54 protein-coding genes (2 of these 54 only partly in view) are annotated in these 56,889 nt (G+C 62.6%); 34 read left to right on the top strand and 20 right to left on the bottom strand.

What is annotated here, in order from left to right; all coding sequences use genetic code 11:
* From miaB to AC0L16_RS16795, 4 genes are all read left to right on the top strand, one after another.
* On the top strand, positions 1–1,105 hold the 3' portion of the coding sequence (gene miaB, locus AC0L16_RS16810; protein WP_473622037.1) for a tRNA (N6-isopentenyl adenosine(37)-C2)-methylthiotransferase MiaB. It extends 305 nt beyond the left edge of the window; only the last 1,105 of its 1,410 coding nucleotides appear in the window; its start codon lies beyond the left edge, outside the window; the stop codon is at positions 1,103–1,105.
* A gap of 83 nt (positions 1,106–1,188) precedes the next feature.
* Positions 1,189–2,181, top strand: coding sequence for a PhoH family protein (locus AC0L16_RS16805; protein ID WP_287305617.1), 993 nt, complete (start codon positions 1,189–1,191; stop codon positions 2,179–2,181).
* 73 nt (positions 2,182–2,254) lie between these two features.
* Positions 2,255–2,761 carry an rRNA maturation RNase YbeY gene (ybeY, locus tag AC0L16_RS16800; protein WP_473622036.1) on the top strand — a complete coding sequence of 169 codons (507 nt, stop codon included), beginning with the start codon at positions 2,255–2,257 and terminating at the stop codon, positions 2,759–2,761.
* A 27-nt stretch (positions 2,762–2,788) separates the two neighbouring features.
* Positions 2,789–3,862 (top strand): hemolysin family protein, encoded by a 1,074-nt coding sequence (locus AC0L16_RS16795; protein ID WP_473622034.1) that lies wholly within the window; start codon positions 2,789–2,791, stop codon positions 3,860–3,862.
* Positions 3,863–3,905: 43 nt separating this feature from the next.
* On the opposite strand, the gene AC0L16_RS16790 is transcribed toward AC0L16_RS16795, so the two are convergent.
* On the bottom strand, positions 3,906–4,082 hold the full coding sequence (locus AC0L16_RS16790; RefSeq protein ID WP_473622033.1) for a hypothetical protein: 177 nt from the start codon (positions 4,080–4,082) through the stop codon (positions 3,906–3,908).
* A 113-nt stretch (positions 4,083–4,195) separates the two neighbouring features.
* Positions 4,196–5,614: an FAD-binding oxidoreductase gene (locus tag AC0L16_RS16785; RefSeq protein WP_473622031.1), complete on the bottom strand. Its 1,419-nt coding sequence runs from the start codon at positions 5,612–5,614 to the stop codon at positions 4,196–4,198.
* Positions 5,615–5,788: 174 nt separating this feature from the next.
* Here AC0L16_RS16785 and AC0L16_RS16780 point away from each other — a divergent pair, with 174 nt between their 5' ends.
* The 5 genes from AC0L16_RS16780 (at position 5,789) to trmB (ending at position 11,424) form a co-directional block, all read left to right on the top strand.
* The gene (locus AC0L16_RS16780) at positions 5,789–6,487 is read left to right on the top strand and encodes a winged helix-turn-helix transcriptional regulator (protein WP_473622030.1); all 699 of its coding nucleotides are present in this window, start codon (positions 5,789–5,791) and stop codon (positions 6,485–6,487) included.
* A 330-nt stretch (positions 6,488–6,817) separates the two neighbouring features.
* Positions 6,818–8,446, top strand: a complete 1,629-nt coding sequence (gene lnt / locus AC0L16_RS16775) for an apolipoprotein N-acyltransferase (protein WP_473622029.1) — start codon at positions 6,818–6,820, stop codon at positions 8,444–8,446.
* A 139-nt stretch (positions 8,447–8,585) separates the two neighbouring features.
* Positions 8,586–9,005, top strand: coding sequence for a helix-turn-helix domain-containing protein (locus tag AC0L16_RS16770; protein ID WP_254024392.1), 420 nt, complete (start codon positions 8,586–8,588; stop codon positions 9,003–9,005).
* 370 nt (positions 9,006–9,375) lie between these two features.
* Entirely contained in the window at positions 9,376–10,665 is a 1,290-nt protein-coding gene (gene metK / locus AC0L16_RS16765) for a methionine adenosyltransferase (protein WP_473622027.1), read from the top strand.
* Positions 10,666–10,722: 57 nt separating this feature from the next.
* Positions 10,723–11,424, top strand: a complete 702-nt coding sequence (gene trmB, locus AC0L16_RS16760) for a tRNA (guanine(46)-N(7))-methyltransferase TrmB (RefSeq protein ID WP_473622061.1) — start codon at positions 10,723–10,725, stop codon at positions 11,422–11,424.
* 75 nt (positions 11,425–11,499) lie between these two features.
* Here trmB and AC0L16_RS16755 read toward each other — a convergent pair whose 3' ends face one another.
* A complete protein-coding gene (locus AC0L16_RS16755) occupies positions 11,500–11,664 on the bottom strand; it encodes a hypothetical protein (protein WP_095517012.1) in 165 nt (54 codons plus the stop codon).
* Positions 11,665–11,984: 320 nt separating this feature from the next.
* Here AC0L16_RS16755 and rimP point away from each other — a divergent pair, with 320 nt between their 5' ends.
* The 10 genes from rimP (at position 11,985) to AC0L16_RS16705 (ending at position 24,416) form a co-directional block, all read left to right on the top strand.
* Positions 11,985–12,641: a ribosome maturation factor RimP gene (gene rimP / locus AC0L16_RS16750; RefSeq protein WP_473622026.1), complete on the top strand. Its 657-nt coding sequence runs from the start codon at positions 11,985–11,987 to the stop codon at positions 12,639–12,641.
* A 48-nt stretch (positions 12,642–12,689) separates the two neighbouring features.
* Positions 12,690–14,285: a transcription termination factor NusA gene (gene nusA, locus AC0L16_RS16745; protein ID WP_473622025.1), complete on the top strand. Its 1,596-nt coding sequence runs from the start codon at positions 12,690–12,692 to the stop codon at positions 14,283–14,285.
* Between the two features lie 38 nt (positions 14,286–14,323).
* Positions 14,324–14,974, top strand: a complete 651-nt coding sequence (locus AC0L16_RS16740; RefSeq protein WP_473622023.1) for an RNA-binding protein — start codon at positions 14,324–14,326, stop codon at positions 14,972–14,974.
* The gene (infB, locus tag AC0L16_RS16735) at positions 14,971–17,538 is read left to right on the top strand and encodes a translation initiation factor IF-2 (RefSeq protein ID WP_473622022.1); all 2,568 of its coding nucleotides are present in this window, start codon (positions 14,971–14,973) and stop codon (positions 17,536–17,538) included. Before AC0L16_RS16740 ends, infB begins: the two co-directional genes overlap by 4 nt.
* 231 nt (positions 17,539–17,769) lie before the next feature.
* A complete protein-coding gene (gene rbfA, locus AC0L16_RS16730) occupies positions 17,770–18,207 on the top strand; it encodes a 30S ribosome-binding factor RbfA (RefSeq protein WP_473622021.1) in 438 nt (145 codons plus the stop codon).
* Positions 18,207–19,169, top strand: coding sequence for a tRNA pseudouridine(55) synthase TruB (gene truB, locus AC0L16_RS16725; RefSeq protein ID WP_473622019.1), 963 nt, complete (start codon positions 18,207–18,209; stop codon positions 19,167–19,169). Before rbfA ends, truB begins: the two co-directional genes overlap by 1 nt.
* Before the next feature lie 43 nt (positions 19,170–19,212).
* Positions 19,213–20,307 carry a magnesium/cobalt transporter CorA gene (corA, locus tag AC0L16_RS16720; protein ID WP_473622018.1) on the top strand — a complete coding sequence of 365 codons (1,095 nt, stop codon included), beginning with the start codon at positions 19,213–19,215 and terminating at the stop codon, positions 20,305–20,307.
* Between the two features lie 77 nt (positions 20,308–20,384).
* A complete protein-coding gene (gene rpsO, locus AC0L16_RS16715; RefSeq protein ID WP_292598464.1) occupies positions 20,385–20,759 on the top strand; it encodes a 30S ribosomal protein S15 in 375 nt (124 codons plus the stop codon).
* Positions 20,760–21,163: 404 nt separating this feature from the next.
* Positions 21,164–23,311: a polyribonucleotide nucleotidyltransferase gene (gene pnp / locus AC0L16_RS16710; RefSeq protein ID WP_473622017.1), complete on the top strand. Its 2,148-nt coding sequence runs from the start codon at positions 21,164–21,166 to the stop codon at positions 23,309–23,311.
* Positions 23,312–23,402: 91 nt separating this feature from the next.
* A complete protein-coding gene (locus tag AC0L16_RS16705) occupies positions 23,403–24,416 on the top strand; it encodes a class I SAM-dependent methyltransferase (RefSeq protein WP_473622015.1) in 1,014 nt (337 codons plus the stop codon).
* Between the two features lie 18 nt (positions 24,417–24,434).
* Here AC0L16_RS16705 and fabI read toward each other — a convergent pair whose 3' ends face one another.
* From fabI to fabA, 3 genes are all read right to left on the bottom strand, one after another.
* On the bottom strand, positions 24,435–25,247 hold the full coding sequence (gene fabI, locus AC0L16_RS16700; RefSeq protein WP_473622014.1) for an enoyl-ACP reductase FabI: 813 nt from the start codon (positions 25,245–25,247) through the stop codon (positions 24,435–24,437).
* A gap of 11 nt (positions 25,248–25,258) precedes the next feature.
* Positions 25,259–26,479 (bottom strand): beta-ketoacyl-ACP synthase I, encoded by a 1,221-nt coding sequence (gene fabB, locus AC0L16_RS16695; RefSeq protein WP_473622012.1) that lies wholly within the window; start codon positions 26,477–26,479, stop codon positions 25,259–25,261.
* A gap of 128 nt (positions 26,480–26,607) precedes the next feature.
* Positions 26,608–27,126, bottom strand: coding sequence for a 3-hydroxyacyl-[acyl-carrier-protein] dehydratase FabA (gene fabA, locus AC0L16_RS16690; RefSeq protein ID WP_473622011.1), 519 nt, complete (start codon positions 27,124–27,126; stop codon positions 26,608–26,610).
* 241 nt (positions 27,127–27,367) lie between these two features.
* On the opposite strand from fabA, the gene irrA reads away from it, so the two are divergent.
* Positions 27,368–27,799 (top strand): iron response transcriptional regulator IrrA, encoded by a 432-nt coding sequence (irrA, locus tag AC0L16_RS16685; protein WP_023802128.1) that lies wholly within the window; start codon positions 27,368–27,370, stop codon positions 27,797–27,799.
* 78 nt (positions 27,800–27,877) lie between these two features.
* Here irrA and AC0L16_RS16680 read toward each other — a convergent pair whose 3' ends face one another.
* Positions 27,878–28,435, bottom strand: a complete 558-nt coding sequence (locus tag AC0L16_RS16680; protein ID WP_473622010.1) for an SH3 domain-containing protein — start codon at positions 28,433–28,435, stop codon at positions 27,878–27,880.
* Between the two features lie 158 nt (positions 28,436–28,593).
* Here AC0L16_RS16680 and AC0L16_RS16675 point away from each other — a divergent pair, with 158 nt between their 5' ends.
* The gene (locus AC0L16_RS16675; protein WP_123146526.1) at positions 28,594–29,595 is read left to right on the top strand and encodes a 2-hydroxyacid dehydrogenase; all 1,002 of its coding nucleotides are present in this window, start codon (positions 28,594–28,596) and stop codon (positions 29,593–29,595) included.
* Positions 29,596–29,618: 23 nt separating this feature from the next.
* On the opposite strand, the gene AC0L16_RS16670 is transcribed toward AC0L16_RS16675, so the two are convergent.
* The 12 genes from AC0L16_RS16670 to AC0L16_RS16615 all read right to left on the bottom strand — a co-directional run bounded on the left by AC0L16_RS16670 (position 29,619) and on the right by AC0L16_RS16615 (position 41,780).
* Positions 29,619–30,101, bottom strand: coding sequence for a GNAT family N-acetyltransferase (locus tag AC0L16_RS16670; protein WP_473622008.1), 483 nt, complete (start codon positions 30,099–30,101; stop codon positions 29,619–29,621).
* Between the two features lie 3 nt (positions 30,102–30,104).
* Positions 30,105–30,860: a molybdopterin-synthase adenylyltransferase MoeB gene (locus AC0L16_RS16665; protein WP_473622007.1), complete on the bottom strand. Its 756-nt coding sequence runs from the start codon at positions 30,858–30,860 to the stop codon at positions 30,105–30,107.
* A 233-nt stretch (positions 30,861–31,093) separates the two neighbouring features.
* Entirely contained in the window at positions 31,094–32,269 is a 1,176-nt protein-coding gene (recF, locus tag AC0L16_RS16660; RefSeq protein WP_473622005.1) for a DNA replication/repair protein RecF, read from the bottom strand.
* A 153-nt stretch (positions 32,270–32,422) separates the two neighbouring features.
* Positions 32,423–33,541: a DNA polymerase III subunit beta gene (dnaN, locus tag AC0L16_RS16655; RefSeq protein WP_473622004.1), complete on the bottom strand. Its 1,119-nt coding sequence runs from the start codon at positions 33,539–33,541 to the stop codon at positions 32,423–32,425.
* A gap of 323 nt (positions 33,542–33,864) precedes the next feature.
* On the bottom strand, positions 33,865–35,337 hold the full coding sequence (gene dnaA / locus AC0L16_RS16650; RefSeq protein ID WP_473622003.1) for a chromosomal replication initiator protein DnaA: 1,473 nt from the start codon (positions 35,335–35,337) through the stop codon (positions 33,865–33,867).
* A 922-nt stretch (positions 35,338–36,259) separates the two neighbouring features.
* Positions 36,260–36,526, bottom strand: a complete 267-nt coding sequence (gene rpsT / locus AC0L16_RS16645; protein ID WP_023802137.1) for a 30S ribosomal protein S20 — start codon at positions 36,524–36,526, stop codon at positions 36,260–36,262.
* 203 nt (positions 36,527–36,729) lie between these two features.
* Positions 36,730–37,503, bottom strand: a complete 774-nt coding sequence (locus tag AC0L16_RS16640) for an enoyl-CoA hydratase (protein ID WP_473622001.1) — start codon at positions 37,501–37,503, stop codon at positions 36,730–36,732.
* Between the two features lie 99 nt (positions 37,504–37,602).
* Positions 37,603–38,511: a bifunctional DNA-formamidopyrimidine glycosylase/DNA-(apurinic or apyrimidinic site) lyase gene (mutM, locus tag AC0L16_RS16635; RefSeq protein ID WP_473622000.1), complete on the bottom strand. Its 909-nt coding sequence runs from the start codon at positions 38,509–38,511 to the stop codon at positions 37,603–37,605.
* Positions 38,504–39,742 carry a phosphopentomutase gene (locus AC0L16_RS16630; RefSeq protein ID WP_473621999.1) on the bottom strand — a complete coding sequence of 413 codons (1,239 nt, stop codon included), beginning with the start codon at positions 39,740–39,742 and terminating at the stop codon, positions 38,504–38,506. The genes mutM and AC0L16_RS16630 overlap by 8 nt, the downstream gene beginning before the upstream one ends.
* Positions 39,743–39,990: 248 nt before the next feature.
* On the bottom strand, positions 39,991–40,611 hold the full coding sequence (locus AC0L16_RS16625; RefSeq protein ID WP_473621998.1) for a TadE/TadG family type IV pilus assembly protein: 621 nt from the start codon (positions 40,609–40,611) through the stop codon (positions 39,991–39,993).
* Positions 40,612–40,647: 36 nt separating this feature from the next.
* Positions 40,648–41,205, bottom strand: coding sequence for a TadE/TadG family type IV pilus assembly protein (locus AC0L16_RS16620; protein WP_473621996.1), 558 nt, complete (start codon positions 41,203–41,205; stop codon positions 40,648–40,650).
* 152 nt (positions 41,206–41,357) lie between these two features.
* Complete coding sequence (locus AC0L16_RS16615; RefSeq protein ID WP_473621995.1) at positions 41,358–41,780, bottom strand: pilus assembly protein N-terminal domain-containing protein; 423 nt, start codon at positions 41,778–41,780, stop codon at positions 41,358–41,360.
* A 402-nt stretch (positions 41,781–42,182) separates the two neighbouring features.
* Between AC0L16_RS16615 and AC0L16_RS16610 the strand changes: the two genes are divergently transcribed.
* From AC0L16_RS16610 to AC0L16_RS16570, 9 genes are all read left to right on the top strand, one after another.
* The gene (locus AC0L16_RS16610) at positions 42,183–42,353 is read left to right on the top strand and encodes a Flp family type IVb pilin (protein WP_473621993.1); all 171 of its coding nucleotides are present in this window, start codon (positions 42,183–42,185) and stop codon (positions 42,351–42,353) included.
* A gap of 155 nt (positions 42,354–42,508) precedes the next feature.
* Positions 42,509–43,027, top strand: coding sequence for an A24 family peptidase (locus AC0L16_RS16605; protein WP_473621992.1), 519 nt, complete (start codon positions 42,509–42,511; stop codon positions 43,025–43,027).
* 210 nt (positions 43,028–43,237) lie between these two features.
* A complete protein-coding gene (gene cpaB / locus AC0L16_RS16600) occupies positions 43,238–44,050 on the top strand; it encodes a Flp pilus assembly protein CpaB (protein ID WP_473621991.1) in 813 nt (270 codons plus the stop codon).
* Positions 44,047–45,588: a type II and III secretion system protein family protein gene (locus tag AC0L16_RS16595; protein WP_473621989.1), complete on the top strand. Its 1,542-nt coding sequence runs from the start codon at positions 44,047–44,049 to the stop codon at positions 45,586–45,588. The genes cpaB and AC0L16_RS16595 overlap by 4 nt, the downstream gene beginning before the upstream one ends.
* 14 nt (positions 45,589–45,602) lie before the next feature.
* Positions 45,603–46,325, top strand: a complete 723-nt coding sequence (locus AC0L16_RS16590; RefSeq protein ID WP_473621988.1) for a CpaD family pilus assembly protein — start codon at positions 45,603–45,605, stop codon at positions 46,323–46,325.
* A 26-nt stretch (positions 46,326–46,351) separates the two neighbouring features.
* Entirely contained in the window at positions 46,352–47,635 is a 1,284-nt protein-coding gene (locus AC0L16_RS16585) for a CpaE/TadZ family protein (protein WP_473621987.1), read from the top strand.
* Positions 47,636–47,664: 29 nt separating this feature from the next.
* Positions 47,665–49,176, top strand: coding sequence for a CpaF family protein (locus AC0L16_RS16580; RefSeq protein WP_473621986.1), 1,512 nt, complete (start codon positions 47,665–47,667; stop codon positions 49,174–49,176).
* 29 nt (positions 49,177–49,205) lie between these two features.
* Positions 49,206–50,219 (top strand): type II secretion system F family protein, encoded by a 1,014-nt coding sequence (locus AC0L16_RS16575; protein ID WP_077377327.1) that lies wholly within the window; start codon positions 49,206–49,208, stop codon positions 50,217–50,219.
* A gap of 12 nt (positions 50,220–50,231) precedes the next feature.
* The gene (locus AC0L16_RS16570) at positions 50,232–51,248 is read left to right on the top strand and encodes a type II secretion system F family protein (RefSeq protein ID WP_473621985.1); all 1,017 of its coding nucleotides are present in this window, start codon (positions 50,232–50,234) and stop codon (positions 51,246–51,248) included.
* A 469-nt stretch (positions 51,249–51,717) separates the two neighbouring features.
* On the opposite strand, the gene AC0L16_RS16565 is transcribed toward AC0L16_RS16570, so the two are convergent.
* The gene (locus AC0L16_RS16565) at positions 51,718–52,539 is read right to left on the bottom strand and encodes a tetratricopeptide repeat protein (protein ID WP_473622060.1); all 822 of its coding nucleotides are present in this window, start codon (positions 52,537–52,539) and stop codon (positions 51,718–51,720) included.
* A gap of 122 nt (positions 52,540–52,661) precedes the next feature.
* Between AC0L16_RS16565 and AC0L16_RS16560 the strand changes: the two genes are divergently transcribed.
* The 4 genes from AC0L16_RS16560 to AC0L16_RS16545 all read left to right on the top strand — a co-directional run.
* Entirely contained in the window at positions 52,662–54,026 is a 1,365-nt protein-coding gene (locus tag AC0L16_RS16560) for a leucyl aminopeptidase family protein (protein ID WP_473621984.1), read from the top strand.
* 62 nt (positions 54,027–54,088) lie between these two features.
* The gene (locus AC0L16_RS16555; protein WP_473621982.1) at positions 54,089–54,439 is read left to right on the top strand and encodes a MarR family transcriptional regulator; all 351 of its coding nucleotides are present in this window, start codon (positions 54,089–54,091) and stop codon (positions 54,437–54,439) included.
* A gap of 30 nt (positions 54,440–54,469) precedes the next feature.
* A complete protein-coding gene (locus AC0L16_RS16550; RefSeq protein ID WP_473621981.1) occupies positions 54,470–55,330 on the top strand; it encodes a C40 family peptidase in 861 nt (286 codons plus the stop codon).
* Positions 55,331–55,563: 233 nt separating this feature from the next.
* Positions 55,564–56,889 carry the 5' portion of a ligase-associated DNA damage response DEXH box helicase gene (locus AC0L16_RS16545; protein WP_473621980.1) on the top strand. 1,197 nt of this gene lie beyond the right edge of the window, so only the first 1,326 of its 2,523 coding nucleotides appear in the window; the start codon lies at positions 55,564–55,566; the stop codon falls past the right edge of the window.

Raw genomic sequence — 56,889 nt, 5'->3', positions numbered from 1 at the left:
GCTGGTCGGCGTCGCCGGCTGCGTGGCGCAGGCCGAGGGCTCCGAGATCATTCGCCGCTCGCCTTCTGTCGATCTGGTCATTGGCCCGCAGACCTATCACCGGCTTCCGCATGTGCTGGCACGGGTGCGCGGCGGCGAAAAGATCGTCGAGACCGACTACGCCATCGAGGACAAGTTCGAGCATCTGCCGCAGCCGAAGCGCGCCGAGATCATCAGGCGCGGCGTCACCGCGTTCCTGACCCTGCAGGAAGGCTGCGACAAGTTCTGCACCTTCTGCGTCGTGCCCTATACCAGAGGCTCGGAAGTGTCGCGGCCGGTGGCGCAGATCGTCGCCGAGGCCGAGCGGCTGGCGCAAGCTGGCGTGCGCGAGGTGACGCTGCTTGGCCAGAACGTCAATGCCTGGCACGGCGAAGGCGAAAACGCCGAGGAATGGGGTCTTGGCCGCCTGCTGTTCCGGCTGGCCGAGATTCCCGGGCTGGCGCGGCTGCGCTACACCACCAGCCACCCGCGCGACATGGACGACGAATTGATCGCCGCCCACCGTGACTTGCCGGCGCTGATGCCCTATCTGCATTTGCCTGTGCAATCCGGCTCCGACCGCATCCTCAAGGCGATGAACCGCAGGCATACGGCAAAAGACTATCTGACGCTGCTCGACCGGATCCGCGCCGCACGGAGTGATATCGCGCTTTCAGGCGACTTCATTGTCGGCTTTCCCGGCGAGACGGATGCGGATTTCGAGGCGACGATGGACCTTGTCCGCCAGGTGAACTATGCCTCGGCCTTCTCGTTCAAATATTCGCCGCGCCCCGGAACGCCAGGCGCGGAAATGGCCGATCATGTGCCGGAAGCGGTCAAGGACGAGCGCCTGCAGCGGCTGCAGGCGCTGTTGCTGACCCAGCAGCAGGATTTCGGCGCCAGCCTGGTCGGCAGCACCATCGACACGCTGATCGAGAAGCCGGGCCGCCAGGCCGGCCAGAAGGTCGGCCGCTCGCCGTGGCTGCAGCCGGTTATTGTTGATGAAAAGTCCGGCGAAATCGGTGAGATTATCCAGGTACGAATCACGAAGACGGGTTACAACAGCCTGTTCGCCGAATTGGCCTGAAGGTCTCGGCAGATGAGGAGAGACGGTTGAGCGCTGCGGAAGTGAAGAACCTGCCCCAGAACCTACCATCGGGGGCTTCGGATATGGCGCACATCGTTCTGACTTTCGACAATAACAAGCTTGCCAGCGCCCTTTATGGCCAGTTCGACGAGAATCTGGCCAGGCTCGAGCAGAAGCTTGGCGTCGATATCCGCTCGCGCGGCAACCAGCTGACCATCAAGGGCTCCGCCTCGGCCGCCGAGCAGGCGCGCCGCGCCCTGGACAATCTCTACGGCATTCTCCAGAAAGGCGCTGACATCGGCCAGTCGGACGTCGACGGCGCCGTGCGCATGGCGATCGCCGCCGACGACCAGCTGACGCTGCCGACGCTGGAGCGCAAGGGCAAGGTGTCCGCCGCCCAGATATCGACGCGCAAGAAGACGATCTATGCCCGCTCGCTCAACCAGGACGCCTATATGCGCGCGCTGGAGCGGTCCGAACTCGTCTTCGGCATCGGCCCGGCTGGCACCGGAAAAACCTTCCTGGCGGTGGCGCATGCGGCGATGCTGCTCGAACGTGGCATGGTCGAGCGCATCGTGCTGTCACGGCCGGCCGTCGAGGCCGGCGAGCGGCTCGGCTTTCTGCCCGGCGACATGAAGGAGAAGGTCGATCCCTATCTGCGGCCGCTCTATGACGCGCTTTACGAGATGATGCCGGCCGACAAGGTCGAGCGGGCGATTGCCGCCGAGGTGATCGAGATCGCGCCGCTGGCCTTCATGCGCGGCCGCACGCTGGCGCACTCCGCCGTCATCCTCGACGAGGCGCAGAACACCACGCCGATGCAGATGAAGATGTTCCTGACCCGTCTCGGCGAGAATTCGCGCATGATCGTCACCGGCGATCCGACCCAGATCGACCTGCCGCAAAACACCAAATCCGGTCTGGTCGAGGCGCTCAGGATCCTCGACGGCGTCACCGGCATGGTAACGGTGCGCTTCAACGAAGGCGACGTCGTCAGGCATCCGCTGGTCGCCGAGATCGTCAAGGCCTACGACCGCGACGGCAAGCTGGCCCGGGGCCTGGGCGCCGAAGGCTAGAGCATCGGACCCAAAAGTGGGAACCGGTTTTGGGGAAATCCGATGCTCAACAAAAACACGATGATGCGGCCTTATGGCTGATGACAAAAAATCTGTAGGCGGGGATCTTCCGGTTCCCGTCGACATCGATATAGCAGTCGAAGCGGGCGACTGGCCCGATGAGGCCGCGCTGACGCGGCTGGTCGATGGCGCCGTTACCGCCGCGTTTGCCGAAACCGGCGCGGCCGGCCGTTCCGAGCTCAGCATCGTTTTTTCTGACGATGCCCATATCCGCAGTCTCAATGCGGGCTGGCGCGGCAAGGACAAACCGACCAACGTCCTGTCTTTCCCGGCTTTTCCGCTCGCCAAGGGCGGTCCGCTGCCGCCCATGCTGGGCGACATTGTGCTGGCCGCCGAGACGGTTGCGCGGGAAGCCGCACTGGAAGACAAGCCTGTCGACAACCATATCACCCATCTCGTTATCCACGGCCTGCTGCATTTGCTGGGCTACGATCACGAGACCGACGCCGAGGCCGAAGAAATGGAAGCCGTCGAACGCGCAGCACTTGCAAGGCTTGCCATTCTCGATCCCTACGCGTAACTAAAAAGATCAAATGACCGGACGACGATGAACGACAAACCAGAGACTGCCGCCCGCCCAGACGCCGGCAGTGCGACCAAGCCATCCGAACAGACGGAAGAGGACTCTAGTCCGAGTACCACGACCGGCAGCTTCGCCAGCGAGTCATCGCCTGCCGGTCCTTCCCTGTTCGATCGCGTGCTCGGCCTGTTCAGGCAGCGCAACGGCACCAGCCTGCGCGAGGAGATCGCCGACGCACTTGCCGAAACGGCGAGCGATGCCGGCGCCTTTTCGCCCGGCGAACGGGCCATGCTCAACAACATTCTGCGCCTGCGCGAGGTTCGCGTCGAGGATGTCATGGTGCCGCGCGCCGACATCGAGGCGGTCGAGATCACGACGAACCTGGGCGATCTTCTGGGACTGTTCGAGCAGTCCGGCCATTCCCGCATGCCGGTCTATTCGGAGACGCTCGACGACCCGCGCGGCATGGTCCACATCCGCGACGTGCTCGCTCACATCACTAAGCTCGCCCGCGTCAGGAAGGGCAGGACGACCAGGAAAGCCGCCCCTGCCACGATTCTCGATCTCGCCAAGGTCGATCTCACGCGCACCATCGGCGACCTGACCCTGATCCGCCCGGTGCTTTTCGTGCCGCCGTCGATGCTCGCCTCCGATCTGATGGGGCGGATGCAGGCGATGCGCACCCAGATGGCGCTGGTCATCGACGAATATGGCGGCACCGATGGTCTGGTCTCGCTCGAGGATATCGTCGAGATGGTGGTCGGCGACATCGAGGACGAGCACGACGAGGACGAGCCGATGATCACCCAGACCGGCGAGGGCGTGTTCGTCGTCGACGGCAAGGCCGAGATCGACGATGTCGCCAAGATGATCGGCGAGGATTTCGCCGCCGGCGAGCATGGCGAATATGTCGACACGATCGGCGGCATGATCTTCAACACGCTTGGCCGGGTCCCGGCCCGCGGCGAAGTGGTGCAGGCCATCCCCGGCTTCGAATTCCATGTGCTTGACGCCGATCCACGCCGCGTCAAGCGGGTGCGCATCGTGGAGACCCAGAAGAGCGAGCGCCGCCGGCGCGCGGCCCGCGCCGAGCAGGCTTAAAGGCACCGCTCGCCCGATGACGGCCGACGATCCGTTCAAGCACTCAACCTTGGGCTCCGGCATATTCTACAAGAATCCGCGCGCCGCCTTGATCTGGCTTGAAAAGGCTTTCGGCTTCGAGCCGAGCATGGTGGTCAGCGACGCTGATGGCAGGCTCGTTCATTCCGAGATGCGGTTCGGTGACGGCTATATCATCGTCGATTCCGAGTGGGGCGACCATGTAGCCAGTCCCGCGTCGGTCGCCGGCAAGAACACGCAGTCGGTTATGTGTGCCTCAAGGACGGCATTGCGCCTCCGGCAGCGTCGCACCCATCCAACACCACCCCAAATTTATCAAGTATCGCCCGCGCCGTCGGAACCGCTCACACCGGCACTCAGCCCCGGGCGGATGTTTTGGTTATGGTGGAAGACGTTGTCGGGGTCGTACGAGGACTTCACGTCAGCCAGCCGGTCAAAGACGGAGTCGCCGTACGCCTCTCGGACCCGGCCCGGGTCTTCGTCGCCGCCGAGGAAATTGACGTAGACGCCTTCGCGGAAGCGGCCAAGAGCGGCGAGGACCCCCCTCGTCCAGGCCGTCTCTCGGTCGCCGAAGTCCTCGCCGGGCCGCCACGCAGCGTGGACGATGATCGCGTGCGACGCTTGCCGGTTCCCGAACGCCGTCGCGCCCTCGGCCACTCGGCTCACCGCCCCCTTCAGATGGAACATTGCCACATACGACCGTGGCGACGAGCAGGAGAATGCGTGCCCGGCGATCACGTCGATGAGGTCGTCGCGGAGCGCGGGGAGGTGGGTGGCCTTCCAGTAGTAGTTCCAACCGTGGAGGACGGTCGAGTCGAGCGCGCTCTGGAATACCACGTACGGCTTGGGCCCGGCCAGATCGAGGAGGGGAGTCCGAAATGTGCGGAGCGGGCGGAGCGCCTTCTCACCGTCCTCGATCGGCCCGGCGTAGCACGCGCCCACCATCACCACCGGGCGCCAGTGCAGTTCCTCGGGAATGACCGATAGAGGCGGCACGGTGCAGAATTTTACGACCGTGCCGAGCTCGTCGGGAGCGTCGCGGATGAAGTCGCGGTAGAAACGGAGGACCTCCCCGGCGTCGCTCGCGTCCCACAGGATAGGCCCGGCCAGAACCGTGGGCCCGACGGGGTGGAGGCGGAACTCGAACGAGGTGACCACGCCGAAGTTGCCGCCGCCGCCGCGCAACGCCCAGAACAGGTCGGGGTGCTCGTCCTCGGACGCCCGCAGCCGCTCGCCGTCGGCCGTCACGACGTCGGCGGCGAGGAGGTTGTCGACCGCGAGGCCATGCTTGCGCATCAGCCAGCCGATGCCACCGCCGAGGGTGAGCCCGGCGACTCCGGTATGGCTCACGATTCCGCCGGTGGTGGCCAGGCCGTGCGCCTGCGTCTCGCGGTCGACGTCGCCCCACAGCGCGCCACCCTGCACCCTCGCCCTGCGGCCGGCGGGATCGACCCGCACGCCCCGCATCGCCGAGAGGTCGATGACGATCCCGTCGTCGCAAACGGCGGTGCCCGCCACGCCGTGACCTCCGCCCCGTATGGCGATCTCCAGATTGTGGTCGCGAGCGAAACGCACGGCCGCGACCACGTCGGCGGTTCCGATGCATCGGGCGATCAGATGCGGGCGCCGGTCAATGGCGCCGTTCCAGATTGCACGGGCGACATCGTAGTCGGCGTGGCTGGCATTGATCAGCCGGCCTCGGAACCCGTCGATTTCCACGACGGTTGGCTGCATGCTCCCGTGGTGGGCTTCTGCGTACGTTGTTGTCGTCATAGGTGTCGTCATCGTGTCCTCCTCACGTCGAGAGAGGCCATATCGGACCACGGCGGGCCACCGCCGTATAGTCAACAATCTGGACTCCACAATCTGAGGCGGATGCGCAACACTGCTGTTGTGAGGACGTCCGTCATGAGGACATACGGCCAGTACTGCCCCATCGCCCGTGGCGCCGAGATTTTCGCCGAGCGCTGGACGCCGCTGATCATCCGCAACCTGTACCTTGGCTGCGTAAGCTTCAGCGAGATCCTGGAGGGCGCGCCCGGACTCTCCCGTACCCTGCTCTCAGAGCGGCTCAAGCAGCTCGAATGGGTCGGTGTCGTCGAGTCGAATCCCAAGCCAGACGGGCGCGGGCGCCACTACGAGCTCACGTCGGCGGGCCACGACCTCTTCACGGTCTGCCAGTCGCTCGGCGAGTGGGGCGCGCATTGGCTCGAGATCGCCCCCCAGCACCTAGACCCCTTTGTGGCCCTGTGGTCGATATGCAAGGCGCTCCGCCGGGACCGGCTCCCGGATCGACGCGTCGTCATCCGCTTCGACTTCACCGGCCGCCCACACCGGGAGCGCTATTGGCTACTCATCGAGTTCGGAGACACAGAGATCTGCAAGACTTACCCTGGCTTCGACGAGGACCTCTACATCACGGCGGAAGCCGAAGCTTTCGTCAAATGGCACGCCGGCCAGCTCAGTTGGTCCCAAGCCACCCGCGAGGACCGAATCCAGCTCGACGGCGACCTGTCGCTCGCAAGAGCCTTCCCGACCTGGAACGCCCGCAGCATGTTCGCCCACATCATGCCGGTCTCCCGCACCGTCACGAGTCATGCAGGTTGACATTCCGGATGCGGCCTCCCGATGCGGCACCGCACCGCCGGCGTGTGACGTGAACCAACTCCCATTCCTCACATGTTATCCGGAATGGAAGCCGCCGGATTGCCGATCGTCTGATATTCACATAATTCGAAGCACTGATGCCGAGAGCGGGCGTAGTTACCAAGATCCGAAGACATCCAGTGTTTTGCCATTGGCTCGACGATTGCGAATGACAGCAACGGGTCGCGAGCCGAAATTCAATCCGGCACGCAGGCTGAAGCGTGGCCGTTTGGAACGTGGACCGCAGCCTGATAAATCTTCTGCCGTGATTCGCACGACTCGGAAGCATCGATGAAGCGCCTGGCCGGCCGGATAATTCTGCTGTGGGGCTGGCGCCGCGCGCTTGTGGCGTTTCTTGCCGGTGCGCTGGCGGTTCTTGCCCAGGCGCCTTACGATTTCTTCGCCGTCTGTTTCGTTTCGTTTCCGCTGCTGGTCTGGCTCCTCGACGGCGCAACCGGCGAAGCCTCCGATGGCTGGTTACGGCATTTGCGGCCAGCCTTCGCCGTCGGCTGGTGGTTCGGCTTCGGCTATTTTCTCGCCGGCCTGTGGTGGATCGGCTCAGCACTTCTGGTCGAGGCCGACAGTTTCGCCTGGGCGCTTCCCTTCGCAGTGGTCGGAATTCCGCTGGCGCTCGCCTTTTTCTATGGTTTCGCGACAGCGGTTGCCCGGCTGCTGTGGAGCAACGACATCGGCCGCATCGCCGCCCTTGCCTTCGGCTTCGGCCTGGCGGAATGGCTGCGCGACTTTCTGTTCACCGGCTTTCCCTGGAATGCCGTCGGCTACGCGGCGATGCCGGTGCCCTTGCTTATGCAGAGCGTGTCGGTGACCGGCATGGTCGGCATCAACGCGCTGGCGGTCTTCGTCTTTGCATTGCCGGCCCTGCTTGCGGCGCGCCGGCATGTCCGCCTGGGGGGTGCACTGGCTGCCGTTCTCGTCGCGGCCCATGTCGGCTTCGGCTATGTCAGGCTTGCTGCCAGGGTCGAGCCCGCAACCCGCGCAATCGACGTCCGCATCGTGCAGCCGGCCGTCGACCTCAGCGAAAAGTGGGACCCTTCAGTGCCCGACCGGATCTTCGCCACGCTGATGGGGCTTTCGGCCAAGGCGCCAGAGGCCGGCCCAGGGACTGGCCTAGAGACTGGCCCAGAGACTGGCCATGACAAGCCGCAATTGATCCTGTGGCCGGAAACCTCCGTGCCGTTTTTTTTCGCCGAACGTCCCGATGCGCTGACCGCGCTGGGAGAGATGCTTGGTGACGGCCAGACGCTGATCGCCGGCGTCGTCCGGGAGGAGGGCGGGTCGGCGGAAGATGCCGACAGGCGGTACTACAATTCGGTGGTGGCGATCGACGACAAGGGCCAAATCGCAGATGCAGTCGACAAGGTTCATCTGGTGCCCTTTGGCGAATATCTGCCCTTTGCCGACCTGCTTGGCCGCGTCGGGCTCAAACAGCTCGTCGCCGGGCCGACAACCTACGCGGCGGGCAATGAGCGGCATCCGATCGAATTGCCCGGCGGCATCCGCGTGCTTCCGTTCATTTGCTACGAAGTCATCTTTCCCGATCTGGTGGCGGTTGACGCTACGTCAGCTGAGCTTATTGTGAATGTCACGAACGACGCGTGGTTCGGTGACACGCCGGGTCCGTACCAGCATTTCAGGCAGGCGCAGATTCGTGCGGTGGAGAACGGGGTGCCCTTGTTGCGTGCAGCCAATAACGGCATTTCCGCTGTCGTCGATCCGCGCGGACGCATCATCGACGCGCTGGCGATTGACGCACGCGGAGCCATCGATGTCCAGGTTCCGATTTCCGATCAAGCCATCGTTTCTTCCCGCCAAAGACGCATTAACGGACTTATGATCATGTTGCTGTTCGCTCTCGCCGCTTTAACAATGAATGTAAGGCAACGGCTACGGGCGAATTGACACTCGACACATTAGAAACTCATACTGTAACGGCCTGAAATTTCTCGAAGTCAGTACGTCGTTCTGTTGGGGCACTGGCCGCCGGCTTCGTTTGGGCCAGAAAAAACACAAAAAGCCGGAAAAATTCGGCGAGGAAAAAATGGCAGAAGAAAACAAGAAGAAGCCGAATCCTATCGACATCCATGTCGGAAGTCGCATCAGGCTTCGTCGCAATATGTTGGGAATGAGTCAGGAAAAGCTCGGCGAGAACCTCGGCATAACGTTTCAGCAGATACAGAAATACGAAAAGGGGACCAATCGCGTTGGCGCCAGCCGTTTGCAGGCAATCGCTTCGATACTGGGCGTGCCTGTCGCTTTCTTTTTCGAGGACGCGCCGGGCCAGGAGGCCGTGGGCAACCGCGGATTTGCCGAGGATGCATCAATGGCTTCTGCCGTCGAATTCTGCGGCAGTCCTGAAGGTCTTCAACTCAACCGGGCCTTCGTCAAGATCGCCGACGTGAAGATACGCCGCAAGGTTATCGAGCTTGTGAAGGCCCTTTCCGCCGACGAAGTCGATTGATTTTGGGCCGATTGATCTGGCGCCGCTGAAAGTCCGAAATGGCGGGGCCGTCATAGCGGGGCATGCAAATTCTCGCGATCTCGCGCATCGTGGAATTGGCATCCCGCAGGCATGCCGAGAGCGGATCGATTTTGCTCGACACCCATGCTCAAAGTCTTTTTCATCAACGGGTTGAAGCTAAGCACGTGTTGGGAGCTAAGGCACGCCGACGGCACCCTGCTGCCGGTCACAGCCGGTCGCAGTTGGTATGAGATAATAGCGCGATTTTCACACCAGAACGGCCGCACCGCTTGACGAGCGCCGCCCGGCACAGCTAACACGTGGCGCGCCAATCGGCAGCGTGCCGAGATTTTTTCAAGAGGGGACACCCGTGACGCGGCAAAACTATCTATTCACCTCGGAATCCGTTGCCGAGGGGCATCCCGACAAGGTCTGCGACCGCATCTCCGACGAGATCGTCGACCTGGTCTATCGCGAGGCTAGAAAGACCGGCATGGACCCCTGGAAGGTCCGCGTCGCCTGCGAGACGCTGGCGACCACGAATCGCGTTGTCATCGCCGGCGAGGTGCGCGTTCCCGAGACCCTGCTCAAGAAGGACAAGGCCGGCAACATCCTGATGGATGCCGCCGGTCATCCGCTCGTCAATCCGGCGAAGTTCAAGTCGGCCGCCCGCAAGGCGATCCGCGAAATCGGCTATGAACAGGCCGGTTTCCACTGGAGGACGGCAAAGATCGAGGTTCTGCTGCACGGCCAGTCGCCGGATATCGGCCAGGGCGTCGACAATGCCTCCGACCGGCAAGGCGAGGAAGGGGCCGGCGACCAGGGCATCATGTTCGGCTATGCCTGCCGCGAGACGCCGGATCTGATGCCGGCGCCGATCTATTACAGCCACAAGATCCTCGAATTGATGGCCGCCGCGCGCCATGCGGGCAACGGCGATGCCGGCCGGCTCGGGCCGGACGCCAAGAGCCAGGTCACCGTCCGCTATATCGACGGCAAGGCGGCGGAAGTGACGCAGATCGTGCTGTCCACCCAGCATCTCGACGCCGGCTGGGATTCGAAGAAGGTCCGCAACGTCGTCGAACCCTATATTCGTGAGGCGCTGGGCGACCTGAAGATCGCCGACAGCTGCAACTGGTACATCAACCCGACAGGCAAGTTCGTCATCGGCGGGCCTGACGGCGACGCCGGCCTGACCGGGCGCAAGATCATCGTCGACACTTACGGCGGTGCTGCGCCTCATGGCGGCGGCGCTTTTTCCGGCAAGGACACCACCAAGGTCGACCGTTCCGCAGCCTATGCGGCCCGCTACCTCGCCAAGAACGTGGTGGCGGCGAAGCTCGCCGATCGCTGCACCATCCAGCTTTCCTACGCCATTGGCGTCGCCCAGCCGCTGTCGGTCTATGTCGACCTGCACGGCACCGGCAAGGTCGATGAGGCAAAGCTCGAGCAGGCGCTGCGCACCGTGATGGACCTGTCGCCGTCCGGCATCCGCCGCCATCTCGATCTCAACAGGCCGATTTACGCCAAGACGTCATCCTATGGCCATTTCGGCCGCAGGGCCGGCCGCGACGGGTCCTTCTCCTGGGAAAAGACCGACCTCGCCAAGGCGCTCAAGGACGCACTCGCCGAAGCGCCTACCGAAGCAGTCGCGGCCTAGCCCGCGACGTCCATAGATTCGGAAGACATGGATCCGAAAGACATGGATCCGAAAGACATGGATCCGAAAAACCGGCCAAGCCGTGCGACCGAAGCATTTTTCGGTCGCCGGCGCGGCAAGACCATCCGTCCGCAGCAGGCGGCGGCACTGGAAAGCGGTTTCAGCACCTACCGGCTCGATCTGACGGCCGCACCGCCGGCCGACTTGCGCAGCCTGTTCGAAGCCGACGTCCGCGCCATTCATCTCGAAATTGGGTTCGGCGGCGGCGAGCACCTGCTGCATCGGGTGACGGCGGCTCCTGAGACCGGTTTCGTCGGCGTCGAGCCTTTCGTCAACGGCATGGCCAAGATGATGATGGCGGTCCGGGAACGGCCGCTTGCCAATCTTCGGGTCTATGACGACGACGCCACGCGCCTGCTCGACTGGCTCCCGCAAGCCTCGCTCGACGGCATCGACCTGCTCTATCCCGATCCCTGGCCGAAGAAGAAACACTGGAAGCGCCGCTTCGTCAGTCCGGTCAATCTCGACCGTTTCGCGCGCGTGCTGAAGTCAGGCGGAACATTCCGCTTTGCGTCCGATATCGATAGCTATATGAACTGGACGCTGCTGCACTGCCGGGCACATGAAGCGTTTGCGTGGCAGGCTGAAGAGGCAGCCGACTGGCAGCGGCCCTATGAGGGCTGGCCGGGTACACGCTACGAGGCGAAGGCCGTTCGCGAAGGCCGTCGGCCAGCCTACCTCACCTTCGTCCGAAGATAGTCCTATTCAAAGCGCGCCTAGTGTGCTTGGCCGTCGACGAGGGCCAGAGATGTCCTCGCCCCTGCGTCGCCAATCTTAGAAGCGGCCGATCTTGTTGAAGGCGGCCGGATCCATGCCGAGATTGCGCAGATCGCGCGCGCGCGGCTTGCGGCCGGCTTCGACGGCGTGCGAAGCGGCGACGGCGCTGCCGAATACGGTGAAGAAATCGCCAATGGCCGAGAAAACCTTGCGGTTGGTCATGATTATGCCCTTTCGCCTGTTGCAATGCGTGATTGATTTTGTGCAACGCAGCATAGATAGGCGCGTACTGCCTGATATCACAGGGACGTTGGCGCATGGCCGCCATGCGCCCTGTGCAACGCTACCGCCCCCGACAGTTTCGCCCACCCTGCATACGGACAACTCATCTGCTTACCACACGGACCGCATGCGGGCTTGAAACGACGGCTGCGATCGTCTATATCAGGTTCAAATTCTTGGTCGGTATGGCGAAGAGTGGGTCCACCCGGTCCCGCTCTTTTTTGTTAGCTTCCGGCCGCCGATGAAGCGACAGGAATAGAATGACGGCAACGGTACCCGATGGCGACGACCGCATCATCCGCGAAAGCGGCATTGATGCGCGCATCGCGCTGATCGTGCAACCGGTGCTGCGTGGCATCGGCTTCCGCCTTGTCAGGGTGCATCTGACGGGCCAGAATGGGCTGACGCTGCAGATCATGGCCGAACGCGAGGACGGCGCCATGACCGTCGAGGATTGCGAAGAGGTCAGCCGGGCGGTGTCGCCGGCGCTTGATGTCGATGATCCGATCGAAAAGGCGTATCATCTCGAAGTGTCGTCGCCGGGAATCGACCGGCCGCTGGTCCGCAAGTCGGATTTCGCGACCTGGACGGGTCATCTGGTGAAGATGGAAACCTCGCTCCTCGTCGCCGACCGCAAGCGCTTCAAGGGCAAGATCGCCGAGAGCGACGCGGACGGCGTGCTGATCGAGCGGGACAAGGCGGCTTATGGCGAACAGCCGACGGTGCGTGTGCCCTACGATGCGATTGCCGAAGCACGGCTGATCCTGACCGACGACCTTATCCGCGATGCACTGTCGAAGGACAACAGGGCGCGCAAGGAAGCCAGGAAGCGCCGCGGCGAGCCCGAAGACGCGCCAGGGGGCGTTGAAGCGGGCGCAGAACCGGGCGCGGAAGATGAAACCGAACAGGAAATGTGATTGGGCTGCCGGGCGCAAAGCCTCGGCAACAAGCTCGGGAGAAAAAAGATGGTTGTAAGCGCCAACAGGCTAGAACTGCTGCAGATCGCCGATGCGGTCGCGCGTGAGAAGTCGATCGACAAGTCGATCGTCATCGCGGCCATGGCCGATGCGATCCAGAAGGCGGCGCGCTCGCGCTATGGCCAGGAAACCAACATCCGTGCCGACATCAATCCGAATACCGGCGAGATGAAGTTGCAGCGGCTGATGGAAGTGGTCGAGAAGGTCGACGACTATGCGACGCAGATCGCTATTTCCTCGGCGCGCGAGCGCAATCCCGACGCGCAACTCGGCGACTTCATTGCCGAACAGCTGCCGCCGATGGATTTCGGCCGCATCGCCGCCCAATCGGCCAAGCAGGTCATCGTGCAGAAGGTGCGCGAGGCCGAGCGTGACCGCCAGTACGACGAGTACAAGGACCGTATCGGCGAGATCGTCAACGGCACCGTCAAACGCGTCGAATACGGCAATGTCATCGTCGATCTCGGCCGCGGCGAGGCGATCATCCGTCGCGACGAGCTAATCCCGCGCGAAAATTACAAATATGGCGATCGCGTCCGCGCCTATGTCTACGACGTGCGCCGCGAGCAGCGCGGTCCGCAGATCTTCCTGTCGCGCACCCATCCGCAGTTCATGGCGAAGCTGTTCACCATGGAAGTGCCGGAAATCTACGACGGCATTATCGAGATCAAGTCGGTCGCCCGCGATCCAGGTTCGCGCGCCAAGATCGCCGTCATCTCGCGTGACAGTTCCATCGATCCGGTCGGCGCCTGCGTCGGCATGCGCGGCAGCCGCGTTCAGGCGGTGGTCGGCGAATTGCAGGGCGAGAAGATCGACATCATTCCGTGGTCGCCTTCGGCCGCTTCCTTCATCGTCAACGCGCTGCAGCCGGCGGAAGTCGCCAAGGTCGTGCTCGACGAGGATGCCGAGCGCATCGAGGTCGTGGTGCCGGACGACCAACTGTCGCTGGCCATCGGCCGCCGCGGCCAGAACGTCCGGCTCGCCTCGCAGCTCACCGGCTGGGATATCGACATCCTGACCGAGCAGGAAGAGAGCGAGCGCCGCCAGAAGGAGTTCGTCGAACGCTCGGCTCTGTTCATGGATGCGCTCAACGTCGACGAGATGGTCGGCCAGGTGCTCGCCTCCGAAGGCTTCACCAGCGTCGAGGAAGTCGCCTATGTCGATGCCGACGAGATCGCATCGATCGACGGCTTCGACGAGGACACCGCCTCGGAAATCCAGGCCCGCGCCCGCGAATATCTGGAGAAGATCGAAGCCGAGCATGACGAGAAGCGCAAGGCGCTGGGCGTCAGGGACGAGTTGCGCGAGATTCCAGGCGTGACCACCGCCATGATGGTGACGCTCGGCGAGGACGGCGTGAAGACGATCGAGGATTTCGCCGGCTATGCGGCCGATGATCTGACCGGCTGGAAGGAACGCAAGGACGGCGAGACGAAGGTATTCCCGGGCGTGCTCGCCAATCACGGCGTGTCGCGCGCCGATGCTGAACAGATGGTTCTGGCTGCTCGCCTCAAGGCCGGCTGGATCACCGAAGACGAGCTTGCAGCCGAAGACGTGCCGGCTGACGAAGCCGTTGGTGCGTGAGGTGAAACCGCATCGCACACAAGCTGCCCTTGGACGAGATGAACGATCGCACTTGCATCGTCACGCGCAAACAGGCCGAACCGGATGAACTGATCCGTTTCGTCGTCGGCCCGGATTCGGCCGTCGTTCCGGATGTCAAGAAAAACCTGCCCGGACGCGGTTGCTGGGTGACTGCCGACCGCCTACATATCGACAAGGCGGCAGCGAAAAACCTGTTCGCTCGCGCCTTCAAGGCGCAGGTGACCGTGCCGACCGATCTCGGCGGCATGGTCGACGGGCTGCTTTCCAGATACGCTCTGGGCATGCTCGGTCTTGCCCGCAAGGCAGGCGCGATCGCGCTCGGCGCCACCAAGGTCGAGAGCGCGGTGCGTGGTGGGCTGGCGCTTTTCGTGTTGCATGCGACCGAGGCGTCAGATGATGGCGTCCGCAAGATCAGCCAGGCGCGACGGGCAACCGTCCACCTCGGTGGCCCCGCCATTCTTGCCTACAAACTTTTCTCCGAGGCCGAGTTGAGCTTGGCATTGGGGGGTACAAATGTGATACATGCTGCCGTTCTCGCGGGAGACGCGGGCAGGGCGGTCCAGAAGCGCATGGTTGCGCTCGACCGGTATCGGGGCGGTTCCCCGGGCGATCTGGCAATGCTTGCGGCCGTTGCTGACGAAGATGATGCCGCAGAGGATGTGGAATGAACGATACGAAATCGGGCGACGACAAGACGCTGAGTGTTACGCCGAAGAAGACCTTGACGCTGAAGCGCCCCGGTACGGAGCAGGGCACCGTCCGCCAGAGCTTCTCGCATGGCCGCACCAAGGCGGTTGTGGTCGAGACCAAGAAGCGCAAGTTCTCGCTGCCCGGTGACAAGCCGGAGCCGGCCGCTGCCGCTGTGTCCGTCTTCACGCCGAAGCCGCCGGTCGCGGCAGCGCCGGTTGTGCAGGAAGCGCCCAAGGCGCCGCCGCCTTCGCCGCCGGCAGAACGCGGCGGCATGGTGCTGAACGAATTGTCGCGCAATGAGATGGAGGCGCGCCGCCGGGCTCTCGAGGGCTCGAAGGTGCGTGATGTCGAAGATCGCCAGCGCGCCATCGAAGAGGCCAAGCGCCGTGCCGACGATGAAGAGCGCCGCCGTCGCGAGCGCGAAGAATCCGCGCGCCGCCAGGCCGAGGAAGAAGCCCGGCTGCAGGCCGAGGCCGAGTCCCGCCGGCGTGCCGAGGAAGAAGCGCGCCGCCGCGCGCCGCTGGCCGCCGAATTGGCGACAGTCGAGGACGAGGACGTCAAGCCGAAGCGGACCGGCGCCGGTGCCCCGGTGCGCCGTCCGGTCACGCCCGAAGTGGCGCGTCCGGCCAAGCCGACCAAGGGCGAGGAAGATCGCCGCCGCGGCAAGCTAACGCTGAATGCCGCACTTTCCGATGAGGATGCGCGGGCGCGTTCGCTGTCGTCGATGCGTCGGCGCCAGGAGAAATTCAAGCGCGCGCTGCATAACGAACCGCGCGAGAAAGTTATGCGCGAAGTGATACTCCCCGAAACCATCACCATCCAGGAACTGGCGCAGCGCATGTCCGAGCGCGCCGTCGATGTGGTCAAGTTCTTCATGAAACAGGGCCAGATCCTGAAGCCGGGCGACGTCATCGACGCCGACACAGCCGAACTGGTCGCTACCGAATTCGGCCACACGGTTCGCCGCGTCGCCGAGTCCGACATCGAGGAAGGCCTGTTCAACATCGCCGATCGCCCCGAAGATCTCGAGTCGCGTCCGCCGGTGGTGACCATCATGGGCCATGTCGACCACGGCAAGACGTCGCTGCTCGACGCCATCCGCAATGCCAATGTCGTATCCGGCGAAGCCGGCGGCATCACCCAGCATATCGGCGCCTATCAGGTCGAGAAGAACGGTCACAAGATCACCTTCATTGACACGCCGGGCCACGCCGCCTTCACGGCGATGCGCGCCCGTGGCGCTCAGGCGACCGACATCGCCATCCTCGTAGTGGCGGCCGACGACAGCGTGATGCCGCAGACGATCGAATCGATCAGCCATGCCAAGGCGGCCGGCGTCCCGATCATTGTGGCGATCAACAAGATCGACAAGCATGACGCCGACCCTCAGAAGGTACGCTCGGAACTGCTGCGCCACGAAGTCTTCGTCGAATCCATGGGCGGCGAGGTGCTGGACGTCGAAGTGTCGGCGACCAAGGGCACCAATCTCGACAAGCTGCTCGAAGCGATCCTGCTGCAGGCCGAAATCCTCGACCTGAAGGCCAATCCGGACCGCACCGCCGAGGGCGTCGTCATCGAAGCCCAGCTCGACAAGGGCCGCGGCCCCGTCGCCACGGTGCTGGTCCAGACCGGCACGCTGATGCCTGGCGATATCCTCGTTGCCGGCAACGAATGGGGCCGAGTGCGCGCGCTGGTCAACGACCGCGGCGGGCAGATCAAGGAAGCGCCGCCGGCTATGCCGGTGGAAGTGCTCGGTCTGCAGGGAACCCCGCAGGCCGGCGACCGCTTCGCCGTCGTCAACAACGAGGCCCGCGCCCGCGAGATCACCGAATATCGCCAGCGTCTGGCACGTGAGAAGGCGGTGGCCAAGCATGCCGGCCAGCGTGGCTCGCTCGAACAGATGATGTCGCAACTGCAGACGAGCGGGCTGAAGGAATTCCCGCTGGTCATCAAGGGTGACGTGCAGGGCTCGATTGAGGCGATCAGCGCGGCGCTGGACAAGCTCGGCACCGAAGAGGTGCGTGCGCGCATCGTCCATGCGGGCGCCGGCGGCGTCACCGAAAGCGATGTGTCGCTGGCGGAAACCTCGGGTGCCGCGATCATCGGCTTCAACGTTCGCGCCAATGTGCAGGCGCGTGCGGCGGCCGCGGCTGCAGGCATCGAGATCCGCTACTACTCGATCATCTACAACCTCGTGGATGACGTGAAGGCGGCGCTGTCCGGCCTGCTGTCGCCGGAGCGTCGCGAGACCTTCATCGGCAATGCCGAGATCCTCGAGATCTTCGACATCACCAAGGTCGGCAAGATCGCCGGCTGCCGTGTCACCGAAGGCAAGGTCGAGCGCGGTGCGGGCGTTCGCCTGATCCGCGACAACGTCGTCATCCACGAAGGCACGCTCAAGACCCTGAAGCGCTTCAAGGACGAAGTTGCGGAAGTCCCGGGCGGCCAGGAATGCGGCATGGCCTTCCAGAACTACGAAGACATGCACGTCGGCGACGTCATCGAGTGCTTCCGCGTCGAGATGGTGACCAGGACGCTCTGAGTTTCGAGCAACTTGAGTTCGAGCATCTACTGAGACCGGGCGGTGGTCGAAAGGCTGCCGCCTAAACCATGATCCCGAAAAGTGGAATCCGGTTTTCGGAGAAGATCATGGTCAAACAAAAAGATAGAGCCTGATCCATTCCGATTCTTATCGGGATGGATCAGGCTCTAAAGCATATGAGACATGCGGCGCGGTCCCATCCCGTGCCTCACGATTTCAGGATAGAGAAAAATGCCCCGTTCAACCACATCAGGTCCATCTCAGCGCATGCTTCGCGTCGGCGAGCAGGTGCGCCATGCGCTGTCGGAAACCTTGCAGCGCGGCGAGATCATCGATCCGCTGATCGACAACGCGGTGGTTTCGGTCTCGGAAGTGCGCATGTCGCCCGATTTGAAAATCGCCACCGCCTTCGTCTCGCCGCTTGGCGCGAGTGATGCCGATGCGGTGGTCGAGGCGCTCAACAAGCATGCGAAATTCGTGCGCGGCCGCGTTTCCGGCGCGCTCCGGCAGATGAAGTACATGCCGGAATTCCGCTTCCGGCTCGACACCAGCTACGACAATTTCCAGAAGATCAACGAATTGTTGCACTCGCCCGAAGTGGCCCGCGATCTCGGCCCAGACGCCCAGATTGGCGATCAGAATAAAGACAACGACAAGGACGAAAAATAGTGGCGCGTCGCGGCAAGAAGAAGGGCCGGCCGATCTCCGGCTGGCTGGTGCTGGACAAGCCCGTTGGCATGGGCTCGACCGAAGCCGTCTCCAAGATCAAATGGTTGTTCCAGGCGGAAAAGGCCGGCCATGCCGGCACGCTCGACCCGCTCGCTTCCGGCATGCTGCCGATTGCGCTCGGCGAAGCGACCAAAACCGTGCCCTATGTCCAGGATGGCGCCAAGGTCTACCGCTTCACGGTTGCCTGGGGTGAGGAGCGTTCGACCGATGACCTCGAAGGGCCGGTGACGAAAAGCTCCGACCAGCGTCCGGCGGAAGCCGATGTGCTTTTGCTGATGCCGAAATACACCGGCGTCATCATGCAGACGCCGCCGCAATTTTCGGCCATCAAGATCGCAGGCGAGCGCGCCTATGACCTTGCTCGTGACGGCGCGACGGTCGACATTCCGGCGCGGGAAGTGGAGATCGGCCGCCTCGACCTGATCGAGCACAATGCTGATCGCAGCATTTTCGAGGTCGAATGCGGCAAGGGCACCTATGTCCGCTCGCTGGCCCGCGACATGGGCCGCGACCTCGGCTGTTTCGGTCACATCGCCGAACTGCGCCGGATCGAAGTCGAGCCATTCACGCAGGAAGATTTCGTCACCATCGCCGAGCTGGAAGCCGCTCGCTTCGGCGAACAGGGCGACGAAGCTTTGGCTTCAGCGGACACGGTGCCGGTCGACTTCGACGCCATCGACGCGTTTTTGGTCGACACATCAGCCGCGCTCGACTGCCTGCCGCAGATCGCGATCAGCGACGACGCGGCAACAAAAATCCGCCTCGGCAATCCGGTCATCATCCGTGGCCGCGACGCGCCGGTGGAAGCCGAGGAAGCCTGCGCCACGGCGCGCGGCAAGCTGGTGGCCATCGGCGCCATCGAGCAAGGCATGTTCAAGCCGAAGCGGGTCTTTGCCGGCTGAGCCCCCTTGTCTAATCTCGATCAGAGGTACATTCGAGGGGCACATGGCAAAGGCCGAGACGATCAAGAAGCGGGCGCCGGTGACAGCACGCCGGCCGCCGGTCGGCGCATCTCCGGGCACACTGATCGCCGACCCTGCGGCGCGGCGCAGCGAACTGCGACTGACACTGATGTCGCCCGACAAATTCGAGACAATCGAAAATGCCAGCATCGGCGACCTGAATGCTCATTGCAACGCATGGCCGGTCATCTGGCTCGATTGCACCGGCCTCGCCAACATCCCGCTGATCGAGGAGATCGGCCGGATTTTCAGCCTGCATCCGCTGGCGCTGGAAGACGTTGTCAACACCGGCCAGCGGCCCAAGGTGGATTTCTTCGAAGACCATGCCTTCGTCGTCGTCAGGATGATCGACGACGTCACCGCGAATCGCTACGAGCAGATCGCCGTCTTCTTCGGCAGGAACTTCGTCATCACCTTCCAGGAGCGCGAAGGCGATCCGTTCAATCCCGAGCGCAAGCGCATCGAAAGCTCGGCGCCAAACCGGTTGCGCACACGCGGCGCCGACTATCTCGCCTATGCGCTGATCGACGCCATCGTCGACAGCTATTTCCCGTCGATCGAGACTGCCGGCGACTTGGTCGACAGCATCGAGGACCAGATGCTGCGAGCGTCGGACAAGCACCAGATGCGGCGGCTTCACGAGTTGCGGCGCGACGCCAATGTGCTCAAGGGGGTGCTTTGGCCGATGCGCGACGCGCTGGCGACGCTGATCCGCAACGACGTGCCCTATGTGAAGCCCGAGACCAAGATCTTCCTGAACGACACCCTCGATCACTCGCTTCGGCTCATCGAACTGGTCGAGACCCAGCGCGACATGCTGACCGGTCTGATCGAGATGCATCTGTCGCTGAGCCAGGCGCGCACCAGCGACGTCATCAGCTATCTGACGATCGTCTCGGTGATCTTCATCCCGCTCACCTTTCTCGCTGGCGTGTGGGGCATGAACTTCGATCCCGAAACCTCGCCATGGAACATGCCGGAGCTGAAGGCCCAATACGGCTATCCGGCAGCGCTCGTGTTCATGGCCGTTGTCGCGCTCGGGCTTGTCGCCTTCTTCAGATGGAAGAAGTGGCTTTAGCCGAAGCGAAATCGTCGTTTGGGCAGCAAAAAGCCGGCTTGTGAATTAGGCTGGTGTTTTTGCCTGAATTGCCCTATATGCGCCGCAGCATCGTGCAATGCCACCTTGCTTGTACCGGCCCCTGCTGGACGACATCCCGGCCGAGGGCGTCCCGTTTCCTCAAACAGATAAGGAAAAACACGATGTCGATTACTGCCGAGCGCAAGAAGGAATTGATGGGTGAATTCGCAACCGCCAAGGGCGATACCGGGTCTCCGGAAGTCCAGGTGGCCATCCTTTCCGAGCGCATCAAGAACCTGACCGACCATTTCAAGGACCACAAGAAGGATAACCATTCCCGCCGTGGTCTGCTCGCTCTCGTCTCCCAGCGCCGCAGTCTGCTTGATTATCTCAAGCGCAAGGACGACGCGCGCTATCAGACGCTCATCGAGAAGCTCGGTCTGCGCCGTTGACGAATTGACCGGCGGGTTCTTTCGAGAGCCCGCCGGTCGCGCATTGGAGCAGTCCATTGCTCTGATGAAGGATGTAGAGCGCCGCGCTTCGATTTGGACGCGCACATAGGACGCTCTAAAGCTTTGAATTTGCGCAAGGCATTTCCGAGAGCCGCGGTTTTCGGGTCATGCGCAAGGCCAGTCGGATCGATTGGCCAGACCCGGTTTCGAGATAGCACAGGGCCGTTCGAAACCGCCCATGGACGGTCATGGGGCAGGATTGCAGGATGCTCGCGCGGCACAGCGCCGGATTACCCGAGCTTCCCGTTGTCTTGCCCGTGGCTGCCCGAGAAACGAAGCCAAGGGAAAGAGGCATTCGCGCACGGTGAAATGGCGCGGCCCTTTCCGCATATGAAGGACGAGACATGTTCAATCACCACAAAGTGGAAATCGAATGGGGCGGCCGTCCGCTCATCCTCGAAACCGGCAAGATTGCGCGCCAGGCCGACGGCGCGGTTCTCGCCACCTACGGCGAAACCAAGGTTCTCGCCACCGTCGTTTCGATGAAGGAACCGAAGCCCGGCCTCGATTTCTTCCCGCTGACCGTCAACTACCAGGAAAAGACCTATGCCGCCGGCAAGATCCCGGGCGGCTATTTCAAGCGCGAAGGTCGTCCGAGCGAAAAGGAAACGCTGGTTTCCCGTCTCATCGACCGTCCGATCCGCCCGCTTTTCGCTGACGGCTACAAGAACGACACGCAAATCGTCGTCACCGTCGTCCAGCATGATCTCGAAAACGACCCGGACATCCTGTCGATCGTCGCCACCTCAGCGGCCTTGACGCTGTCCGGCGTCCCCTTCATGGGTCCGATCGGCGGCGCCCGCGTCGGTTACATCAACGGCGAATATGTGCTCAATCCGCATGTCGACGAGATGCAGGAATCCAAGCTCGATCTGATCGTCGCCGGCACCTCTGACGCCGTGCTGATGGTCGAGTCCGAAGCCAAGGAACTCGGCGAGGACCTGATGCTCGGCGCCGTCATGTTCGGCCATCGCGGCTTCCAGCCGGTGATCGACGCCATCATCAAGCTGGCAGAAGTCGCCGCCAAGGACCCGCGTGACTTCACCGCGCCGGATTATTCGGCGCTTGAAGCCGAGATGCTGAAGATCGTCGAAGGCGAGCTTCGCGATGCTTACAAGATCACCGACAAGCAGAAGCGCTATTCGGCCGTCGACGCCGTCAAGGCGAAGGTCAAGGCTGCGTTCGCGCCCGCGGAAGGCGAAGAAGCCAAGTATACGTCCGAGCAGATCGGCACCGTATTCAAGGAGCTCCAGGCCAAGGTCGTGCGCTGGAACATCCTCGACACCGGTTCGCGCATCGACGGCCGCGACCTGAAGACGGTCCGCAAGATCGTCTCCGAAGTCGGTGTCCTGCCGCGCACCCACGGCTCGGCGCTGTTCACCCGCGGCGAGACCCAGGCGCTCGTCGTCGCCACGCTCGGCACCGGCGAGGACGAGCAGTACGTCGATTCGCTGACCGGCATGTACAAGGAGAAGTTCCTCCTTCACTACAACTTCCCTCCCTATTCGGTCGGTGAAACCGGTCGCATGGGGTCGCCCGGCCGCCGCGAAATCGGCCACGGCAAGCTGGCCTGGCGCGCGATCCGCCCGATGCTGCCGACATCGGACCAGTTCCCCTACACGCTGCGCGTCGTCTCGGAGATCACCGAGTCCAACGGCTCGTCGTCGATGGCTACCGTCTGCGGCACCTCGCTGGCGCTGATGGATGCCGGTGTGCCGCTGGCCAAGCCGGTCGCCGGCATCGCCATGGGACTGATCAAGGAAGGCGAGCGCTTCGCCGTGCTCTCCGACATCCTCGGCGACGAGGACCATCTCGGCGACATGGACTTCAAGGTTGCCGGCACCGCCAACGGCATCACCTCGCTGCAGATGGACATCAAGATCGAGGGCATCACCGAAGAGATCATGAAGATCGCGCTGGACCAGGCCAAGGACGGCCGCCAGCATATCCTCGGCGAAATGGGCCATGCGCTGTCCGGCGCGCGTGCCGAACTCGGCGAATTCGCGCCGCGCATCGAGGTCATGCACATCCCGACCGACAAGATCCGCGACGTGATCGGCTCGGGCGGCAAGGTCATCCGCGAGATCGTCGAAAAGACCGGCGCCAAGATCAACATCGAGGACGACGGCACGGTCAAGATCGCTTCGTCCAACGCCAAGGAGATCGAGGCGGCGAAGAAGTGGATCCACACCATCGTCGCCGAGCCGGAAGTCGGCGAAATCTACGAGGGCACGGTCGTCAAGACCGCCGACTTCGGCGCTTTCGTCAACTTCTTCGGTCCGCGTGACGGCCTCGTCCACATCTCGCAGCTCGCCAATGATCGCGTCGCCAAGACCTCGGACGTCGTCAAGGAAGGCGACAAGGTCTGGGTCAAGCTGATGGGCTTCGACGAACGCGGCAAGGTCCGCCTGTCGATGAAGGTCGTCGACCAGGCCACCGGCAAGGAAATCGCCCGCGACAAGAAGGCCGACGGCGAAGAAGACGCCGCCTGAGCGATCTGACCGTACAATCGAAACGGGCGCGCCGACAGGTCGCGCCCGTTTTCATTTTCTGGACAATACAGCTGCACTTCGAGATCGAAAAATGTCCGCCGCGCCGCTGAAGACACTGTTCCATCCGTTCGAGGCCGAGGCTGTTTCCTTGCCGCGTAAGGGCGAGCGTGTCCTCTTTCTCGGCGCCGAACCGGGTTTTCGCCTGCCCGCAGGCTTCGATGCAGCGCTGCATCTCGTGCAAGGCTTCCGGCCGCATTTTCGCGCGCTGCAGGGGGCCGGTTTCACCGTCACGCCGCGCCTGGAGGGCGAAGGTTTCGATGCGGCATTGGTGCTTGCCGGCCGTCATCGCGGGCAAAACGAATTGCGCATCGCCGAGGCGATCGAGTGTGTGAGGCCGGGCGGATTGATTGTCGTCGCCGGCGCCAAGGACGATGGCATTGCCAGCCTGCGCAAGCGCATCGACGAGCTTGTGCCGCTCGATGGCCATTTGCCGAAACATCACGGCATCGCCTTCTGGTTTCATCGACCTGCCGATGCTGCGGTCGCAGCGGCGCATCGCGCTGCCAATCCAGCCCTTCTGGTCGAGGATCGGTTCCGCACCGCACCAGGCATGTTTTCTTTCGACAAGATCGATGCAGGTTCGAGATTGCTGGTCGACAACCTGCCCGGCGATTTGCGTGGCAGCGTTGCCGATTTCTGCGCCGGCTGGGGCTATGTGGCGGCCGAAATCGCCGCCCGCTCACCTGGCATATCGGCGCTCGATCTCTACGAGGCCGAGTTCGATGCGCTGGAGGCGGCGAAATTCAATATCGGCAACACAACGGCGGAACCCGACTTCTTCTGGATCGATCTTTTGAGCGAGCCGGTCGAGCGGCGCTATGACGCCATCGCCATGAACCCGCCCTTCCATCGCAGCCGGGCGGCCGAGCCGGAGATCGGCGCCGGCATGATCCGCGCCGCGGCAAAGGCGCTGAAGCCGGGCGGTCGGCTGTTCATGGTGGCGAACCGCCAGCTTCCCTACGAGCCGGTGCTGGCGGCCGCCTTCTCCAGTCATGCCGAGATCGCCCGCGACGGCATGTTCAAGGTTTTCGCGGCGCGCCGCTGAGAGCTTCTGCGGCCGAAATTATTCCCGTCCGCTGTCGGTCCGCTTCAGCTCGTCGAGCGTCGGCATCGAGACGATGTGGTAGCCGGAATCGACATAGTGGATTTCGCCGGTGACGCCCGACGACAGGTCGGACAGCAGATAGAGCGCGGAACCACCGACTTCGTCGATGGTCACTGTACGGCGCAGCGGCGAGTTGCGCTGCTGGTAGGAAAACATGTGGCGTGCGTCGGAAATCCCGGCGCCGGCCAGTGTCCGCACCGGTCCGGCGGATATGCCGTTCACCCTGATGCCGCGCGGGCCGTAGTCGTTGGCGAGATAGCGGACGCTGGCTTCAAGCCCGGCCTTGGCGACGCCCATGACGTTGTAGTTCGGCATGACGCGGACCGAACCGGCATAGGTCAGGGTGATCATCGAGCCGCTGTCCTTCATCAACGCGGCCGCATGACGGGCGACCTCGGTGAAGGAGTAGCAGGAGATGACCATGGTGCGGACGAAATTGTCGCGGCTGGTGTCGGCGTAAAGGCCTTTCAGCTCGTTCTTGTCGGAAAAGCCGATGGCGTGGACGACGAAGTCCAGCCTGCCCCAGGCCTCGCCCAAGGTCTCGAAGGTAGCGGCAATCGATGCGCTGTCCTCGACGTCGCAAGGCACGACCAGCGAGGAGCCGAGCTTGTCGGCGAGCGGCCTGACCCGGCGCCCAAAGGCTTCGCCCTGATAGGTGAAGGCGAGTTCCGCCCCATGTTCGGACAGTTTCCGGGCGATGCCCCAGGCGATCGAATGGTCGTTGGCGACACCCATGACAAGCCCGCGCTTGTCCTTCATCAATCCGTCCATGGTGGCAGTCCTTATGCGGAATAGCGCTGGAAAATCAGCGTTGCGTTGGTGCCGCCGAAACCGAACGAGTTGGACAGGACAGTGTCGATCCTGGCGTCGTCGATGCGTTGTCGCACGATCGGCATACCCTCGAATTCCGGATCGAGCTGCTCGATGTGGGCGCTCTCGCCGATGAAGCCGCCTTGCATCATCAGGATCGAGTAGATCGATTCCTGCACGCCGGCCGCACCCAGCGAATGGCCGGTCAGTGATTTCGTCGAGGTGATGAACGGGATGTTTTCGCCGAACACCTCGCGGATCGCGCCCATTTCCCTGGAGTCGCCGACCGGCGTCGAGGTGCCGTGCGTGTTGATGTAGTCGACCGGCGAAGAGACGGTCGCCAGCGCCTGCCGCATGCAGCGCACCGCGCCTTCGCCCGAGGGCGCCACCATGTCGTAGCCGTCGGAGGTCGCGCCATAGCCGACGACCTCGGCGTAGATCTTTGCGCCGCGCGCCTTGGCGTGCTCGAGCTCTTCCAGGACCAGCACGCCGGCGCCGCCGGCAATGACGAAGCCGTCGCGATCGACGTCATAGGCGCGCGAGGCAGCCGATGCCCGGTCGTTGAACTTGGAGGACATGGCGCCCATCGCGTCGAACAGGTCTGACATCGTCCAGTCGAGATCCTCATGGCCGCCGGCGAAGACCATGTCCTGCTTGCCCCATTGGATCAGCTCGTAGCCATTGCCGATGCAATGCGCCGAGGTCGAGCAGGCCGAAGAGATCGAATAATTGACGCCGTGGATCTTGAACCAGGTGGCGAGCGTCGCCGAAGCGGTCGACGACATCGCCTTCGGCACCGCGAACGGGCCGATGCGCTTGGGGCTGCCGTTCTTGAGCGTGGTTTCAGCGGCTTCGACGATGGTTCTGGTCGATGGCCCGCCCGATCCCATGACGATGCCGGTGCGCTCATTGGTGATGTCGTTCTCGCCAAGTCCAGCGTCGACGATCGCCTGGTCCATGGCGACATGGTTCCAGGCCGCACCTTGCGACAGGAAGCGCATGGCGCGGCGATCGATCAGCGCCGAGGGGTCGAGCGTCGGCGCTCCCCAGACCTGGCAGCGGAAGCCGTGTTCGGCGAAGGAATCGGAGTGGCTGATGCCTGATCTGGCATCATGGAGCGAGGCCTGCACCTCGTTGGCATTGTTGCCGATCGACGACACGATGCCGAGGCCTGTCACTACGACCCGTCTCATTCGCAACTCCTTCCAGCGCATGAACCCGAAACCTGCCGGACCGAAACCTGCCGGACAAGGATGCGCAAATTAAGTTCTACAGCTTCCTTTGCGCCTCCCGCGGACTCGCGGCGCTGCGCATGCGCCGGTCAGGCGGCGGCCGATTGCTTGGACAGACCCACCTTAAGATCCGTTGCTGCGTATATGGGTTCGCCATCCGCTTTCAGCCAGCCATCGGCGATACCCAGCACCAGCCGGCCGCGCATCACGCGCTTGAAATCCACGCCATATTCCACCTTCTTGACCGACGGCGTCACCATGCCTTTGAATTTCACTTCGCCGGTCGAGAGCGCCATGCCCTTGCCCGGCTCGCCGAGCCAGCCGAGGTAGAATCCCGTCAATTGCCACATGGCGTCGAGGCCCAGGCATCCCGGCATGATCGGGTTGCCGATGAAGTGGCAGGCGAAAAACCACAGGTCCGGCTTGATGTCGAATTCTGCGCGGATGAAGCCCTTGTCGAAGGCGCCGCCCGTCTCGCTGATTTCTGTGATGCGGTCGAACATCAGCATCGGCGGATAGGGGAGCTGGGCGTTTTCAGGTCCGAACAGCTCGCCGCGGGCGCAGGCAAGCAGTTCCTCGTAATCGTAGCTGGATTTCGAAACCGCCATCAATCTCGTCCCCGTAATCGTCCGGGCGGTAGCGCGCCCTTGTCGTTGGTTTCCTAACACAATCTATTTCCGGCCGGAAACCGGCGTTTGCGCTTAACCCGCCCGCCTGCCGGGGTCAATGCGCGCTATTGATCGTATTCGGCCGACAGAATATATGTCGGGGGATGTCCAGTATCGGTCAATGTTCGTTTTTTGCCATTCTGGACAGGTCTTGAGGCGAAACTTGAGCTTGGACGGACAGATGGATCTGGGCTGCCGGAAGGAAAATGTCGCTGTGGACAAGCGGGTTCGCGAAGCTGGCCTGAGGCCGACGCGTCAGCGCATTGCGCTGGCCGATCTGCTTTTTGCCAAAGGCGACCGCCATCTGTCGGCCGAGGAACTGCACGAGGAGGCGATCGCCGCCGGCGTGCCGGTATCGCTCGCCACCGTCTACAACGCCCTTCATCAATTCACCCAGGCGGGCCTTCTGCGCATCCTGGCCGTTGAGGGGTCGAAGACCTATTTCGACACCAACACCTCCGATCACCATCATTTCTACATTGAGGGCGAAAACAGGATTTTTGACATCGCCAGCGGTCCTGTCACGGTTTCCAACCTGCCGGAGCCGCCGGAGGGGATGGAGATCGCCAATGTCGATATCGTGGTGAGGCTGCGCCCGAAACGCTGCGAGTGATCGGCGCTGATAAGGCCGCGAGATACCGTCTCGCCTTTAGCAGCCTCTGGACCATGATCCCGAACCGGCAGGAAGAGGTCAGTTCTTGACCCGTTCGCCCGGATAGGCGCCCCAGACCAGCGACTGGGCGAGCCAGCCGGTGTGGCCATTGAAGGTCATTTCGCACCACTGGCCGTCACAGGACTTGATCGTGCCCATGGCGCCCGGCTCAATGATCGCGACGATGCTGGCATCCTTTTGCGGGTCGTCGAGAAGGTTGATTCGGGCATCTTTGCCGCGCTGCCAGGGCGCTACGATCGCCGTGCGGCGACCTGAAAGCAGCGACTGGTTGATCCAGCCTTCCGAGCCGTCGGCATCGCGCACACGACGCCAGGTGTCGAATTCCTGGATGATCTCCATCGGCAGGCCGGGCTTCATATACATCCAGTCGACGGAATAGTTGACGCCTGGTCCGACGCGGGAGTTGACACGGCCGGCTTTCAGGCTGACGAAGCGCGGCAGCGGCAGTCCGCTCGGCCCGAGCGTGACGCTCTGGGTCGGTGCTGCCGCATTCTGCGCCGCCACATGCGGGGAATAAAGCAGAGCGCCGAGAAATGCTGCGCTGAGGGCCAGGCGGAGCGACGCGAAACCAGACACTTTCGTTCCCTTTCGGCGCCGGCTCACCGGCCTTGGCGCCCCTTTTTCTTTGTCTTCGGCGGAACCTCTTGTTACATGGAGAACTGGCACCGCGACCGGCCTGCAGTTTCGCCTGTCTTGGTTAAAGAGGTCTCAACGAGGTCGGGTTCGAGGAAACAATGGTAGGCAGAAAAAGGCCCCTCGTCGTCATCACGCGCAAGCTGCCCGACCCGGTCGAGACCCGCATGCGTGAGCTGTTCGACGCTCGGCTGAATGTCGAAGACCGGCCGATGACGCAGCCGGAATTGGTCGCGGCGGTCAAGGAAGCCGACGTGCTGGTGCCGACCATAACCGATCAAATCGACGCGGCGCTGATCGCCCAGGCTGGCGACAACCTCAAGCTGATCGCCAATTTCGGCAACGGCGTCGACAAGATCGACGTGTCGGCCGCAGCGAAGAAGGGCATTACCGTCACCAACACGCCGAACGTGCTGACCGAAGATACCGCCGACATGACCATGGCGCTGATGCTGGCGGTGCCGCGGCGGCTGGCGGAAGGCGCCAATGTGCTGACTGGCGACAAGAAATGGGCCGGCTGGTCGCCGACCTGGATGCTCGGCCGGCGTATCTGGGGCAAACGCCTCGGCATTGTCGGCATGGGCCGCATCGGCACCGCCGTCGCCCGACGGGCCAAGGCCTTTGGCCTGTCGATCCACTATCACAACCGCCATCGCGTGCTGCCTGCGGTCGAGGATGAGCTGGAGGCGACTTATTGGGAAAGCCTCGACCAGATGCTTGCCCGCATGGACATCATATCGGTCAATTGTCCATCGACGCCGGCGACCTTCCATCTGCTTTCGGCGCGGCGGCTGGCGCTTCTGCAACCGTCCGCTTACATCGTCAACACGGCGCGCGGCGACATCATCGACGAGGACTCTCTGGTCAAGCTGATCCAGGACGGCAAGATCGCCGGCGCCGGGCTCGACGTCTACGAGCATGAGCCGGCGCTGAACAGCAAATTGCTGAAGCTCGCCGCTAAGGGCAAGGTCGTACTGTTGCCGCATATGGGGTCGGCGACGCTCGAAGGCCGGATCGACATGGGCGAGAAGGTGATCATCAACATCCGCGCCTTCTTCGATGGCCATCGGCCGCCGGATCGCGTGCTGCCGCTGCGGACGTGATGCAATCTTAAGTTAGTGCAGGCTTACGAAAGAACTTTGCGCATGGTGATCGAGGTCGGTCGGTCATAGCCACTGTGCGCTGTCCGTTCCGTTTCGCGAAAGCCAAGGCGGGCAAAGGCGGCGTGATTCCCGGTCAATTCGATCCGCGTCTGAAGCTCGATCGCAGGCTTGCCGCGGTTGCGGGCAAGGTCCTCGACAGCTTGCATCAGCCGCCTGGCAATGCCTTGTCCCTGAAAGTCCGGTTCGACCGCGAGCTTTCCGACATAGAAATCGTTGGCCCGCTCCAGGATAAAAACGCAGCCGACAATCTTGCCGTCCTTCAGCGCCGCAAAGCCCGTCTCTTGCCGGGCCTTGTCCCGGAGATTTTCGAGCGTGAGCCGATGCGCCGAGGATGGCGGATCGATGACACCGTCCATGGCAGCGAAGGCGCGCATGATCAGCGCCAGCACCTCGTCCCAACGGTCGAAATCGGCCGGAAGCTGCGCGACGGAAACCCGGCTGCCCAAAATCTAGCTGCTCTTGTAGCGGATCGTGTCGAAGCGGGCGGCCAACGCATCGTAAAGCAGCAGCCGGCCGACCAGCGGCTCGCCGATGCCGGCGATCAGCTTGATCGCCTCCATGGCCTGCAGCGTGCCGACGACGCCGGTCAGCACGCCAAGCACGCCGGCCACGGCGCAGGATGGCACCAGACCCGCCGGCGGTGGTTCCGGAAAAAGATCGCGATAGCTCGGATTCGGCCTGCCGCCCGTGCCGGTCTCGAACGGTTTCAGCACGGTCACCGAGCCGTCGAAGCGGCCGACGGCGGCATGGACCAGCGGCCGCTTTTCCGCGGCGCAGGCGTCGGCCACCGCATAACGGGTTTCGAAATTGTCGGAGCCGTCGACGACGATGTCATAACGGGCGACAAGGGCAGGGGCGTTGTCCGCCGTCAGCCTGAGATTGTGCAGTTCCACTGCGACGTTGGGATTGATGCGGGCGATCGCCGCCTTGGCACTGTCGGTCTTCGCCATGCCGACAGCGCCGGTGCCGTGGATCACCTGTCTTTGCAGGTTCGACAGCGAGACGCTGTCGTCGTCGACGATGCCGAGTGTGCCGACGCCGGCGGCGGCGAGATACTCGAGCACCGGCGCTCCCAGTCCGCCGGCGCCGATGACCAGGACCCGAGCCCGCTTCAGTCGCTGCTGGCCGGCGCCACCGATCTCGGGCAGCACTATGTGGCGGGCGTAGCGTTCGAGTTCTTCGTCGGTGAGCGCGGTGGTGATCATTGCCCGACCATATAGCGGGATAAAAACCTTGTCAGGCGGCAATGCATGTTGCCAGAGCCTGCCATCGAGGTTGGCCAGCGGGTGCGCAGCAGTGAGTAGTGAGTAGTGAGTAGTGAGTAGTGAGTAGTAAGTAGTGAGTAGTAAGTAGTAAGTAGTAAGTAGTAAGTAGTAAGTAGTAAGTAGTAAGTAGTAAGTAGTAAGTAGTAAGTAGTAAAGTAAGGGTGCTCTCTCTACTACTCACTACTCACTATGGTCGGCCGAACCGTGCCGTGATCGGCGGTCAGGAACTGCGCGCGCCCGCTGAGGCTGGAAAACAGCGCCGCATCGGTTCCGGTCATGAAAGCTTGGCAGTTCAGCTCTTCGAGGATCGAGAACAGCGCGGCGCGTCGGCCCGCATCGAGATGGGCGGCGATCTCATCGAGCAGCAGTATCGGCGTCATGCCCGACATCTCGCCGGTCAGCCGGGCGTGCGACAGGACCATGCCGACCAGCAGCGCCTTCTGCTCGCCCGTCGAACAGAGTTCGGCCGGCATCGCCTTTGGCCGGTGCCGCACCACGAGATCCGACCGGTGCGGGCCGTCGAGCGTGCGCCCGGCGGCGCGGTCGCGATCGCGAGCTTCGGCAAGCGCGCGGCGGAACCGCTCCTCGACATCGACAGCCGCGCTGGTTGTGACCTCGCTTTCCAGCGCGCCGGACAGGCCGATGTCGGTTTGCGGAAACGGACCGGAGCTTGGCAGCCTGTCGATCATGGCGGCGAGCAGGCGCACCAGTTCGGCACGCGCCGCGGCGATCGCCACACCGGTTTCGGCCATTTGCGTCTCGATCGCATCGAACCAGGCGCCGTCGCGCGAGCCTTCGGCGAGCAGTCGATTGCGGCCGCGCATCGCTTTTTCGTAGTCGAGCGCGCGCTGGCCGTGGCCCGGATCGATCGCCAGCACCTGCCGGTCGAGAAAGCGCCGGCGATCTGCGGCCGGCCCGGTGAACAATGCATCCATCGCCGGTGTCAGCCAGACGACGCGCAACCATTCCAGCATGTCCTCCGCCGAGCGCGCCGCCGCGCCATTGATCCGCACCCGCCGGCCGCTCTCGGCGGCGTCGCCGCCTGCGATGCCGGTGCCGATTTCGACCGGGCCGTCCGGCCCATCGAGCCGGGCATGGATGGCAAAGCCGCCGTCGCCGCCTTCGCGCGCCACGTCGGCATAAGGCGCCCGGCGCAGGCCTCGCCCCGGCGTCAGCAGGGAAATCGCCTCCAGCAGGTTGGTTTTGCCGGCGCCATTGTCGCCGGAAAAAACCACCGCGCCGGGATCGAGGTCGATCGACAGTGTTGCGTAATTGCGGAAATTGGTAAGCGACAGCTTACTTATATGAGTCTGTTGGTCGCGGTCAGGCTGCTTCGCAACTCCGGTCATGACAGCAAGATGGCCTCGTTCGGGCCTAAAGTGCGCCGCGTTTGACCAGCCTCATGCGACGCGCTTTAGGTTGTTGTTTTATGCATGTCACTATCGCAAGACCGCTGCACACCCTCGGTTCAAGCCCGAGGGCATGCTTTTGCGCGACATGCATCAGACCCGCATCGGCATCAGCACGTAGAGCGTGGTTTCGTCGGCCATGTCGTGGATCAGCGTTGGCGAGCCGGCATCCGCCAGCATGAATTTTGCCTCGGTGCCGGTCAACTGGGCGGCGACGTCGAGCAGATACTTGGCGTTGAAGCCGATTTCGATCGCGTCGGACGAATAATCCGCGGCCAGTTCCTCGGTGGCGCTGCCGGAATCCGGATTGTTGACTGCAAGCGTGACCTGGCCTTCTCCAATCGAAAGCTTCACCGCCCGGCCGCGTTCGGACGAAATGGTCGAGACGCGGTCGACGGCGGCGGCGAAACTCTGGCGGTCGATGATCAGCTTCTTGTCGTTGCCGGTCGGGATCACCCGCTGATAGTCCGGGAAGGTGCCGTCGATCAGCTTCGAGGTCAAAACGACACTGCCGATGGTGAAGCGGATCTTGGTGTCGGACAGTTCGGTGGTCACGGCGATATCGGGGTCGTCGACAAGCTTTTGCAGCTCGCTGACGGTCTTGCGCGGAATGATGATGCCCGGCATGCCTTCCGATCCTGCCGGCGCGTCGATCTCGGCGCGCGCCAGCCGATGGCCGTCGGTCGCTACCGAGCGCAGCTTCAGCTTGCCGTCGGCGTCATGCGTGTGCAGGTAGATGCCGTTCAGGTAGTAGCGCGTCTCCTCGGTGGAGATGGCGAATTGGGTCTTCTCGATCAGGCCCTTGAGCGCGACCGAATCGAGCCGGAAGATATGCGAGAACGATCCGGCCGAAAGCTCCGGGAAATCGGATTGCGGCAGGCACTGGAGACGGAAGCTCGAGCGGCCCGAGGTCACCGTCATGGCGTTGCCGTCCTCGTCGGTCTTCAGCATGACCTCCGCGCCGTCGGCGAGCTTGCGCACGATGTCGTAGAGCAGATGCGCCGGAACCGTCGTCGCGCCGCCGCGCTCGACCTTGGCGGACGTGGCTTCGGTCACCTCCAGGTCGAGGTCGGTCGCCTTCATTTCAAGGGTGGCGCCTTCGGCGATCAGCAGCACGTTCGACAGGATCGGTATGGTGTTGCGCCGCTCGACCACGCGATGAACGTGGTTGAGCGACTTCAGGAGATTTGACCGTTCCAGGATAACACGCATGACGAAACAGGCTCGCTTGAATGAATGAGCGGGTCTCCGGCAAGCGGCAACCCGCGAAAGGTCTGAACAGGCTCAGAATCTGCACAAACTGACAGGAAAAAACCCGTGAACGCAAGCCCGCGCTACCGGTTCGGGGCGGTTACACGGGCTTTCCTAGTGTAAAACTGGGCAAGCCCGCAAGCCAATGCTTGTCGCCCAAAAGCATGCCCTCGGACTGACCCGAGGGTGTGCAGAGGTTATGCGGCAACAACATGCATAAAAACAAGAATTTCAAGCGCGTCGCAGCCACCCAAACGCGACACGCCTTGTTTTTTTCGGGCCGGTCAGGCCTGATCGTTGATCAGTCTTCTTAGCAGTTCGAGCTCCTGCGCCAGCGTGTTGTCGACGCCTGAAAGATCCTCGATCTTGCGCACGGCATGCAGCACCGTCGTGTGATCGCGGCCACCGAAACGCCGCCCGATCTCCGGCAAGGAGCGCGGTGTCATCACCTTCGACAGGTACATCGCGACCTGCCGCGGCTTGACGATGGTGCGGGTGCGCCGGTTGGACAGAAGTTCCGTCTTCGACACATTGTAGTGGCGCGCGACGATTCGCTGGATGTCCTCGATGCGCACCCGCTTCGGCTCGCCCGAACGATAGATATGGCCGAGGATCTCGTCGATGCGGTCGATGGTGATCTGCGGTTCGAACGACTGGCGGAACAGAAGCTGGTTGAACGCACCTTCGAGTTCACGCCCGCTGCCGGTCACCGTGCGAGCGACATGGTTGAGGATCTCCTCCGAGATGTCGAGCGATGCATCGTCGGCCTTGGCGGTGGCAAGGCGTAGCTTGAGCATGCCGATCCGCATGGCGAAATCCGGCGCCGACATTTCGAGCGCGACGCCGCCGTTGAGGCGCGAGCGGACGCGGGGCTCCAGCGATTCCAGTTCCGACGGCGGCCGGTCGGCGGCGACCACCACCTGCTTGGCGCTGTCGAGCAGCATGTTGATCAGATGGCAGAATTCATGCTGGATCGACTTGCCTTGCAGGAACTGCATGTCGTCGATGATGAGGAGGTCGATGTCGCGCAACTGTTCCTTCAGCGTCAGCGCGTTGTTGTCGCGGATCGCGGTGGCAAACCGCCACATGAAATATTCGGCCGTGAGATAGACGACGCGCGATTTCGGATTCTGCTTCAGCGATTCCGCCGCGATCGCCTGCAGCAGGTGCGTCTTGCCCAGCCCCACCGTCGCGTGCAGAAACAGCGGATTGAAGCGCACCGCGCTCGACTGCGATTCCGCCACCGCTTTGGCGGCGGCGAAGGCCACCCGGTTCGACGGCCCCTCGATGAAGGAGCCGAACGTGTAGCGCGGGTCAAGCGGCGAACCGAGCACATTGTGCCGGAACTCGGTTTCGGCAGGCATTCCCGGGCGAGGTGCCGGTACCCGCTCCACCCTGCCGGGGGCCGCTGTTCCGGCGGCCAGCGCCGTTTGCGCTTGCCTGGTCATCTTGCGCGCCGGGGCCACTTCGGGCTCGACGCCGTTGCGCCCCGGACGGGTAGCGGTGCGCACGACGATCTCGATCTTGAGGATTTCAGGATCCTCGTGTCTCCACAGCTCGGCGATGAGGTCGAGGTAGTGGCCGTTGATCCACGAGCGCAGGAAGGCGGTGGGCACCGAGATGCGGACAATGCCCCGGGACGCCTCGGCGACCTTCATGCGCCCAAACCAGCTCGAATAGACTTCGGTTCCCAGACGCGCCTTCAACTGGGCCTTGACCCGGTCGAACTTTTGTTCCGCGTCGATGGAAGCCGACATGGCGTCCCCTCCGGTTAAGGTCCCAGGGAATGGGAGGTCGCCCGTAAGCTCCCTTTCGATGCCGCTCTGCATGATCGAGTTCCTTGTCCTTTTGAACCTTTTTCCGCCGGGAATGCGCCTCCTGCATCCATGTTTCCGGCGACCGTGTCCTCGCAGCGACACCATCGCCGCCGCCGGCAGATGATGTCGCCTCATTGTCAGGGAACCGGCGCCGGCTCCTCGGAGCCAGCCCGCTTTGGTCATGTCAGGGCAATACAATTCCGCCCGGCGAAACGCCGGCGCGTCATTGATCTGCCATGTACAATTACGCCATTCCCCTACCGTATCGAAAAGGCAAACCAAACCCGTACGCAGAGATGATCCGCGTCATGAATTCTGCCGCTTTTGTGCTGGCCGATTCAGGCTGGGCTGGGTTAAGGGCCAACGGCCCGTCCCTCTCGATAGACAGACCTTAGCGAAATCGCTGTGGATAGGGCAAGGCCACGACTAACGGATTTTTAAGGAATGTGGTTAGCGCAAACGGGTTCGGAGCCTGCGTTGCACTGGCTTGTTTTGACAAACCCATTGTGATTCAAACCCTTTTCCGGCGAATGTGAAAAAGGCCGCGTCACGCGATATTTTTTGAAATAATTTTCTTGACAGGCAATTGTCCCCCATCCCTCGCACCCGATGTGAACAAGCTGTGGATGACCGTCCGCAACATTTTGAAAAATAAAGGTGATTTTCGATAGTCGATATTTTCGCCGTGAACGCTTTCCGCGGCAGCGCCTGTCAGCCGGCATGTATATGCCGGCAAAGCATTTCGAACTTCGAAATCGTGCGGGATGTTGCTTGCGGACTTTCTTTTTAAGTACTTGCCGGCAAACGAAAAAACCCGGCACGAGCGGCCGGGTCTGAAAACGACAAGTTTAATAAAGGTATATTAGGCCGACAACACCTTGAGGCGCTGGGCCAGGCGCGACACCTTGCGGGATGCCGTATTCTTGTGCACCACGCCCTTGCTCGCGGCGCGCATCAATTCCGGCTCAGCCACCTTGAAAGCAGCCTGCGCGGCAGCCTTGTCGCCCGAGGCGAGCGCCTCTTCGACTTGGCGGATGTAGGTCCGCACGCGCGAGCGGCGGTTCTTGTTGATCGCCGTGCGGCGGGCGATCTTGCGCGTTGCCTTTTTGGCCGAGGAGGTATTGGCCATGATGCCTCTCTTCTGATCTGGTGGACGCATGCGGGATGCCGCAAGGCGCAAAAAACAAACGGGCAGCCACAGGGCCGCCTCGGTTGGTGCGGCTTATAGTTCAGCTTTCCCGGCGCGTCAACGCTGCTTCGCCTTCTTTTTGGCCGCTGCTGTCGCTCGCTTCCGGCCGAAGTCGTCCCCATCTACCAGTTCGAGAAATTTGGCTACCGGTTCGAGAAATTTGGCTTCCGCTTCTCGACAAAGGCCGCCATGCCTTCCTTCTGGTCATCAAGCGCAAACAGTGAGTGAAACAGCCGGCGCTCGAACCGCAGCCCCTCGGCCAGTGTCGTTTCATAGGCGCGGTTGACGGCCTCTTTCGCCATCATCACTGACGGCAGCGAAAAATCGGCTATCTTGGCCGCAGCCTTCAACGCCTCCTCGAGCAGCTCGCCGGCGGGCACGACACGCGACACCAGGCCGCAACGCTCGGCTTCCGCCGCATCCATCATCCGTCCTGTCAGGCACATGTCCATCGCCTTCGACTTGCCGACGAAACGCGTCAGGCGCTGCGATCCGCCCATGCCCGGCATGACGCCGAGCGTAATCTCGGGCTGGCCGAACTTGGCGTTGTCGGCGGCGATGATGAAGTCGCACATCATCGCCAGTTCGCAGCCGCCGCCGAGCGCATAGCCGGCCACCGCCGCGATGACAGGCTTGCGCGCCCGGGTGAGCTCTTCCCAGCCGATAAAGAAATCCAGCACATAGGCGTCGACAAAGGAGATCGCCTGCATTTCCTTGATGTCCGCACCTGCCGCGAAGGCTTTTTCGGAGCCGGTGATGACCATGGCGCCGATGCCGGTATTCGCGCAAAAGCCGTTCACGGCCGCGACCACGTCCGCCAGGACCTGCGAGTTCAGCGCATTGAGCGCCTTCGGCCGGTTCAGCGTGATCAGCCCGACCTTGCCGCGGGTTTCCACGATAATCGTTTCATAGGCCATGACTGTCTCTCCTCACTGGGTCTTCTGGCTTACATCAGGCGTCCAGCTCACACCCGGCACCTGGCTCACACCCGCACCTAAGTCACACCCGCACCTAGCTCACAACTGACAGCTCCGGCAATAGAAGGTGGAACGCCCGCTTTGCACGATGCGCTCTATATGGCCGCTGCAGCCGTGCTTGGAGCAGGCCTCGCCCTCGCGATCATAGACCGCGAACGAATGCTGGAAATAGCCCAGAGACCCGTCGGTCTGCACATAGTCGCGCAGCGACGATCCGCCGGCGGCGATCGCATCGGCGATCACCGCGCGGATTGCTTCGGCCAAGGCGTCGCGCTGCTGTTTGGCCTTCTTTCCAGGCTTTGCCATGGTGCCTGCCTCGCGCAACGGCGACAGGCCGGCGCGCCACAACGCCTCCGACACATAGATATTGCCGAGCCCGGCGATCAGCCGCTGATCGAGAAGTGCTGCCTTTAGCGGCGACTTCCGGCCTTTCAGCAGGGAGGCGAGCAGCTCGCCGTCCAACGCATTGCCTGTCGGCTCGACGCCAAGCCCCGCCAGCATCGGATGCGTGTCAGGCGTCCCTTCCGAAAACAGCATGAAGCCGAAACGGCGCGGATCGTTGAAGGTCACCCGGGACCGGGCGCCTTGGGGAGAGATGATATGGAAGACGACATGGTCGTGCACTGCGCTTTTCGGGCGCTCGTGATAAAACGCGCGAAACATTTCGCTGCTGTCGGGCATTTCGCCGCCATCGGAGGTTTCGATGCGGAACGAGCCCGACATGCCGAGATGACAGATCAGCACCGGGCCGCCTTCGAGATGCATCGTCAAGTATTTGGCCCGGCGGCCGAGCGCCGTAATCGTCTTGCCGGTCAGCCTCTCCAGGAATTTCTCGGGAAACGGAAAGCGCAGGTCGGGTCGGCGCGCCTCGACGCGGGCGATGCGGGCGCCTTCCAGAACCGGCTGCAGGCCACGCCGCACCGTTTCGACCTCAGGCAACTCAGGCATGGCCGCCTATCTCTTTATAGAAGGAGGTGCCGTGACGGCCGCGTGCCAAGCCAAGATGCTCGGCGACCGTTTCACCGATGTCGGCGAACGTCGTTCTAAGCCCGATGTCGCCGCCAAAGCCTGGTCCGGTGCCGATCACCGGAATGCGTTCGCGCGTATGATCGGTGCCGTGCCAGGTCGGATCGTTGCCGTGGTCGGCCGTGAGGATGAGAAGGTCGCCTGCCTTGATCCGTGCAAGCGCCTCCGGCAGCCGCCGGTCGAACGCCTCGAGCGCGGCGGCATAGCCGGCAACGTCGCGCCGATGGCCGAACTCGGTGTCGAAATCGACGAAATTGGCGAAGACGAGATCGCCGTCGCCGGCGTCATCCATCGCGCCGAGCGCCTTGTCGAACATCGCCATGTTGCCGGCGGCCTTGCGCACTTCCGAAATGCCGCGATGGGCGAAGATGTCGCCGATCTTGCCGACCGCGATGACCCGGCTGCCACGCGCCGTCAGCCGGTCGAGCAGGGTCGGTTCGGGCGGCGGCACTGAATAGTCCCGGCGGTTGTGCGTCCGTTCGAAGCTGGCGGCGGTTTCCCCAATGAAAGGCCGCGCGATCACCCGTCCGATGTTCAGGGGATCGACCAGCCTGCGCACCACCTTGCAGAATTCGTAGAGCCGCTCCAGGCCGAAGTGAACTTCATGCGCGGCGATCTGCAGGACGGAATCGACCGAAGTGTAGCAGATCGGCTTGCCGGTGCGGACATGCTCCTCGCCGTACCGCTCGATGATCTCGGTGCCCGGAGCATGGCAATTGCCGAGAATGCCCGGCACCTCTCCTTCGCGAACGATCGCTTCGGTCAGCTCGGCTGGAAAGGCGGGAACCGTGTCCGGGAAATAGCCCCAGTCGAAGCGGACCGGCAAGGCGGCGATTTCCCAATGGCCTGACGGCGTGTCCTTGCCGCTCGAAATCTCCTGCGCCGCGCCGTGGACGGCGGAGGCAAGCAGGGCCTTGCCGCCGCTGTCGAAGCAGAATCCTGTCGCTGTTTTCGCCGCGTGCCCCAGACCGAGCGAGAGCATGTTGGGCACGAAAAGCGGGCCTTTGCGCAGCCCCTCGCGATCCGCCCGGCCTTCCGCGCAGGCTCCAGCGATGTGTCCGAACGTGTTGGAACCAGTGTCGCCATAGCGCTCTGCGTCGGCCGCGCCGCCGATGCCGAAGGAATCGAGAACAAAAAGGAAGGCGCGCGCCATTGCAGGGATTCATTTATATCGTTTGTCTGTCCGCCAAGACATAGGCGGCCGCGCCGCCATTGGCAATTCGAACCAGCGCTGTCTGCACGACCGGGCGCGGTAGTTGAAATATGGCCGGCATCGGCGTGGATCGACGAAAAAAAATTGAGCGGGGAACTTACATGACACATGGGTTGAAGGCGTCCGCGGCCATCGTGCGCCTGGTGTCAGGCCGATAGCAATGGCGATCGGAGTCGGGCACCGTCGTTTCAGCAGGTGTCGCAGGTAATCGTCGGGCTCCTGCGCGGCCTGAGATAATAGGTTTCGCCCATCGATATCGAGTTGAAAGCCGAACTAAAGCCAAGCCGCTTTTCACTGTCCGCCGACCAGGTGATGATAGGCTCGTATGCGAGTTTGCTTTCGACGCGAATGAGAAACGTGCCCTTGGCGTTGAGCGTCGGTGCTACCGTGGTGACGGAGTTCTTGGCGGCGCCGGCGCTGAAGGCACTGCCGACCATCTTGCGTGACCAAGCGACCAGCACCCGCGGCGTCGATTCATTCGTGACCTCTATTGCGGTGACGGTGATTTCCGGGGTCGATCGGTTGTATGGCTGAAGGGTGGAGTTGCCGATCTGCATGATTGCATCGAGTTCGGCTGGCGTGATGGTCTGCTGCTGGGTGACGAGATCCGCCACCATGCTGCCGATGCGACTGACCTTCTTGCTGGTCTCGATGGCTTGCGAGGCTTCCATGGTCAAAAAGTACATGATCAGCAGGACGGGCACGATGAAGGCAAACTCAACCGCCGCGACACCGCGGCGATCGCGGCAGAACCGGATGGCTTTCGTGCAGATCCCTGCGATTCCCATATCTGCCCCCGCACGCCCCATGCTCTAGTGCTTTTCCCACGCAGCGGTTTGCGTTTTTCAGTCGTCGAACGGCTCGTTCTTCCAGGTCATCGATGCGAAATGCAGCGTGTTGCCGTCTTTCAGATTGGCCATCGACTTGGCCATGAAATCGGTCATGACGGGCCATTTGTAAAAAACCCGCAGCATGTTTATCGATTCAGCCAAGCCTGGGGATACCGCAAAAGTCGCGGGGGTCGTGCCGGTCAGCGCGATTTCGCCGTCTTGGATCTTGAAGCCCGCCTGGGCTGCGGCGGCGAAGCTCGGATACGCGCGCAGATCCACTTCCAATCCGGGGCAGTCCTTGGCGACCATGATCTCCAGCCGGCTGCAGATCATGGTCTTCAGCGTGGCCTCGGTTACATTCGCCTGCCTTACCTGGCCCGTTCGTAGCTGGCGCGCGACATCGTCGGTGACATTGGCCATCACCTCTTGCCCGGCAAATGAAATGCAGCTCTCCAGTATGGCAAAGACGAGGAGCGCAAACGGCACCGCAAGCATCGCGAACTCCAAAGCCGTGCTGCCGCCCCGGTCGCCAAGGAAGCGCGCGAAAAAGCCTGATCGTCCTGCTTTGCTCATGTCCCGTGCCTGCCGATCCTCAAGAGGTGTCGGAGCAACATTAGCGCAAACCCATTGAAGTGCGGTTTGGATGATCGTTAAATTCGGCTGGAAGGGTTTAACAGGCCGATAACCGAAGCGGCATTTTCAGCGAGACGAAACGGTCGGGTCGCTTACTGGCCGGCGCTCATCTCGGCCTCCGAGGCCTTCTCCGCCTCGCTTTTATACGAGCTTTCGCAATACGGCGTGCACGACATGGTCTGTATTTCGGCGCGTCGATAGATGCGCACCGACGAGGCGTCCTGTCGCACGACGGTGATCTGCTCGTCGACGATCGGACGGCCCTCCTGATCGAGGACGACGAGATTGGTGACGCCGAAGCCCTTGCCCGTCAGCACGATCGTCGAAGCATCCTGCACCGAGGCGTCGGCGATCGCCGGATTGCCGACGACGACCGTATCGGCGGCACGCGACAGTTTGACGATCTTCGCCTGGTTCATCGTGACCTCGATGCCGGCGCCAGCCTTGGCCGGCACGACAAGAGCCGTGGCGGCAAGAAGTGCTGCAATCGGAAAGGACGATCTCGGCCCGGTCATTGAAGCGCTCCACGGCGGCAAATTGCTCAACGGAACATGAACGAGATTGGTGAAGCAACGGTTAAGCGGAGGAGAGCCGTGGAGACGTCGGGCTCGGCACGTTGATCACATAGGGCGGGGATCGCCTAGAGCGGGAATCGCCTGGAGCGTGGATCGCCTGGTGCGTGCCGCCCCCCTCCCCAATCGCCAAGTTGCGCCTTTCGCGGCCCTCGACGTGCGTGTCGGGTCCATAGGCGTCACTTAGTCTACGGTTAACCACGCAATGTCATTGAAGCCGGAAAGGAATCGGTAAGGCTGTTTATTAAGCCGATTGAAAGAGCTTCTCCATAGATTGTCAGCATCCGATCAACCACCAAGAGAAGTTGACGGAATTGCTGTAACACCTGGAGTAGGAGCTCTCGAATGTCTAATCTCATTGCACGTTTTGTGAAGGACGAATCCGGCGCGACCGCCATCGAATACGGTCTGATCGCCGCTCTCATCGCGCTCGCCATCATGGTCGGCGCCGGCTCGCTGGGCGACGCGCTGAACGCGAAGTTCAACGGGATCGCCACTAAGGTCAACAATTCGTAACAGATCACGAAGTCCGGTGTTTTCCAGAACAGGGCCGCCTCACTGGCGGCCCTGTTTCGTCGTACCGGCAGATTTTCAGCTCGCAGCCTCATCAATCGTTAATCGAACACGCCTAGGCTGAGACCAGGCACAGTTCGACCACAGGCGCCGCACCAATGCTTGAAGCCCTGATCTTCGTTGTCTTTCCGTTCTGCATGCTTTTCGCAGCGATCTCCGACATGCTGTCGATGACGATCGCCAATCGCGTGCCGGTGCTGCTTGTCGCCGTCTTCGCCCTGGTCGCGCCGCTAACCGGCATGGACTGGGCAACCTATGGCTGGCATTTTGCCGCCGGCGGCCTGGTTCTCGCCGTGACCTTCGGTCTGTTCGCGCTCGGCGGCATGGGAGGCGGCGACGCCAAGCTGCTGGCCGCCAGCGCCGTCTGGATGGGGCTGAACATCCATCTCGTCGAATATCTCGTAACCTCGACATTCATCGGTGGCCTGCTGACACTCGCCATCCTCGTCTATCGGAAATCGCCGCTTGCAGCCGTCACAAGCCATAACCGGTTTTTACGCCACTTCGCCGAGGAGACGACCGGCGTTCCCTATGGCATCGCGCTTGGCGTTGGCGGCCTGCTCACCTTTCCGAACTCGCCGTTGATGGCGTGGGCACTCGCAAGGCTGGCGGCCTGATTCTTCCCTCGTCAGGCCAGCCTTCCCACATTCGATTTGACGTTGGAGCAGGCGGCTTGGCCGCCTTTTTTGCTGGCCGGACCGGATGCCTCAAATTTATGTAAACCTTAAATTAATCACGATCGTAAGTATTAAATTAACCTTGTTTTGACGATTGCCGCTGCAAGGTCCGGCTTGGCTAGGTTGTTTGCCAAGGCGAGGTTCGGACAGATGCCAGCATCCCGACTGATCATTCTAGGCGTGGCGGTCGCCGCGGCGGGTGGCGCAGGATATGTAGCAAAAAACATGGTGGCGGCGCCGCCACCTCAAATCGTCGATTCCGGCCCCGAGGCGCCGGCAATCGCGCTGCAGGACGTGCTGGTCCTGTCCGGCGACGTTCCGATGGGCAGTCCGCTCGACAACAACATCAGCTGGCAGTCCTGGCCGGCCGACGGCGTCAACGCGAATTTCATCACCCGCGTCGCGGAGCCCGATGCGCTGGAGAAGCTGAAAGGCGGCATCGCCCGTGTGGCGATGTATGCCGGTGAGCCGCTGCGCCGCTCCAAGCTGATCGGCGAGGGACAGAGCTTCATGTCGTCGATCCTGCCCTCCGGCATGCGGGCCGTCGCTACAGCCGTATCGGCCGACACGTCGGCCGGCGGCTTCATACTTCCCAACGATTTCGTCGACGTCATCATGACCCGCAGAGCCGATGCGGCAGGCGGCGGCAGCGGCTTTACGACCGAGACCATCCTCAAGAACATTCGCGTCCTGGCAATCGACCAGACCATCCAGGAGGACGAGGAAGGCAAGCGCACCAGGGTCGGCCAGACCGCCACCCTGGAACTGACACCGCAGCAGGCGGAAATCATCACCGTCGCCCAGCAGATGGCGGATCGCCTGACGTTGGCGCTGCGGTCGATCACCGACACCCAGGAGAAGAATCTGGGCGAGGCCGACTATCTCGTTTCCGGCAATGGGCGACGCGGAACAGTACGCCTGATTAAGTCGGGCGAAGTTTCCGAAGTGGGAGCAAGGCAATGAGGCTAAACGCGCGACTGCCGGTCACACTGGCTGCGGCAATCGGCCTGTTCCTGCTTGGATCGAATGCACATGGCCTCCTCAAGGCGAATGCGGCAAGCAGGAACGCCGAGGTGTCGGCTTCGACCGCCACCCAGCGCGTCAAGCTCGGTCTCAACAAATCGGTGGTCATCGACCTGCCGAGCGATGCCTATGATATACTGGTCGCCAACCCGGCGGTCGCCGATGCGGTGACCCGCACCGCCAGGCGCATCTATCTCTTTGGAAAGGCGGTGGGCGACACCAACATCTTCGTCTTCGGCCCTAATGGCGAACAGATCGTCAGCCTGGATCTGGCGGTCGAACGCGACGTCGCCGGACTGGAAGACTATATCAGGCGCTTCATACCGTCATCGAGCATCACGGTCGAATTGCTGAACGACAACGTCGTCCTGACCGGAACCGTGGATACTCCCCTGGATGCCAAGCGCGCAGTCGATCTGGCCACCATCTTCGTGTCCGGCGGTGAAGCGACCACGGGACAATATTCACAGACCGCCTCCGGCGGCTCGGCCGAATCCGGTGTCGACATCGACAACCCGGATTCCGAGCGTCGCGTCAGCCAGATCGTCAACCTCTTGCAGATCATCGGCGACGATCAGGTGACGCTGAAGGTGACGGTGGCCGAGGTCAGCCGCTCGGTGATGAAGCAACTCGGCGTCAACCTGATCGGCAAGGGCAGCAGCGACGGCTTCTCCTTCGGCGCGATGAGTTCTCCTCCTTATGGCCTGGGCAAGCCGATTTCGCAGTACTCCAACTTACAGCTGGGTGATGCGCTCGGAAACGGACTTCAGGCGTATATCAATGCCATGGAGCAGAGCGGCGTCATGAAGACACTCGCCGAGCCGACGCTGACCGCGGTTTCGGGCGAAAAAGCGACATTCAAAGTCGGCGGCGAATTCAATCTCATCACAAGCCGGACGAGCAACGTTTCAGAAGACAACATAACGGGCCAGGTTACCTACAGCAACGAAAAGCTCGAATATGGAATTGGCCTCGAATTCCAGCCGGTCGTGCTCTCGGCGGGCCGCATCAGCCTTAAAGTGAGGACGTCGGTTTCGGAGCCTACGACGGAAGGCGCCACAGTGCTCGAAGCGGCCGGCGACTTGCCCGGCACCACTTTGCTGTCGATCCGCAAGCGACTGGCGGACACCACCATTGAACTGCCTTCCGGCGGTTCGATGATGATCGCCGGCCTGGTTCGGGACGACATCCGGCAGGCGGTCGCCGGGCTGCCCGGGCTGACCAAGATCCCAGTGCTCGGCACGCTGTTCCGCAGCCGGGATTTCGTTCGCAACGAGACGGAGCTCGTCATCATCATCACGCCCTATTTGGTGAAGCCGGTGACGCGCAACGCCCTTGCCAAGCCGGACGACAATTTCAACGCCGCCAGCGATGGCGCCGGCATGTTCCTAGGCCGTGTCAATCGCGTCTACGGCACCATGCAAACCGACAAGCCCAACGGCCGTTACCACGGCGTTGTCGGCTTCATCTACAAGTAAGCGGGGAAGCGGACATGTCTCAGTCAGCGTTGAGGACGATCACCGCAGCGGCGCGGTCCGGCCGTTCGCGGATCTACCGGCCGGCCATTCCGGTCCTGGCGGTTGCGGCACTGCTGGCGGGCTGCGCCAACCGGGACAGCATCACGGTCGGCGCTGTTCCGGACGATTATCGCACCACCCATCCGATCGTGATTGCTGAGAAGAACCTGAAGATCGACCTTCCGGTCGGCGCCGGCGATCGCGGCATGACCGGGTCACAGCGCGACACGCTTCTGGGCTTCCTGGATGGCTATGACAAGAGCGCCGCTCCGACCCTGACGATCTCGATCCCGAGCGGTTCGGCCAACGAGATCGCCGCGACCGCGGCCGGTCGCGATTTCGCCAGACTTGCGATTGCCAGCGGCATCAGCCGGAACCGGATCGTCATCACCACCTACCAGTCGGTTTCGGCCGAAGCGTCCGCGCCGATCCGCGTCGCCTATGTCTCGGTGAAGGCGCAGACCGACAGATGCGGACGCTGGCCTGAAGACCTGCTGCAGACCTCGGAAAACAAGCACTATGCCGATTTCGGCTGCTCGTATCAGAACAATCTTGCCGCCCAGATGGCAAATCCGACCGATCTGCTCGGGCCGCGTAAACAGACCCCCATAGATGCCGAAAGGCGTGACGTCGTCATTGATGGCTATCAAAACGCCCCGTTCTATTCGCCGATCCCGGCAACAGAAGTCGACTACTGATCGATCGCAGGTTGGAGCACGCGGACATGAGCAATCTCGCCTACGACACGGGGATAGATGGCGGCGAAATCTCGCAGCAGGACATCGCCGCCATGCAGGCGTTGCGGCCGATTCCGCGCATCTCGATTCAGGCATTTTGCGAGACCGAGGGCGTTGCGAATCCGGTCGAGCGCGCCGGCGAGGATCGTCGCATGGCGAAGGCCCATTTGAAGGTTCATATGGGCGGCGTCGCCACCGCCATAGAGTTCTACCAATCGGCGCCGACACCGAACCTGATCCTGCTGGAATCGCGCAGCGAGCCGAAGCAATTGCTCGAGCAACTCACGCAGCTCTCCGAATATTGCGATCCGACCTCAAAGGTCGTGGTCATCGGCCACTATAACGATGTCGGGCTCTATCGCGAGCTCATCCGCTCCGGCATTTCCGAATATGTCATCGCGCCGGTGTCGATGGCCGATATCGTCAGCGTTATATCGACGATTTTCGTTGATCCGGAAGCCGAGCCGATCGGCCGCTCGATCGCCTTCATCGGCGCCAAGGGTGGCGTCGGCTCCTCGACCATTGCCCACAATGTGGCCTGGGCGATGTCGTCGCTGTTCAAGTCCGAAGTGGTTGTCGCCGATCTCGACCTGGCTTTCGGAACGGCCAACATCAATTTCGATCAGGATCCGGCGCAAGGCATTGCCGAAGCCGTTTTCTCACCGGAGCGCCTCGACGCGGTCTATCTGGATCGGCTGCTTGCCCAGTGCGCCGAGCATCTGTCGCTGCTTGCAGCGCCTTCAACGCTCGATCGGGTCTACGATTTCGATCCAGACGCTTTCACGCAGCTTATCGACACGGCCCAGCGCAGCGTGCCGCTTCTGGTGCTCGATGTTCCGCACATCTGGACGGGCTGGACCAAGAACATACTGGTCAAAGCCGACGAGATCGTGATCACGGCGACGCCGGAGCTGGCCAATCTGCGCAACACCAAGAATCTGGCCGACATGTTCAAACGGCTTCGCCCGAACGATCCGCCGCCGAAGCTGATCATCAATCAGGCCGGCGTGCCAAAGCGCCCGGAGATTTCGTCATCCGACTTCGCCGACTCGCTCGGCCTGTCGCCGATGTCGGTCATTGCTTTCGAGCCGCTGCTGTTCGGAAACGCCGCCAACAACGGGCGCATGCTCGGCGAAATGGATGCCAAGAACCTGGTTGTCGGCACGATCAACGAGATTGCGCATGTGCTGACCGGGCGCAGCGAAATCAAGGCAAGAAAGAAAGCGGGCCTCGGCAACCTCCTTGGCAAGCTTTCGCGCGGCAAGAAGTGATGCTTCCGGAGCGGAATTGGTAATCGATCATGTTTGGTAAAAGAGGCAGCGACGACGGCAACCGGTTCACCCCGGAATTCCGTCAGCCGGCACCTGCGCCTGCCGCGCCGGCGGCAAAACCTGCGGAAACGGCGGTTCTTGCCAAACCCGCACCGCCGCCGCCATCTGGCACGCTTGGCGCGTCTGCTGCGCCCGTGCGCCGTGCGGTCGAGGCGCCGCCGTTGGCCCCGGAGCCGAAAAAGCTCCAGCGCCAAAAGAGCGAAACCTATTACGACACCAAGAGCCAGGTCTTTGCCGCGCTCATCGACACCATCGACCTGTCGCAACTCGCCAAGCTCGATCCCGAAAGCGCACGCGAGGAAATCCGCGACATCGTCAACGACATCATCGCGATCAAGAATTTCGCGATGTCGATCGCCGAGCAGGAAGAACTGCTCGAGGATATCTGCAATGACGTGCTCGGTTACGGGCCGCTGGAGCCGTTGCTCGCCCGCGACGACATCGCCGACATCATGGTCAACGGCTCCAAGGACGTCTATATCGAGGTCAACGGCAAGGTCGAGCAGACCGGCATTCGTTTCCGCGACAATCAGCAGCTTCTCAACATCTGTCAGCGCATCGTCAGCCAGGTTGGCCGCCGCGTCGACGAATCGAGCCCAATCTGCGACGCGCGCCTTCCCGATGGCTCCCGTGTCAACGTCATCGCGCCGCCGCTCGCCATCGACGGCGCCGCGCTCACCATCCGCAAGTTCAAGAAGGACAAGCTGACACTCGACCAGCTGGTCAAGTTCGGCGCCATTTCGCCGCACGGCGCCGAGATTCTCAAGATCATTGGCCGCGTCCGCTGCAACATCGTCATTTCAGGCGGTACCGGCTCGGGCAAGACGACGCTGCTCAATTGCCTGACCAACTATATCGACCGCGAGGAACGCGTCATCACCTGCGAGGACTCGGCCGAACTGCAACTGCAGCAGCCGCATGTCGTGCGTCTGGAAACCCGCCCGCCCAACCTCGAGGGCGAGGGCGAGGTGACCATGCGCGACCTGGTCAAGAACTGCCTGCGCATGCGGCCCGAGCGCATCATCGTCGGCGAAGTGCGCGGACCTGAAGTGTTCGATCTTCTGCAGGCGATGAACACCGGCCACGACGGCTCGATGGGCACGATCCACTCGAACAGCCCGCGCGAATGCCTGAACCGTATTGAATCGATGATCGCGATGGGCGGTTACACGCTGCCGCAGAAAACCGTGCGTGAAATCGTGGTCGGTTCCGTGGACGTGATCATCCAGGCCGCACGCCTGCGCGACGGATCACGGCGCATCACCCACATCACCGAGGTGATCGGAATGGAGGGCGACGTCATCATCACGCAGGACATCGTTCTCTACAACATCAAAGGCGAGGACGCGAACGGCAGACTGCTGGGCGAGCATGTTTCAACAGGCATCGGTCGTCCGCATTTCTGGGAGCGCGCCCGCTACTATGGCGAGGAACAGCGCCTCGCCAATGCGCTCGAGGCAATGGAGAAACGCGCTGACTGATTCATTTGGAGGCGTAGGAGCCAAGGCCGATGTTTGGAATTGACGGCACAGTGTTGGCAGTCATCGTGCTCGCCGGCTTCAGCGCCGGCGCGGTCGCCTATGCTTTTCTGTTCAACCGGATCAGCGCCGAGAAGCAGGTCGGCAGGCGGCTTGAAACGATCAAGACCGCCGAGACGGATGGTGCCGTCGTCAAGGCTTCGCGCGATCGCGTGGCGGAAGCGGCCAAGCGGCGCAAATCGGTTCAGGATTCACTGAAGGACCTCGAACAGAAGCAAAAAGCCAACCAGGGCAACGTCAAAAAGCCGCCACTGAAAGCCCAGATCCGTCAGGCGGGCATGAAGGTCTCGCTCGAGCGCTTCTATTTCTACTCGGCGGTTTGCGGCGCCGTCCTGACGTTTCTTGCCTATTTCTTCGGCGCGCCGTTGTTTGTCTTGCCGGGTGCGCTGCTGGTCGGCGGCCTCGGCCTGCCACGCTGGTTCGTTTCGTTTTGCCGCGCCCGCCGGGTCAAGGCGTTCCTCAACGAATTCCCGAACGCGCTCGACATCATCGTGCGCGCGGTCAAATCCGGCCTGCCGCTGAACGACGCTGTCCGCCTGATCGCCAATGAATCCCCCGAACCGGTCAAGACCGAGTTCCGCCGTATCATCGATTCGCAGCAGATGGGCCTGTCGATCCCCGACGCCAGCATGCGTATGGCCGAGACAATGCCGTGCACCGAGGCGAGCTTCTTCGGCATCGTCATCCAGATCCAGTCCCAGGCCGGCGGCAATCTTTCCGAGGCTCTGGGCAATCTTTCGCGGGTGCTTCGCGACCGCAAGAAGATGAAGGCCAAGGTCCAGGCGCTGTCCATGGAAGCGAAGGCGTCCGCGGTGATCATCGGCGCCTTGCCATTCGTCGTCGCCTTTCTCGTCTACCTGACAAGCCCGAACTACATCATGCCTCTGTTCACCACCAGCGTCGGCAATCTGATCCTCGGCTGCTCCGCGGCCTGGATGTCGATCGGCATCCTGGTGATGCGCAAGATGATGAACTTCGAGGTTTAGGATTTCGAGCGCATGACTGAGAACGTCGTCAAAACTCTTACCGATCCGGCATTTCTGATTGCCTTGCTGGTCGGCATCGCGGTGTTTGCGACCGTGTTCACGCTGCTGCCTGCCTTTGGCGGAAACCAGCTCAAGGCGCGTATGAAATCGGTGGCGCTGGAGCGCGACGAACTGCGCGCCAAGCAGCGTGCGCGGCTTGCCCTCGAGGCCGATCGCCGCCGCAAGGGCCTGCGCGAGGAACAGTCGATCGGCATGCGCAATATTGTCGACCGGCTGGACCTGAGGCGCGCCCTGGCCGATGAAGGCACCTTGCAGAAACTCAAGGTGGCTGGCTTCCGCGGGCAGAATCCGTTGACGCGTTTCCTTTTCTTCCGTCTGATCCTGCCTTTTGTCGGCTTTGCCCTGGCTGCGATGTATCTGTTCGTGCTCGGCGGGTTGCCGGAGCAGCCGCCTGTCATCAAGTTGTTCGTCTGTGTCGTCGTCGCCTATGCGGGTTTTTACGCGCCGGTGCTCTATGTCAACAACCGCGCCACCAAGCGCAAGCAGTCGATCCAGATGGCGTGGCCGGACGCGCTCGATCTGATGCTTATCTGCGTCGAGTCCGGCATGTCGGTGGAGGCGGCGTTTCGTAAGGTCGCTGACGAGATCGGCGCGCAGTCGGTGGCGCTTGCCGAAGAGTTCATCCTGACCAATGCCGAACTTTCCTACTTGCAGGAACGCAAGCAGGCTTACGAGAACCTTGCAAGCCGCACCGGCCTGGAATCGGTCAAGTCGGTGTCGCAGGCGCTGGTCCAGGCCGAGCGCTACGGCACGCCGGTGGCGCACGCGCTGCGCGTGCTTGCCGGCGAAAGCCGCGACATGCGCATGAACGCCGCCGAGAAGAAGGCCGCGGCCTTGCCGCCGAAGCTCACCGTGCCGATGATCCTGTTCTTCCTGCCGGTGCTGTTCGCCATCATTCTGGGTCCCGCCGGCATCCAGGTGAGCGAGCGCGGTATCTTCGGCGACCAGCCGACATCGAGTAGCCAATAATGTATGTCGCGCAAAAGCATGCCCACGGGCCTGACCCGAGGGTGTGCAGCGGTTTTGGCGCCGCGGTTATAGCGCTTGTCTCGGCTTGACAGGTCGGCGCTGCCCCTCATTGCCCTGCCGGGCATTTCTCCCCGTATAGTGACGGGAGAAAGCCCCGTCGTCGACGGTTTCGCCAACGACAAGCGTTGCAGGAAGGGCGCCGAGGGGCAGCCAGCTTCTTTCTCCCCGTTTACGGGGAGAAATGCCCGGCAGGGCAATGAGGGGCAGCGCCGACATCGATATGTATGATAGGGTGGAACATATTCTGCAAACGATCTGACGAAGAAATGGATGACCATCTCCAACGGACCTGAAGCGCCTCGCATGTGGCCGGTCAAACGCGACGCGCTTTAGCCAGGCGGCAATGCAGAGAAAAGCCGCGGTGCTGATGCAACGCGGCCTGTACGTCTGGCGCCGGGACGTGGTGCGGTCAGTTGGTGGCGGGCTTTGCCTTGTCCTGGTCCTTGAGTTGGCTCCAGGCGTTCTGCTGGGCGAGCATCTGGCGAAGGTAAGCCACGTTCGCCTGCGCCTGTTCGGGCGACAGCTCCTGCGAGGCGATTTTCTCGGCCTCGTCGAAGCGGCCCTGCAGGCCGACGACCAGCGCCAGGTTCTGGCGGACGCGGCTGTCGGCGTTCGGCTGCTGGGCGGCCGAGCCCATATAGGTTTCAGCCGTGCGCAGATCACCTTCCAGAACATAGGACATGCCGAGATTGGAAAGGATCGAAGGTTCGTTCGGCTTGAGGTCAAGCGCCTTGCGGTAGTTCTGGCGCGCCTCGTCTCTCTGGCCAAGCTGGTCGAGAATCGCGGCTTCCGCCGACACCAGCTTCCAGTCGGGATATTCCGGTGTCTGCGCGCGGCGCACCGCGTCGAGCGCCGGCTCGAACTGCCCGTTGGCGGCAAGTGCCTTGCCATAGGCGGCGAGCACGTCGCGGTCCTTCGGCAGGACGATTGCCAGTTTGCGCATCACGGCGAGCGACTGGTCGGCGTCGCCATCCATTTGCAGCGCCGCGGCATAATTCGTCGCGATCCGCTTGTCGTCGGGGTTCTTGGCGTAGGACTGACCCAGCGCGATCGTCGCCTTGTGCAACTCGCCGGCCGCCATGGTTTCCAAGGGTTTGCCGCTGGTGCGTCCGATCGAGCCGGTCGTCAACTTGCTGGTTCCGCAGCCTGCAACGCTGGCCGCGAGCGCTAATATGAACGCAGTGGTGATCAGCCGCTTCCCCGTGGCGTTCGTCATGCGGTTGGTCGGCATCTGCACCAGGGCCTCCATTCGTCAAATTGGCTATTACGTGGCCATCTTCCCTCCCGCAGAAATATTCTGTTAACCCTAACGGATAGTTAAAACGCGCCGACTCGGAAGCCGGAGATCATCGAATGCCAGTCGAACTCATCGAGAGAAAACTGAAGACCACGCTGCCGGTCCATCTGGTGGCGAAGGATCGACTGGATGCGGCAAGGCTTGCCTTGCCCTCGCTCGCCTGGGCCAAGGCCAACGGCTTTTCCGGTCAGGCCGGTAGGACGCTGATCCTGCCCGACAAAAACGGCGCACTTGCCGGAGCCCTGTTCGGCACGGGCGACGGCGAAGGCGCGCTTGCGATCGGCGCGCTGGCGAGAGCCTTGCCCGAAGGCGACTGGCATTTCGCCTCCACACTGGCCGAGCCGGAAATCGCGGCCATCGCATTGGCGCTCGGCGGCTATGTCTTCACTCGCTACGGCAAAAAGCCTGGCAAGGCGCTGCGTTTTTCGCTGCCGCTCGGCGCTGAAGGGGCTTACGTTCGCCGCATCGCCGATGGCGTTTTCCTGACGCGCGACCTGGTCAACACGCCGACCAGCGACATGGGACCTGACGAGCTGGAGAAGGCAGTTCGGACGCTGGCCGGGGCGTACGAGGCCGAAGTGTCGGTGACCAAGGGCGACGACCTGCTCAAGAAGAACTTCCCGATGATCCATGCGGTCGGCCGCGCTTCCGTCGGCGCGCCGCGGCTGATCGACATGATTTGGGGACCGGAGAGCGCTCCGAAGGTGACGCTGGTCGGCAAGGGCGTCTGCTTCGACACCGGTGGTCTCGACATCAAGCCGTCCTCGGGCATGCTCTTGATGAAGAAGGACATGGGCGGTGCGGCCAACGTATTGGGCCTCGCCTCGATGATCATGGCCGCCGGACTGAAGGTCCGGCTTCGTGTGCTGATCCCGGCGGTCGAAAATTCGATTGCCGGCAACGCCTTCCGGCCCGGCGACGTGCTGGTGAGCCGCAAGGGCATCACCGTCGAGATCGGCAACACCGACGCCGAAGGACGGCTGGTGCTGGCGGACGCCTTGGCACTGGCAGACGACGACGAGCCGCAGCTGCTGATCGACATGGCGACCTTGACCGGGGCTGCTCGCGTGGCGCTCGGTCCCGATCTGCCGCCTTTCTACACCGGCGATGAAGCGCTGGCCTCCGACCTCGCTGCGGCCTCCGTCGCGGTCGAGGATCCTCTGTGGCGCATGCCACTGTGGAAACCCTATGCCGCAAAGCTGTCGTCGAAGATCGCCGACATCAACAATGTCACATCAGACAGTTTCGCCGGCTCGATCACCGCGGCGCTTTTCCTAAAACGCTTCGTTGAGAAGACCGCCGCCTGGGCGCATTTCGACATCTTCGCCTGGAACCCGTCCGATCGTCCGTACGGTCTCGCCGGCGGTGAGGCGCAAGGCATCCGAGCGCTGGAAAGGGTTATTTCGAAACGCTACGCCTGACAGCTCCTGTTCAGCACGAGGACTGAAACGGAACCGAAACAATTTGCCGTCATTCTGGCCGGATGTCGATTTCGATGCGTCCAAGCCAAGCCTTGCGACTGTGGCAGCAGGTGGTGCTGTCGCAGGTGCGCGACGACGCGCCGGACCTCACCATGCGCCAGACGGCGATCCTGTTCACCATCTATCTTGACCCGCCGCCGCACACGGTGCGCGGGCTCGCCGCCCGGCTCAACGTCACCAAGCCGGTGATCACCCGGGCACTCGACACGATGGGCGCAATGAAGCTGGTTTCGCGCCATCGCGACGAGATCGACAAGCGCAACGTGCTGGTCAAGCGAACCGTAGAAGGTGCTCTCTTTGTCGAGCGCTTCGGCGATGTTATCATTGCCAGAGCCCAGGAATTGCCTATCTGACCGAACCGCCCTTCTGACCGAGTTGCCGATTTGACCGCCAGGGATGCTCGCCTTCACGCCTTCCGTTCCGATCTCGCCGATGCCAGGCTGGAAGGCGAGGTCGCCGCCGATCGCTTCGTCGCCGGGCGGCCAGCGCGGGTTTCAGCCGCAGTGGCCGATATCCGCAAGGCGCCGCGGCCGGATGCCGGCGTCAACACGCAAGCCCTGTTCGGCGACGACGTCCTCGTCTTCGAAGACGTCGAAGGCTGGGCCTGGATCCAGGCCGAACGCGACGGCTATGTCGGCTATGTCGCCGACACCGTGCTGGGCGGACGCGACCATGCGCCCACCCATGTCGTCTCGGTGCCGCGAACCTTCCTCTATCCGGGACCTGATTTGCGGCTTCCGCTGAGCGGGCAACTGTCGATGGGATCTGCGGTGACGGTGACCGGCGCGGCCGAAACGCGCGGCACGCATTATGCGCTGCTGCCGTCCGGCGAGGCTGTCATCTCAGGCCATCTCAGGCCTGTCGGAGAGCCTGCTGCCGACTATGTCGCGGTCGCGGAAGCTTTTCTCGGCACGCCCTATCTGTGGGGCGGCGCCTCCGGGTTCGGCATCGACTGTTCCGGTCTCGTGCAACTGGCGATGCACATGGCCGGCAGGCAAGTGCTGCGCGATTCCGACATGCAGGCGGCGACCATCGGTGAGCCGCTCGACCCGGGCGCGGATTTTGCCGGGTTGCGGCGCGGCGACCTGGTGTTCTGGAAAGGCCATGTCGCTGTCATGACCGACCCGGAAACGATGATCCACGCCAACGGCCAAACCATGCTGGTCTCGCGTGAAGGGTTCAGGCAAGCCCTCGCCCGTATCGGCTATCTCTATGGCGGTCCAACAGGGTTTCGGCGGCCTTAGCGTAAGCGCTTTCCTTCTCCCCTTGTGGGAGAAGGTGGCCGAGCGAAGCTCGGTCGGATGAGGGGTGTTCCCGAGAACGCCAACGCCTCATTTCTTCCAGCACCCTCATCCGTCTTGCCGCTTCGCGGCAATCCACCTTCTCCCACAACAAGGGGAGAAGGAAAAACCGCGCTCGATCACCTTTTGTTCCGATTCTTCTTGGCGATTGCGCGCCGCCGCGCTACCTCTGGCGGGTGACAGAGCAGCCGCGCCTCGCCGAACAGAATGCCGCCGCGCACTTGCCCGAGCCGTTCCTCAAATGGTTCGCGGAAAAGGGCTGGTCGCCGCGCGCCCATCAGATCGAATTGCTGGCGACTGCCCAAGCCGGGCAGTCGGTTCTGCTGATCGCACCGACCGGCGCCGGTAAGACGCTGGCCGGGTTTCTGCCTTCACTAACCGAGCTGGCCGGGCGGCCGGGGAGAAGGCCGGGGCAGGCGCGTCGCGGCATCCACACGCTCTACATCTCGCCGCTGAAAGCGCTGGCCGTCGACATCGAGCGCAATCTCGGCAAGCCGGTGGTAGAGATCGGTCTATCTGTCACCATCGAGACGCGCACCGGCGACACGCCCGCGCATAAGCGCCAGCGGCAGAAGCTGGCGCCGCCCGACATCCTCCTGACGACGCCCGAGCAACTGGCGCTGCTGATTGCTGCGCCCGACGCCAGGCGCTTCTTCGAGGATCTGCACTATGTCGTGCTCGACGAACTGCATTCTTTGGTGACGTCGAAGCGCGGGCATCTCCTGTCGCTCGGGCTGGCCCGGCTGCGATCCTTTGTTCCCGGCTTGCAGACGATCGGCCTGTCGGCGACGGTTGCCGAGCCGGACGAATTGCGGCGCTGGCTGGTCAGCCAGAATCCACCGGGCGGCATGGCCGAATTGATCGCCGTCACCGGCGGCGCCAAGCCTGACATCTCCATTCTCGATTCGGAGGAGCACGTGCCGTGGGCGGGGCATTCCGCCCGCTACGCCACGCCGGAAATCTATAGCGAGATCAAGCGACACAAGACGACCCTGCTGTTCGTCAACACGCGCAGCCAGGCCGAGCTGCTGTTCCAGGAATTGTGGCGGGTCAATGAGGACACCTTGCCGATCGCGCTCCATCACGGCTCGCTCGATGTCGCCCAGCGCCGGCGCGTCGAAAAGGCGATGGGCGAGAATGCCTTGCGTGCCATCGTCGCCACGTCGACGCTCGACCTCGGCATCGACTGGGGCGATGTCGACCTGGTCGTGCATGTCGGCGCTCCCAAGGGTGCGAGCCGGCTGGCGCAGCGCATCGGCCGCGCCAACCACCGCATGGATGAGCCGTCGAAGGCGATCCTGATTCCGGCCAACCGCTTCGAGGTGCTGGAATGCCGGGCGGCGCTCGACGCCAATTATCTCGGCGCCCAGGACACACCACCGCTGGTCAATGGCGGGCTCGATGTGCTGGCGCAGCATGTCTTGGGTTGCGCCTGCGGCGCGCCTTTTCATGCCGATGCGCTGTTCAAGGAGGTGCGAACCGCCGCGCCCTATGCCGAACTC

Source organism: Mesorhizobium sp. WSM4848 (assembly GCF_055811375.1).
This window is presented reverse-complemented; position numbering and strand designations above follow the sequence as displayed.

What these genes read in the sequence shown, in the direction of transcription:
- AC0L16_RS16805 (WP_287305617.1), top strand. Translation starts at nt 1,189, where the DNA reads ATGGCGCACATCGTTCTGACTTTCGACAATAACAAGCTTGCCAGCGCC.
- ybeY (WP_473622036.1), top strand. Translation starts at nt 2,255, where the DNA reads ATGGCTGATGACAAAAAATCTGTAGGCGGGGATCTTCCGGTTCCCGTC.
- AC0L16_RS16795 (WP_473622034.1), top strand. Translation starts at nt 2,789, where the DNA reads ATGAACGACAAACCAGAGACTGCCGCCCGCCCAGACGCCGGCAGTGCG.
- AC0L16_RS16790 (WP_473622033.1), bottom strand. Translation starts at nt 4,082, where the DNA reads ATGGTCGCCCCACTCGGAATCGACGATGATATAGCCGTCACCGAACCG.
- AC0L16_RS16785 (WP_473622031.1), bottom strand. Translation starts at nt 5,614, where the DNA reads ATGCAGCCAACCGTCGTGGAAATCGACGGGTTCCGAGGCCGGCTGATC.
- AC0L16_RS16780 (WP_473622030.1), top strand. Translation starts at nt 5,789, where the DNA reads ATGAGGACATACGGCCAGTACTGCCCCATCGCCCGTGGCGCCGAGATT.
- lnt (WP_473622029.1), top strand. Translation starts at nt 6,818, where the DNA reads ATGAAGCGCCTGGCCGGCCGGATAATTCTGCTGTGGGGCTGGCGCCGC.
- AC0L16_RS16770 (WP_254024392.1), top strand. Translation starts at nt 8,586, where the DNA reads ATGGCAGAAGAAAACAAGAAGAAGCCGAATCCTATCGACATCCATGTC.
- trmB (WP_473622061.1), top strand. Translation starts at nt 10,723, where the DNA reads ATGGATCCGAAAAACCGGCCAAGCCGTGCGACCGAAGCATTTTTCGGT.
- AC0L16_RS16755 (WP_095517012.1), bottom strand. Translation starts at nt 11,664, where the DNA reads ATGACCAACCGCAAGGTTTTCTCGGCCATTGGCGATTTCTTCACCGTA.
- rimP (WP_473622026.1), top strand. Translation starts at nt 11,985, where the DNA reads ATGACGGCAACGGTACCCGATGGCGACGACCGCATCATCCGCGAAAGC.
- nusA (WP_473622025.1), top strand. Translation starts at nt 12,690, where the DNA reads ATGGTTGTAAGCGCCAACAGGCTAGAACTGCTGCAGATCGCCGATGCG.
- AC0L16_RS16740 (WP_473622023.1), top strand. Translation starts at nt 14,324, where the DNA reads ATGAACGATCGCACTTGCATCGTCACGCGCAAACAGGCCGAACCGGAT.
- infB (WP_473622022.1), top strand. Translation starts at nt 14,971, where the DNA reads ATGAACGATACGAAATCGGGCGACGACAAGACGCTGAGTGTTACGCCG.
- rbfA (WP_473622021.1), top strand. Translation starts at nt 17,770, where the DNA reads ATGCCCCGTTCAACCACATCAGGTCCATCTCAGCGCATGCTTCGCGTC.
- corA (WP_473622018.1), top strand. Translation starts at nt 19,213, where the DNA reads ATGGCAAAGGCCGAGACGATCAAGAAGCGGGCGCCGGTGACAGCACGC.
- rpsO (WP_292598464.1), top strand. Translation starts at nt 20,385, where the DNA reads ATGCGCCGCAGCATCGTGCAATGCCACCTTGCTTGTACCGGCCCCTGC.
- pnp (WP_473622017.1), top strand. Translation starts at nt 21,164, where the DNA reads ATGTTCAATCACCACAAAGTGGAAATCGAATGGGGCGGCCGTCCGCTC.
- AC0L16_RS16705 (WP_473622015.1), top strand. Translation starts at nt 23,403, where the DNA reads ATGTCCGCCGCGCCGCTGAAGACACTGTTCCATCCGTTCGAGGCCGAG.
- fabI (WP_473622014.1), bottom strand. Translation starts at nt 25,247, where the DNA reads ATGGACGGATTGATGAAGGACAAGCGCGGGCTTGTCATGGGTGTCGCC.
- fabB (WP_473622012.1), bottom strand. Translation starts at nt 26,479, where the DNA reads ATGAGACGGGTCGTAGTGACAGGCCTCGGCATCGTGTCGTCGATCGGC.
- fabA (WP_473622011.1), bottom strand. Translation starts at nt 27,126, where the DNA reads ATGGCGGTTTCGAAATCCAGCTACGATTACGAGGAACTGCTTGCCTGC.
- irrA (WP_023802128.1), top strand. Translation starts at nt 27,368, where the DNA reads ATGGATCTGGGCTGCCGGAAGGAAAATGTCGCTGTGGACAAGCGGGTT.
- AC0L16_RS16675 (WP_123146526.1), top strand. Translation starts at nt 28,594, where the DNA reads ATGGTAGGCAGAAAAAGGCCCCTCGTCGTCATCACGCGCAAGCTGCCC.
- AC0L16_RS16665 (WP_473622007.1), bottom strand. Translation starts at nt 30,860, where the DNA reads ATGATCACCACCGCGCTCACCGACGAAGAACTCGAACGCTACGCCCGC.
- recF (WP_473622005.1), bottom strand. Translation starts at nt 32,269, where the DNA reads ATGACCGGAGTTGCGAAGCAGCCTGACCGCGACCAACAGACTCATATA.
- dnaN (WP_473622004.1), bottom strand. Translation starts at nt 33,541, where the DNA reads ATGCGTGTTATCCTGGAACGGTCAAATCTCCTGAAGTCGCTCAACCAC.
- dnaA (WP_473622003.1), bottom strand. Translation starts at nt 35,337, where the DNA reads ATGTCGGCTTCCATCGACGCGGAACAAAAGTTCGACCGGGTCAAGGCC.
- rpsT (WP_023802137.1), bottom strand. Translation starts at nt 36,526, where the DNA reads ATGGCCAATACCTCCTCGGCCAAAAAGGCAACGCGCAAGATCGCCCGC.
- AC0L16_RS16640 (WP_473622001.1), bottom strand. Translation starts at nt 37,503, where the DNA reads ATGGCCTATGAAACGATTATCGTGGAAACCCGCGGCAAGGTCGGGCTG.
- mutM (WP_473622000.1), bottom strand. Translation starts at nt 38,511, where the DNA reads ATGCCTGAGTTGCCTGAGGTCGAAACGGTGCGGCGTGGCCTGCAGCCG.
- AC0L16_RS16630 (WP_473621999.1), bottom strand. Translation starts at nt 39,742, where the DNA reads ATGGCGCGCGCCTTCCTTTTTGTTCTCGATTCCTTCGGCATCGGCGGC.
- AC0L16_RS16625 (WP_473621998.1), bottom strand. Translation starts at nt 40,611, where the DNA reads ATGGGGCGTGCGGGGGCAGATATGGGAATCGCAGGGATCTGCACGAAA.
- AC0L16_RS16620 (WP_473621996.1), bottom strand. Translation starts at nt 41,205, where the DNA reads ATGAGCAAAGCAGGACGATCAGGCTTTTTCGCGCGCTTCCTTGGCGAC.
- AC0L16_RS16615 (WP_473621995.1), bottom strand. Translation starts at nt 41,780, where the DNA reads ATGACCGGGCCGAGATCGTCCTTTCCGATTGCAGCACTTCTTGCCGCC.
- AC0L16_RS16610 (WP_473621993.1), top strand. Translation starts at nt 42,183, where the DNA reads ATGTCTAATCTCATTGCACGTTTTGTGAAGGACGAATCCGGCGCGACC.
- AC0L16_RS16605 (WP_473621992.1), top strand. Translation starts at nt 42,509, where the DNA reads ATGCTTGAAGCCCTGATCTTCGTTGTCTTTCCGTTCTGCATGCTTTTC.
- cpaB (WP_473621991.1), top strand. Translation starts at nt 43,238, where the DNA reads ATGCCAGCATCCCGACTGATCATTCTAGGCGTGGCGGTCGCCGCGGCG.
- AC0L16_RS16595 (WP_473621989.1), top strand. Translation starts at nt 44,047, where the DNA reads ATGAGGCTAAACGCGCGACTGCCGGTCACACTGGCTGCGGCAATCGGC.
- AC0L16_RS16590 (WP_473621988.1), top strand. Translation starts at nt 45,603, where the DNA reads ATGTCTCAGTCAGCGTTGAGGACGATCACCGCAGCGGCGCGGTCCGGC.
- AC0L16_RS16585 (WP_473621987.1), top strand. Translation starts at nt 46,352, where the DNA reads ATGAGCAATCTCGCCTACGACACGGGGATAGATGGCGGCGAAATCTCG.
- AC0L16_RS16580 (WP_473621986.1), top strand. Translation starts at nt 47,665, where the DNA reads ATGTTTGGTAAAAGAGGCAGCGACGACGGCAACCGGTTCACCCCGGAA.
- AC0L16_RS16575 (WP_077377327.1), top strand. Translation starts at nt 49,206, where the DNA reads ATGTTTGGAATTGACGGCACAGTGTTGGCAGTCATCGTGCTCGCCGGC.
- AC0L16_RS16570 (WP_473621985.1), top strand. Translation starts at nt 50,232, where the DNA reads ATGACTGAGAACGTCGTCAAAACTCTTACCGATCCGGCATTTCTGATT.
- AC0L16_RS16565 (WP_473622060.1), bottom strand. Translation starts at nt 52,539, where the DNA reads ATGCCGACCAACCGCATGACGAACGCCACGGGGAAGCGGCTGATCACC.
- AC0L16_RS16560 (WP_473621984.1), top strand. Translation starts at nt 52,662, where the DNA reads ATGCCAGTCGAACTCATCGAGAGAAAACTGAAGACCACGCTGCCGGTC.
- AC0L16_RS16555 (WP_473621982.1), top strand. Translation starts at nt 54,089, where the DNA reads ATGTCGATTTCGATGCGTCCAAGCCAAGCCTTGCGACTGTGGCAGCAG.